This is a genomic window from Terriglobales bacterium (genome assembly GCA_035691485.1).
Classification (GTDB): Bacteria; Acidobacteriota; Terriglobia; order Terriglobales; family Acidobacteriaceae; genus JAIQGF01.
The window spans coordinates 1-57,671 of record DASSIZ010000014.1 but is presented as its reverse complement, the minus strand read 5'-3'; the positions used below and the strand labels follow the sequence as shown (position 1 = coordinate 57,671).

General features: G+C 60.1%; 52 protein-coding genes (1 of these 52 running past the window's edge). 29 read left to right on the top strand and 23 right to left on the bottom strand.

What is annotated here, in order from left to right; genetic code table 11:
• The 3 genes in view from VFI82_02440 to VFI82_02430 are tightly spaced (at most 57 nt apart) and all read right to left on the bottom strand, a layout consistent with a single transcriptional unit that may run on beyond the window.
• Positions 1-663: the 5' portion of a response regulator gene (locus tag VFI82_02440; GenBank protein HET7183515.1), read on the bottom strand. Its footprint begins 120 nt before the window's first position; 663 of the gene's 783 nt are visible here — the first part of the coding sequence; the start codon lies at positions 661-663; its stop codon lies off the left edge, out of view.
• 57 nt (positions 664-720) lie between these two features.
• Positions 721-1,749, bottom strand: coding sequence for a UDP-3-O-(3-hydroxymyristoyl)glucosamine N-acyltransferase (gene lpxD, locus VFI82_02435; protein HET7183514.1), 1,029 nt, complete (start codon positions 1,747-1,749; stop codon positions 721-723).
• 51 nt (positions 1,750-1,800) lie between these two features.
• Positions 1,801-2,280, bottom strand: a complete 480-nt coding sequence (locus VFI82_02430) for a hypothetical protein (GenBank protein ID HET7183513.1) — start codon at positions 2,278-2,280, stop codon at positions 1,801-1,803.
• 307 nt (positions 2,281-2,587) lie between these two features.
• Here VFI82_02430 and VFI82_02425 point away from each other — a divergent pair, with 307 nt between their 5' ends.
• The 5 genes from VFI82_02425 to VFI82_02405 all read left to right on the top strand — a co-directional run bounded on the left by VFI82_02425 (position 2,588) and on the right by VFI82_02405 (position 12,191).
• Complete coding sequence (locus VFI82_02425; GenBank protein ID HET7183512.1) at positions 2,588-4,114, top strand: CCA tRNA nucleotidyltransferase; 1,527 nt, start codon at positions 2,588-2,590, stop codon at positions 4,112-4,114.
• 491 nt (positions 4,115-4,605) lie between these two features.
• Positions 4,606-8,085 (top strand): DNA polymerase III subunit alpha, encoded by a 3,480-nt coding sequence (dnaE, locus tag VFI82_02420; GenBank protein HET7183511.1) that lies wholly within the window; start codon positions 4,606-4,608, stop codon positions 8,083-8,085.
• Positions 8,086-8,116: 31 nt separating this feature from the next.
• Positions 8,117-9,154 (top strand): acetyl-CoA carboxylase carboxyltransferase subunit alpha, encoded by a 1,038-nt coding sequence (locus tag VFI82_02415; GenBank protein ID HET7183510.1) that lies wholly within the window; start codon positions 8,117-8,119, stop codon positions 9,152-9,154.
• Between the two features lie 151 nt (positions 9,155-9,305).
• Positions 9,306-11,144: a 2-oxoacid:acceptor oxidoreductase subunit alpha gene (locus tag VFI82_02410; GenBank protein ID HET7183509.1), complete on the top strand. Its 1,839-nt coding sequence runs from the start codon at positions 9,306-9,308 to the stop codon at positions 11,142-11,144.
• A complete protein-coding gene (locus VFI82_02405) occupies positions 11,145-12,191 on the top strand; it encodes a 2-oxoacid:ferredoxin oxidoreductase subunit beta (GenBank protein ID HET7183508.1) in 1,047 nt (348 codons plus the stop codon).
• A 91-nt stretch (positions 12,192-12,282) separates the two neighbouring features.
• On the opposite strand, the gene VFI82_02400 is transcribed toward VFI82_02405, so the two are convergent.
• Complete coding sequence (locus tag VFI82_02400; GenBank protein ID HET7183507.1) at positions 12,283-12,522, bottom strand: hypothetical protein; 240 nt, start codon at positions 12,520-12,522, stop codon at positions 12,283-12,285.
• A 392-nt stretch (positions 12,523-12,914) separates the two neighbouring features.
• Here VFI82_02400 and VFI82_02395 point away from each other — a divergent pair, with 392 nt between their 5' ends.
• Positions 12,915-13,223, top strand: coding sequence for a 2Fe-2S iron-sulfur cluster-binding protein (locus tag VFI82_02395; protein ID HET7183506.1), 309 nt, complete (start codon positions 12,915-12,917; stop codon positions 13,221-13,223).
• 84 nt (positions 13,224-13,307) lie between these two features.
• Here the strand turns inward: VFI82_02395 and ybgF are convergent, their stop codons facing one another.
• From ybgF to VFI82_02365, 6 genes are all read right to left on the bottom strand, one after another.
• On the bottom strand, positions 13,308-14,159 hold the full coding sequence (ybgF, locus tag VFI82_02390) for a tol-pal system protein YbgF (protein HET7183505.1): 852 nt from the start codon (positions 14,157-14,159) through the stop codon (positions 13,308-13,310).
• A gap of 151 nt (positions 14,160-14,310) precedes the next feature.
• Positions 14,311-15,042 carry a peptidoglycan-associated lipoprotein Pal gene (gene pal, locus VFI82_02385; GenBank protein ID HET7183504.1) on the bottom strand — a complete coding sequence of 244 codons (732 nt, stop codon included), beginning with the start codon at positions 15,040-15,042 and terminating at the stop codon, positions 14,311-14,313.
• A gap of 162 nt (positions 15,043-15,204) precedes the next feature.
• On the bottom strand, positions 15,205-16,530 hold the full coding sequence (tolB, locus tag VFI82_02380; GenBank protein ID HET7183503.1) for a Tol-Pal system beta propeller repeat protein TolB: 1,326 nt from the start codon (positions 16,528-16,530) through the stop codon (positions 15,205-15,207).
• Between the two features lie 69 nt (positions 16,531-16,599).
• Complete coding sequence (locus tag VFI82_02375) at positions 16,600-17,388, bottom strand: TonB family protein (GenBank protein ID HET7183502.1); 789 nt, start codon at positions 17,386-17,388, stop codon at positions 16,600-16,602.
• Positions 17,372-17,800 (bottom strand): biopolymer transporter ExbD, encoded by a 429-nt coding sequence (locus VFI82_02370; GenBank protein ID HET7183501.1) that lies wholly within the window; start codon positions 17,798-17,800, stop codon positions 17,372-17,374. Before VFI82_02370 ends, VFI82_02375 begins: the two co-directional genes overlap by 17 nt.
• On the bottom strand, positions 17,800-18,501 hold the full coding sequence (locus VFI82_02365) for a MotA/TolQ/ExbB proton channel family protein (GenBank protein ID HET7183500.1): 702 nt from the start codon (positions 18,499-18,501) through the stop codon (positions 17,800-17,802). Before VFI82_02365 ends, VFI82_02370 begins: the two co-directional genes overlap by 1 nt.
• Positions 18,502-18,739: 238 nt before the next feature.
• Here VFI82_02365 and recN point away from each other — a divergent pair, with 238 nt between their 5' ends.
• On the top strand, positions 18,740-20,425 hold the full coding sequence (gene recN, locus VFI82_02360) for a DNA repair protein RecN (protein HET7183499.1): 1,686 nt from the start codon (positions 18,740-18,742) through the stop codon (positions 20,423-20,425).
• A gap of 3 nt (positions 20,426-20,428) precedes the next feature.
• On the opposite strand, the gene VFI82_02355 is transcribed toward recN, so the two are convergent.
• Positions 20,429-20,797, bottom strand: a complete 369-nt coding sequence (locus VFI82_02355) for a hypothetical protein (protein HET7183498.1) — start codon at positions 20,795-20,797, stop codon at positions 20,429-20,431.
• 360 nt (positions 20,798-21,157) lie between these two features.
• Here VFI82_02355 and ispH point away from each other — a divergent pair, with 360 nt between their 5' ends.
• The 11 genes from ispH (at position 21,158) to hpnE (ending at position 33,313) form a co-directional block, all read left to right on the top strand.
• Complete coding sequence (ispH, locus tag VFI82_02350; protein ID HET7183497.1) at positions 21,158-22,135, top strand: 4-hydroxy-3-methylbut-2-enyl diphosphate reductase; 978 nt, start codon at positions 21,158-21,160, stop codon at positions 22,133-22,135.
• Positions 22,136-22,179: 44 nt separating this feature from the next.
• Positions 22,180-24,159: a squalene--hopene cyclase gene (gene shc / locus VFI82_02345; GenBank protein HET7183496.1), complete on the top strand. Its 1,980-nt coding sequence runs from the start codon at positions 22,180-22,182 to the stop codon at positions 24,157-24,159.
• Positions 24,159-25,280, top strand: coding sequence for an adenosyl-hopene transferase HpnH (gene hpnH, locus VFI82_02340; protein ID HET7183495.1), 1,122 nt, complete (start codon positions 24,159-24,161; stop codon positions 25,278-25,280). Before shc ends, hpnH begins: the two co-directional genes overlap by 1 nt.
• Positions 25,277-25,711 carry a hypothetical protein gene (locus VFI82_02335; GenBank protein ID HET7183494.1) on the top strand — a complete coding sequence of 145 codons (435 nt, stop codon included), beginning with the start codon at positions 25,277-25,279 and terminating at the stop codon, positions 25,709-25,711. The genes hpnH and VFI82_02335 overlap by 4 nt, the downstream gene beginning before the upstream one ends.
• 11 nt (positions 25,712-25,722) lie before the next feature.
• Positions 25,723-26,721 (top strand): hopanoid-associated sugar epimerase, encoded by a 999-nt coding sequence (hpnA, locus tag VFI82_02330; GenBank protein ID HET7183493.1) that lies wholly within the window; start codon positions 25,723-25,725, stop codon positions 26,719-26,721.
• Positions 26,711-27,427: a hypothetical protein gene (locus tag VFI82_02325; GenBank protein HET7183492.1), complete on the top strand. Its 717-nt coding sequence runs from the start codon at positions 26,711-26,713 to the stop codon at positions 27,425-27,427. Before hpnA ends, VFI82_02325 begins: the two co-directional genes overlap by 11 nt.
• 56 nt (positions 27,428-27,483) lie before the next feature.
• Positions 27,484-28,554 carry a zinc-dependent dehydrogenase gene (locus tag VFI82_02320; protein HET7183491.1) on the top strand — a complete coding sequence of 357 codons (1,071 nt, stop codon included), beginning with the start codon at positions 27,484-27,486 and terminating at the stop codon, positions 28,552-28,554.
• A 51-nt stretch (positions 28,555-28,605) separates the two neighbouring features.
• The gene (locus VFI82_02315; protein HET7183490.1) at positions 28,606-29,643 is read left to right on the top strand and encodes a zinc-binding dehydrogenase; all 1,038 of its coding nucleotides are present in this window, start codon (positions 28,606-28,608) and stop codon (positions 29,641-29,643) included.
• Positions 29,644-29,820: 177 nt separating this feature from the next.
• Positions 29,821-30,846 carry a squalene synthase HpnC gene (gene hpnC, locus VFI82_02310; GenBank protein HET7183489.1) on the top strand — a complete coding sequence of 342 codons (1,026 nt, stop codon included), beginning with the start codon at positions 29,821-29,823 and terminating at the stop codon, positions 30,844-30,846.
• A gap of 125 nt (positions 30,847-30,971) precedes the next feature.
• Complete coding sequence (locus VFI82_02305; protein ID HET7183488.1) at positions 30,972-31,916, top strand: phytoene/squalene synthase family protein; 945 nt, start codon at positions 30,972-30,974, stop codon at positions 31,914-31,916.
• On the top strand, positions 31,913-33,313 hold the full coding sequence (hpnE, locus tag VFI82_02300; protein HET7183487.1) for a hydroxysqualene dehydroxylase HpnE: 1,401 nt from the start codon (positions 31,913-31,915) through the stop codon (positions 33,311-33,313). Before VFI82_02305 ends, hpnE begins: the two co-directional genes overlap by 4 nt.
• An 11-nt stretch (positions 33,314-33,324) precedes the next feature.
• On the opposite strand, the gene VFI82_02295 is transcribed toward hpnE, so the two are convergent.
• From VFI82_02295 to VFI82_02280, 4 genes are all read right to left on the bottom strand, one after another.
• Positions 33,325-33,708, bottom strand: coding sequence for a hypothetical protein (locus tag VFI82_02295; protein ID HET7183486.1), 384 nt, complete (start codon positions 33,706-33,708; stop codon positions 33,325-33,327).
• Positions 33,705-34,127 (bottom strand): EamA family transporter, encoded by a 423-nt coding sequence (locus tag VFI82_02290; GenBank protein HET7183485.1) that lies wholly within the window; start codon positions 34,125-34,127, stop codon positions 33,705-33,707. The genes VFI82_02295 and VFI82_02290 overlap by 4 nt, the downstream gene beginning before the upstream one ends.
• A gap of 12 nt (positions 34,128-34,139) precedes the next feature.
• Positions 34,140-35,660 (bottom strand): hopanoid biosynthesis associated radical SAM protein HpnJ, encoded by a 1,521-nt coding sequence (gene hpnJ, locus VFI82_02285; protein HET7183484.1) that lies wholly within the window; start codon positions 35,658-35,660, stop codon positions 34,140-34,142.
• Between the two features lie 316 nt (positions 35,661-35,976).
• Positions 35,977-37,320, bottom strand: a complete 1,344-nt coding sequence (locus VFI82_02280; GenBank protein HET7183483.1) for a TolC family protein — start codon at positions 37,318-37,320, stop codon at positions 35,977-35,979.
• Positions 37,321-37,509: 189 nt separating this feature from the next.
• Here VFI82_02280 and VFI82_02275 point away from each other — a divergent pair, with 189 nt between their 5' ends.
• A complete protein-coding gene (locus tag VFI82_02275) occupies positions 37,510-38,706 on the top strand; it encodes an ABC transporter permease (protein HET7183482.1) in 1,197 nt (398 codons plus the stop codon).
• 108 nt (positions 38,707-38,814) lie between these two features.
• Positions 38,815-40,338 (top strand): hypothetical protein, encoded by a 1,524-nt coding sequence (locus VFI82_02270; protein HET7183481.1) that lies wholly within the window; start codon positions 38,815-38,817, stop codon positions 40,336-40,338.
• Between the two features lie 18 nt (positions 40,339-40,356).
• Here the strand turns inward: VFI82_02270 and VFI82_02265 are convergent, their stop codons facing one another.
• The 3 genes from VFI82_02265 to VFI82_02255 all read right to left on the bottom strand — a co-directional run bounded on the left by VFI82_02265 (position 40,357) and on the right by VFI82_02255 (position 43,723).
• Positions 40,357-41,154 carry an alkaline phosphatase family protein gene (locus tag VFI82_02265; protein ID HET7183480.1) on the bottom strand — a complete coding sequence of 266 codons (798 nt, stop codon included), beginning with the start codon at positions 41,152-41,154 and terminating at the stop codon, positions 40,357-40,359.
• A gap of 305 nt (positions 41,155-41,459) precedes the next feature.
• Positions 41,460-42,464 carry a tetratricopeptide repeat protein gene (locus VFI82_02260; protein HET7183479.1) on the bottom strand — a complete coding sequence of 335 codons (1,005 nt, stop codon included), beginning with the start codon at positions 42,462-42,464 and terminating at the stop codon, positions 41,460-41,462.
• A complete protein-coding gene (locus VFI82_02255) occupies positions 42,464-43,723 on the bottom strand; it encodes an efflux RND transporter periplasmic adaptor subunit (GenBank protein HET7183478.1) in 1,260 nt (419 codons plus the stop codon). Before VFI82_02255 ends, VFI82_02260 begins: the two co-directional genes overlap by 1 nt.
• Before the next feature lie 135 nt (positions 43,724-43,858).
• On the opposite strand from VFI82_02255, the gene VFI82_02250 reads away from it, so the two are divergent.
• From VFI82_02250 to VFI82_02235, 4 genes are all read left to right on the top strand, one after another.
• Complete coding sequence (locus tag VFI82_02250; protein ID HET7183477.1) at positions 43,859-44,860, top strand: YihY/virulence factor BrkB family protein; 1,002 nt, start codon at positions 43,859-43,861, stop codon at positions 44,858-44,860.
• Between the two features lie 84 nt (positions 44,861-44,944).
• The gene (queF, locus tag VFI82_02245) at positions 44,945-45,340 is read left to right on the top strand and encodes a preQ(1) synthase (protein ID HET7183476.1); all 396 of its coding nucleotides are present in this window, start codon (positions 44,945-44,947) and stop codon (positions 45,338-45,340) included.
• 84 nt (positions 45,341-45,424) lie between these two features.
• Complete coding sequence (locus VFI82_02240; GenBank protein ID HET7183475.1) at positions 45,425-46,660, top strand: MFS transporter; 1,236 nt, start codon at positions 45,425-45,427, stop codon at positions 46,658-46,660.
• The gene (locus VFI82_02235; GenBank protein ID HET7183474.1) at positions 46,657-47,841 is read left to right on the top strand and encodes a glycosyltransferase; all 1,185 of its coding nucleotides are present in this window, start codon (positions 46,657-46,659) and stop codon (positions 47,839-47,841) included. Before VFI82_02240 ends, VFI82_02235 begins: the two co-directional genes overlap by 4 nt.
• Before the next feature lie 134 nt (positions 47,842-47,975).
• Here VFI82_02235 and VFI82_02230 read toward each other — a convergent pair whose 3' ends face one another.
• The 3 genes from VFI82_02230 to VFI82_02220 form a co-directional block, all read right to left on the bottom strand.
• The gene (locus VFI82_02230; protein ID HET7183473.1) at positions 47,976-48,422 is read right to left on the bottom strand and encodes a hypothetical protein; all 447 of its coding nucleotides are present in this window, start codon (positions 48,420-48,422) and stop codon (positions 47,976-47,978) included.
• 88 nt (positions 48,423-48,510) lie between these two features.
• Positions 48,511-48,858, bottom strand: coding sequence for an STAS domain-containing protein (locus VFI82_02225; protein ID HET7183472.1), 348 nt, complete (start codon positions 48,856-48,858; stop codon positions 48,511-48,513).
• A complete protein-coding gene (locus VFI82_02220; protein ID HET7183471.1) occupies positions 48,855-49,304 on the bottom strand; it encodes an ATP-binding protein in 450 nt (149 codons plus the stop codon). The genes VFI82_02225 and VFI82_02220 overlap by 4 nt, the downstream gene beginning before the upstream one ends.
• A gap of 336 nt (positions 49,305-49,640) precedes the next feature.
• Between VFI82_02220 and VFI82_02215 the strand changes: the two genes are divergently transcribed.
• The 4 genes from VFI82_02215 (at position 49,641) to VFI82_02200 (ending at position 55,005) form a co-directional block, all read left to right on the top strand.
• Positions 49,641-50,888, top strand: coding sequence for a CBS domain-containing protein (locus VFI82_02215; GenBank protein ID HET7183470.1), 1,248 nt, complete (start codon positions 49,641-49,643; stop codon positions 50,886-50,888).
• The gene (locus VFI82_02210; protein ID HET7183469.1) at positions 50,888-52,120 is read left to right on the top strand and encodes a threonine synthase; all 1,233 of its coding nucleotides are present in this window, start codon (positions 50,888-50,890) and stop codon (positions 52,118-52,120) included. The genes VFI82_02215 and VFI82_02210 overlap by 1 nt, the downstream gene beginning before the upstream one ends.
• A 97-nt stretch (positions 52,121-52,217) precedes the next feature.
• Complete coding sequence (locus VFI82_02205) at positions 52,218-53,501, top strand: alanyl-tRNA editing protein (GenBank protein HET7183468.1); 1,284 nt, start codon at positions 52,218-52,220, stop codon at positions 53,499-53,501.
• 145 nt (positions 53,502-53,646) lie between these two features.
• On the top strand, positions 53,647-55,005 hold the full coding sequence (locus tag VFI82_02200) for a histidine kinase (GenBank protein ID HET7183467.1): 1,359 nt from the start codon (positions 53,647-53,649) through the stop codon (positions 55,003-55,005).
• Here the strand turns inward: VFI82_02200 and bshA are convergent.
• Together bshA and VFI82_02190 are read right to left on the bottom strand one after the other, a co-directional pair.
• Positions 54,972-56,117 carry an N-acetyl-alpha-D-glucosaminyl L-malate synthase BshA gene (bshA, locus tag VFI82_02195; protein HET7183466.1) on the bottom strand — a complete coding sequence of 382 codons (1,146 nt, stop codon included), beginning with the start codon at positions 56,115-56,117 and terminating at the stop codon, positions 54,972-54,974. The genes VFI82_02200 and bshA overlap by 34 nt on opposite strands.
• Before the next feature lie 213 nt (positions 56,118-56,330).
• Positions 56,331-56,720, bottom strand: a complete 390-nt coding sequence (locus VFI82_02190) for a response regulator (protein ID HET7183465.1) — start codon at positions 56,718-56,720, stop codon at positions 56,331-56,333.
• Positions 56,721-57,134: 414 nt separating this feature from the next.
• Between VFI82_02190 and VFI82_02185 the strand changes: the two genes are divergently transcribed.
• Positions 57,135-57,671, top strand: a complete 537-nt coding sequence (locus VFI82_02185; protein HET7183464.1) for a nuclear transport factor 2 family protein — start codon at positions 57,135-57,137, stop codon at positions 57,669-57,671.

Below are 57,671 nucleotides of genomic sequence, written 5' to 3'. Positions count from 1 at the left end.
TGGCAGTCCGCGGAATCCGCGGTCGATGAAGGTTTCACGCGTGTCCGCCACTGTCTGGATGATCTCCCGCCAGTCTTCGCCCACGTCGGGAAACTCCTCGAACTTATTTTTGCCGATGAAGTGCTGCGGCTTTTTCTCGAAAAGCTTGGCGAAGTATTCATTGACGTACAGCCAATTGCCCTCGCGGTCCAGGACTTCCATGACCACGTCGTCACCGATCGCCTCCGAAATCCGGCGATAGTAAAAATCACGCGCGTCTACTACCACCGGCTTGCCGCGCCGCTTGGCTTCGAAGGATCGAAGCGCGCCGAGCAGGTCATCGACCGAACTGTGGCCTTTGAGGAGATGGATGTCGGCGATGCCGCCGAACTTGCGCTCCAGGGTGCCGGAAAGAATGATGATCGGAACCTGCGGGCGCTTGCTGCGGAGTGATTCGGCAACGTCGGTTCCGAACTTACCCGCGCCGAGATGATAATCGAGCACCGCGATGTCGATATCGTCCAGCTTCTGTTCGGCTTCTTCGATGGAGGATGACGTAACCACGTGATAGCCCCGCTGCCGCAGAATGGTGGAGCGCAGGACCAGGTTGTCCTCCAGATCGTCGAGCAGGAGGACGCGAATCGGTTTCACATTCTTACCGCCGACGGTGGTGAGCTCAGCCATAATCGGACCCGCCCATGATACGTGATGTGCCGGGCAGGGTAGGAGGAATGAATCGACCTACTTTTCGATGTCTTCCGGAGCGGGAGCGCCGGCCGTCCGACCCGCGGCGCGAATGGCGCGTGAGATTTCCGGCAGCTTGTTGAACACCGCGACACAACGCAGCCACTGCCGGTTGTCGATCGCGGGATAGCCGCTCACCGTCGCTCCCGGTTCAACATCGTTGGGAATGCCGCTCTGGGCTGTGGCCACAACGCCGTCGCCGAGTCTGCAATGGCCGGCCACGCCCACCTGCCCGGCGAGGATCACGTTGTTTCCCACCACGGTCGATCCGGCAAGACCAACCTGCGAACACAGGAGGGTGTTTTCGCCGACTTCGGAAGCATGGCCGACCTGCACCAAATTGTCGATCTTGGCGCCGCGCCGGATGCGCGTTTCGCCCACGCTGGCCCGATCGACGCAGGCGTTCGCCTGGACTTCGACATCGTCTTCCAGGACGGCAGGGCCCGACTGCACGATCTTTCTCCAACGCCCTTCGCCGGTCTTTGCGAATCCAAAGCCATCGCCGCCGACGACCGCGCCATTTTGCAAAACGACGTTATTTCCCAACACGCAGTATTCGCGAACCACCGCGTGCGCGTGGGCAAAGAAGCGGTCCCCGATATGCGCGCCGCGATAGATCACCACGTGCGGCAGCAGCACGCAGCTGTCGCCGATGACCACGTCTTCATCCACCACGACATAAGGCCCGACCGAGCCATGCTTTCCGATCCTGGCCGAGGGATGAACCAGCGCCGTGGAATGAACCCCGATCGGATAGCGCGGCGGATGATAGAAGAGCTCGATTGCTTCCGCGAATGCCAGGTAAGGATTTCCGGAGCGCAACGTGGGGGTGGCGAGCGACGGAAAGTCGTTGCTGACAATGACGGCCGAGGCGCGCGTGGTCCGGGCGGCGGCTGCGTACTTCGGATTGGCGACGAACGTCAGTTGTCCCGGACCCGCTTCCTCGATGCCCGCGACGCTGGTAATTTCCAGGTCGTCACCGTCGAGGCGAGCGCCCACTGTGGCTGCAATCTTGGAAAGTTTCATAGAGACATTGCGTAGTGTAACTGCTCGCTGGCACACCGGCCAAAAAAGCAGTTACTCGGTAAACATCGGAACCTGGCGGGTGTCCGTCGCCGCCGCAGCGCGTCGCTTCCCGGCTGCACCGCCGATGACCGCCAGCACCGTCAGTTGTGCCAACGCGGTTCGCGGAACGAAGATACGTTGCGTGTTGGAGCGCGTCTCGGGAGGATTGATGAGGTAGCCGTCCGCGCCCATCAGCGTCAGGTCGTTGGGCATCATGCCTTCGAGTACCTCGTTGTCGCGGAAGCGGAGACGCACCCACAGACCCTCGGTGCGCGGGCGGGTCGTAAAAGTCTTGCGCAGGGAATCGGGCTCGCCGAATTCGCGCACGAAGTAGATGCCCTTGATGTCTTTCAGATCGATGCTGACGACGTTTCCCGACGTGTTCAGCAGCTCAACTTTGCCGGCGGCAATAAAGTCGGTCGGCGACACGAACCCGTTCAGGGTGTCGCGGTTGAGTTTGCGGACAACGACCTTCTTGTGCGTGGAAGGCATGTTTACTGGCGGCTGAAATGTCCGTCCAACGCCAGCCGGAAGTTCATTCTCGCACTTTTTTCGCCGTCGGAAACGCAGGAAGCAGGGAAGGGTAGCCAAAGCGGTCAACCTTGTGTTATTGTCGGTGGTTCGCGGCGGCGTAGCTGCGCACTTAAGTTCCATATAGAGAGTTACTTACAAGCAAAAAGCCGGCCCCAGGAGTGCTTTATCAGCAGCTCGGTGGCGGCGGGCACAGGTCGTCACTTCGTAGAGTGACGCCGCCGGAGGCGCGTCGGGAGTCGCGCCGGCCGGACGATCCAAGAGCAAGATGGCCGATTACATCTACACCATGGAGACCCGGCTCACGCCGGAGCAACAGCGAGCCGTGAGCCTGGTTCAGGACGTCGCGCGCGCTCAGGAAATGAACCTTTACCTGACCGGCGGGACCATCCGCGACATCATCTCAGGGTTTCTCATTCGCGATATCGATCTCACCGTGCAGGGGAATCCTCTGCGGTTGCAGAAGGACTTGGAAAAAGCCGGCGTGATGGTCGAGGGCGTGGACGACGATACCAAGACGCTATACGTGCTTTTTCCCGGCAACGTGCGCGGCGAGATCGGCATGACCCACTCGGCTGCGTACGACAAACCCGGCAAGCCGCCGCGGATTACACCAGCCACCACTAACGAAGATTTGCGGCGCCGCGATTTCACCGTCAATGCCATGGCGTTGTCGCTTAACCCCGGCTCGCGCGGACTTTTGCTCGATCCCTTCAATGGCGTGGCCGACATCGAAGCCAAGGTCATCCGCATCCTGCACAACTACGCGTTCCTGGAGGAGCCGTCGCGCCTGATTCGCGCCACCCGATTTGCCCACCGCTTTCACTGGCCGTTGGAAGAACGGACGCAGGCCAGGTACGACGCTGCCAAAGAAGGTAATTACATCGACAACGTCACCGACCGCGCCATCGCGCAGGAAACCGAATCGCTCGCGTATGAAGAAGATCCCCTGCACATCATGCGCGCGCTGGAAAAAGAGAATTGGCTGAAAGTGTTGAACCCGCGCTGGTCGGTGGCCAAGGTGGACAGCGCGGGGCTTTCACAGCTGCTCAAGACGCGGCAGCAGATGCAGGAATTCGGATACAACGTCGACATGGCCCCGGCGGTAATGTACTTCCTCACCCGGCGGCTGAGCGATTCTGACATCCGCGACATGCAGAAGCTTAACCCGCGGCGCCAATTCGTGGAATCGTGGCGTAATCTCGAGGAGGACGCCAAGAAACTGGCCAAGCGTCTGACCGGCAAAGAGGCAGCCACGCCTTCTCGTACTTGGAATTTGCTGTCGGAGGCAAAGCCGGAGACCATCCTGTTCCTCGATGCCACCTCACGCCAGCAATCGGTGTCACAGAAGCTGAAAAATTTCTTCGGCAAGTGGCGGCAAGTCCGGCAGAAGCTGCCGTTACCGGAAATGGCGGAACTGCACATCACGCCCCAGTTGCCGGCGTATCCAAAGATCGAACAGGAAGCTTTCTTGCTGCTGCTCGATGGCAAGCTGCGTTCGCGTACCGAAATCTTGAAGTTCCTGAAACCTTACGCACCGCCGCCTCCGCCCCCGCCTCCACCTCCGAAGAAAGGAAAAGGCGCCAAGGCCGAACCGGCGCCGGCTGCTGCGTCCGCTGTACCCGCAAAGAAAGGGAAAGGGAAAGGCAAAGCGGCGATGGCGAATGTCGAGGTGCCCGCCGCGAAGGTCGAGAAGCCTTCCGAGAAGCCACCTGTTAAAGCCGCGAAACCCGCGCCCAAGCCGGCCAAGGCTAAACCCGCGCCGGCAAAGAAACCAAAAAAGCGGAAGCGATAGTAGCCCTCAGTGCGTTCCTCTAGTTCGGCGGCCGCTGCGTCGTCGTAGTGGTCGTCGTTGACGCAGCCCCATTCGGCGTCGTCGTCTGGGTTGTGGTGGTCGTCTTGTGATGGTGCTTTCTGCGGTGGTGCTTTCTCCTGTGATGCTTCACGGGTGTCGTGGTCGTGGCCGTCGAGTTCGCGCTCGGAGTGGTGGTCTGGGTGGTGGTAGTTGTGCTCTGTGAAGTGGTGGCCGTTTGGCCGAACACAAACCCGCTCACCGCCAACGAGAGTACAAGTGCAGCTAAGGTTTTCACCATGATGCCCCTCAGTTGTAGCGGAATTTTCCAGATTAGATGCGACGAAAATGCGCCGGCGCTGCATGGAGTTGCAGCGGCTCCTGAGTAGCCGGCCGGGTTCTCTGAAGCCTCGAAATCCACAGTCCCGCTGATTTCCACACGCTCCCGGTCCTTCCCATCACGGCTACATCACCATAAAATTGAATGTAGCCCCATGTCTGACTTCGTCCACCTGCACCTGCACACCGACTACTCCCTTCTCGATGGGGCCTGCGACATTGACAAGCTGGTAGCGCGCGTCAAGGAACTCGGAATGCCCGCCGTCGCCGTCACCGACCACGGCAATATATTTGGCGCTTTCAACTTCTTTCACGCCGCTAAGAACGCCGGGGTCAAGCCGATCATCGGCTGCGAACTGTACGTCTGCAAGAAGGATGACCACAACACCAGCCGCATGGCCCCGGACGGCGATACCTACAATCACCTGCTGGTGCTGGCAGAAAATGACGAAGGCTATCGCAACCTGGTCAAGATCACGAGCGAGGCGTCTCTGCACGGGTTCTACTACAAGCCCCGCATCTCGAAACGCTTCCTGGCCGAGCATTCGCGCGGCCTGGTCGGGCTATCCGGGTGCCTGAAGGGCGAAATTGCCGAGCGCCTGATGGAAGCAAAGTACGACGCCGCGCAAAAGGCTGCCGGACAGTTCGCCGACATTTTCGGCAAAAAGAATTTTTACCTCGAGATCCAGAACCAGGGCCTGGAACAGGAGCAGACCATCAATCCTGCGCTGCACAAACTGGCGCGCGAACTCGATCTGCCGCTAGTCGCCACCAACGACAGTCATTACCTCTGCGAGGACGACTGGCACGCCCAGGACGTGATGGTCTGCATCCAGACCGGCAAGTACATCCAGGACACCAACCGGATGAAATTCCAAACGCGGCATTTCTACGTCAAGAGTTATGACGAGATGCTGCGCATGTTCAACGATGCGCCGGAGGTGCTGCGGCGCACGCTGGACATTGCCGAGCGCTGCAATCTGAAGCTGGAGAAGATCCGCAATCCATTTCCCCATTTCGAGGTTCCGCCCGGCTTCACGCTCGACAGCTATTTCGAACATGTGGCGCGCGAAGGATTCGCGCGGCGGCTGAACACGATCCGCGAACTCGAGCGCCAGAGGCGGGTGAAGCATTCCATCAGCGATTACGAGCAACGCCTGGCGCGCGAGATCGACATAATCCGGCAGATGCAGTTTTCGGGTTATTTCCTGATCGTGTGGGATTTCATCCGCTGGGCCAAGGAGCGCGGAATCCCGGTGGGGCCGGGGCGCGGCTCCGCTGCCGGCTCGCTGGTCTCCTACGCAATGGGGATCACCGACCTCGACCCGCTGCAACATGAACTGCTGTTTGAGCGCTTCCTGAACCCGGAACGCGTTTCCATGCCCGACATTGACGTCGATTTCTGCATGAACCGGCGCGGCGAGGTCATTCATTACGTGACCGAGAAATACGGCCGCGACAACGTCGCCCAGATCATCACCTTCGGCACCATGATGGCGAAGGCGGCCATCAAGGACGTTGGCCGCGCCATGCAGATTCCCTACGCCGACGTGGACCGCATCGCCAAGATGGTTCCTGCCACGCTCAATATCACGCTGGACAAAGCGCTGGAAGACTCGCCGCCCCTGCAGGCCGCCTACGAGAGCGAAAGCCAGACGAAGGAGTTGATTGACACCGCCAAGCGGCTGGAGGGCCTGGTGCGCAACGCCGGAGTGCATGCGGCGGGCGTGGTCATCTCGCCGCAACCGCTGATTGATCTGGTTCCGCTGCACCGCACCAAGAACGACGAAATCGTGACCGCCTTCGACATGAAGGCGATCGAGAAGATGGGCCTGTTGAAGATGGACTTCCTCGGGCTCACCACGCTGACCATCCTTGATGACGCTCTTAAACTGGTGAAGCAGACGCGCGGCGAAGAACTCGACTGGAACAAGATCGCCCTCGATGACGCGCCAACCTACGAGAAGGTCTTTCACAGCGGACTGACCAGCGGCGTTTTCCAGTTTGAATCGCATGGCATGCGCGACGTCTTACGGCGCTACAAGCCGAGCACTGTCGAGGATCTCACGGCCTTGAACGCGTTGTACCGTCCCGGACCGATCCAGGGCGGAATGATCGACGACTTCATCGAGCGCAAGTGGGGCCGGAGAAAGATCGAATACGAACTGCCGGAGCTGGAGCCTATCCTGCGCGAAACCCTCGGGGTGATCGTGTACCAGGAACAGGTGATGCAGATTGCGAACCGCCTTGCCGGCTACTCGCTGGGCGAAGCCGACCTGCTGCGCCGTGCCATGGGCAAGAAGAAGGCGGAAGAGATGGCGGCGCAGCGCGAACGGTTCATGCGGGGCGCGGCCGCGCACGGGATTCCGGCGCGCAAGGCGGAGAAGATTTTCGACCTGATGGAGCAGTTTGCCGGGTACGGCTTCAACAAGTCGCATTCCGCCGCGTATGCGCTGCTGGCGTATCAGACCGCTTACCTGAAGACTCACTATCCGGTGGAGTTCATGGCAGCGCTGTTGACGTCGCTGACCGGGAGTACCGACGACGTCGTGAAGTACATAAACGAGTGCCGCGAAATGGGCATTCCCGTCGAGCCGCCGGACATCAACGTCAGCGACGCGAACTTTACGCCCCATGGCAATGCCATCCGCTTCGGCCTGGCGGCGATTAAGAACGTCGGCGGAAATGCGATTGACTCCATCGTCGCAGCCCGCAAGAAGCTGGGCCAGCTCCGCTCATTTTTCGAATTCTGCGAAAACGTGGACTTGCGGCTGCTGAATAAGCGGGTCGTTGAATCGCTGATCAAGAGCGGCGCCATGGATTCGCTGGGTCGGCGCAAGCAGCTGTTCGACAATGTGGACAAGGCGATGGAGCGCGGCCAAAAGGCGCAACGCGACATCGAGGCTGGGCAGCACGGCCTTTTCGGGGTCTTCGATGAACCGCAGGAACAGGCGCCGAAGTCGGAATATCTCGATGGCGCCGAGTGGGACGAGCACCAGCGCCTCGCCGCAGAAAAAGAGATTCTCGGTTTCTTCATCACCGGTCATCCCCTCCAGAAATACGAATCGAAGCTGGAGGATTTCGGCGCGCTCTCGACCCAGGAAATCTGCGCTCTCAAGCAGAGCACCGGCAAGGACGAAATCTACTCTGCCGGAATCATCACCAACCTCCGGGTAGCGAAATCGCGCAAGGGCGATCTGTACGCGCAAGGCGTCCTGGAAGATATGCTCGGGACCGTCGACCTGATCGTATTTCCCGAGGCGTACCGCCGTTTGCAGGACAAGGTCAAACTCGAAGTCCCGGTACTGATCAAGGGCGGGGTGCGCGTCGAGGAAGGCTCCAATCCCAAGCTGCTGGTCGGGGAAATCGAGCCGCTGGAGCAGGCGAAGCCGCGCTTGCCGCGCGCCATACGCATCCGTCTTCCATTGGAGAGCGCCACTCTGGACACCGTGGACGGTCTGCACGCCCACTGCGTTTCCCATCCCGGGGAAGCCAAGGTTTTATTTGATGTGGAACGCGCCGGCGACTTCATGGTCATCATGGAGCCGGAGGGCTATAATGTGCAGCCGGACCGGGCGTTCATTGCGCGTGTCGAAGAGCTGTGCGGGCGCGGCAGCGTGCGCGTAGTGGAATAGACACAAACTTTTTTATCGTAAAGGATTCATCTTGGCCCAACCTGGCGTATCGCTGATCTACGAGCTGGTGAACCGGGAATTGGAATCGGTCCGGGACGCCGCGGGAAACGGAAAGCTGATGGACTCGGCCGATCAGGCAAAGCAGGACCTCGAAAATATCGAGCAGCAAATCCGGCACCTGGAAGACATTGCCGGCGAAAACCAGGAGGCGCGCAAACAGCTGCAGGCCCTGCACGGCCAGGTGGACGCCCTTCGCCGGCAAATGACCCGCTCTGGACCCTGGCAGAAGACCGAACTCGCGCGCCACCCGCAGCGGCCTTATACCCTCGACTACATCGAGCGCGTTTTCACCGACTGGAGCGAGATTCACGGCGACCGCGGATTCTCCGATGACCCCGCCATCGTTGCCGGAATGGCGCGCTTCAACGGCCAGGAAGTTGTCGTTATCGGGACCCAGAAAGGCCGGGACGCCAAGCAGCGCGTCTACCGGAATTTCGGCATGCCCAATCCCGAAGGCTACCGCAAGGCGCTGCGCGTGATGCGAATCGCCGAGAAATTTCACCGGCCGGTTTTCACCCTGGTCGACACGCCGGGCGCTTACCCCGGCCTGGGCGCCGAGGAACGCGGCCAGGCGGAGGCGATTGCCCGCAATTTGCGCGAGATGTCGCGCCTGAAGGTTCCGATCATCACCGTGATTACAGGTGAAGGTGGCAGCGGGGGCGCGCTCGCCATTGCCGTGGCCGACCGCGTGCTGATGATGGAGAACTCCATCTATTCCGTGATTTCTCCCGAGGGCTGTGCGTCCATCATGTGGCGGGATGCCAGCAAGCGGGAACTGGCCGCCGAAGCGATGCGCATCACCGCCGGCGACCTCAGCGAATTTCACTGTGTTGACGACCTTGTTCCTGAACCGGCGGGCGGAGCGCAGAACGACTGGGACGCTGCCGGACGCATGCTGGGCGAATCTCTGCAAAAGCACCTGGGAGAGCTCCAGGCAAAGCCCTTGCAGCAACTGCTGGCCGATCGTTACAAGAAGTTTCGCAACATCGCCCAATTTTTCACCGAATAGTCAACTACATCGTTTTGCGATATTATTCGACTCGGGCATGGTTGGCGCAGCATCTTCAATAGGGTAACCCTCGCAACGGCGCCCGGAGTGCCGTATAATTTTGTAATCACTCTTCCCGGCAATCATCTTAGATATCGAGACAAGGATGGCTATGGCTACGACTGAAATTGGCGCGCAGGAGCTTTCCCAGCGCCTGGAACGGAAGCGGATCGTCAACGATTTCTCCCTCCAGGTTGCCACCGTGAACGGCTCCGGTTCGCAATCGGCCAATACCGTTTTATTACGCACTATTTTTCAGATGGGAGTCCCGGTTTCCGGAAAGAATCTTTTTCCTTCCAACATTGCCGGGCTGCCCACCTGGTACACAATCCGCGCCAGCAAAGACGGCTACATCGCGCGCAAAAAGGAGATCGATTTCCTGGTCGCCATGAATGCGGAAACGGCGGAAGAAGATGTAAAGTCGCTTGCCCCCGGCGCGGCCGTACTCTATGACGAACCGCTGGGACTCGGTTCCTTGCGCCAGGATTTGACCTTCTATTCCGTGCCCTTCGACAAGCTGGTTGCGCCCGTCTGTCCGGAAGCCAAGCTGCGCAAGCTGGTCAAGAACATGGTGTACGTCGGCGTGGTCGCGCGTCTGCTGAACCTTGATGCAGCGGAGATGGAGAAGGCCATCCGCAAGCAATTCGGACGCAAGGTAAAAGCCGCCGACCTGAACGTCAACGCGGCCAAGGCCGGCTATGACTACGCGGTCGCGTCCCTGACCAAGGCTGATCCTTTTTCTATCGAGCGCATGGACAAGACCGCCGGCAAGATCATCATCGACGGTAACTCCGCCGGCGCTCTCGGTTCCATGTTCGCCGGGGTCACAGTGGTGACCTGGTACCCGATCACGCCCTCATCCTCGCTCGTTGAAACCCTTATTGATTACATGAAGACATACCGGATTGGCAAAGACGGCAAAGCGACTTTTGCGATCGTCCAAGCCGAAGACGAGCTCGCTGCCATCGGTATGGTCCTGGGCGCGGCCTGGGCTGGAGCGCGCTCCATGACCTCCACCTCCGGTCCTGGCATTTCGCTGATGGCTGAGTTCGCCGGGCTAGGCTACTACGTTGAAGTGCCGGCCGTGATCTGGGACATCCAGCGGGTCGGCCCATCCACCGGCCTGCCGACCCGCACCGCGCAGGGCGACGTCCTTTCCACAGCGTTTCTCTCCCACGGCGATACCAGGCATATCCTGCTGTTTCCCGGTTCCGTGGCCGAGTGCTTCACCATGGCGGGCGAGGCGTTTGACCTGGCCGAGCAGTTTCAAACCCCGGTTTTCGTTTTGTCCGATCTCGACCTTGGCATGAACAACTGGATGTCGGAGCCCTTCCAGTATCCTGAAAAGCCGATCAACCGCGGCAAGGTCCTGACCCAGGAAGACCTCCAGCGTCTCGGCAGCTTTGCCCGTTATAAGGACGTGGACGGCGATGGCATCGGCTATCGCACCTTGCCCGGCACGGAACATCCGGCAGCAGCTTACTTCGCCCGCGGCAGCGGTCACAACGAGCAGTCGCAGTACAGCGAGCGTCCCAGCGATTACACCAACAACATGGAGCGGTTAAACCGCAAGTTCGAAACCGCGCGTTCGCACGTGCCCAAGCCGGAAATGGTGCAGAACGGCAAATCGAAAGTCGGCATCATCGGCTACGGGACGTCGCACTGGGCGCTGGTCGAGAGCCGCGACCAGATGACGAAGGAATACGGCGTCGAGACTGACTATCTGCGAGTCCGCGCCTATCCTTTCAATCGCGACGTGCACGAGTTTGTTGCCTCGCACGACCGCGTTTACGTCATCGATCAGAACCGTGACGGCCAGATGCTGTCGCTTTTGAAACTCGATCTGGATGCCGGCCAGTTGACCAAGCTGCGCAGCGTGCGCCACTACAACGGGTTGCCGATTGACGCCCGTTCCGTAACCGACGAGATCATCTCGCAGGAGGGCCGATAAATGGCGACCACACCGACTTCCACGCCGCCGCCCAAGACCAACCGCATCGGGCTCACGGTGATTGATTACCGCGGCGGCAAGACAACGCTCTGCGCCGGCTGTGGACACAACGCCATCTCGGAGCGCGTCATTGATGCCATGTACGAGATGGGCGTGCAGCCGGAACGCCTGATCAAGCCTTCCGGCATCGGCTGCTCCTCCAAGAGTCCGGCGTATTTCATGAGCCGTTCGCACAGCTTCAATGCGGTTCACGGGCGCATGCCGTCGGTGGCCACGGGCGCGCTGCTGGCCAATCACAAGCTCATGGCGCTCGGCGTCAGCGGCGACGGCGACACCGCTTCCATCGGCATCGGGCAGTTCGTGCACATGATGCGGCGCAATCTGCCGATGATTTACATTATCGAGGACAACGGCGTCTACGGCCTGACCAAGGGCCAATTTTCCGCCACCGCCGATATCGGCTCGAAGCTCAAGACCGGCGTCATCAACGACCTTCCGCCCATCGATACCTGCTCGCTGGCGATCATGCTGGGCGCTACCTACGTGGGCCGCTCATTTTCCGGCGATAAGAAGCAGTTGCTCGCCATGTTGAAGGCGGCCATCGCGCACAACGGCACTGCCATGCTGGACGTCATTTCGCCCTGCGTGACCTTCAATGACCACGAAGGCTCGACCAAGTCGTACAAGTTCACCAAGGACCACGACGAGCCCTTGCAGGAAGTCAGCTTCGTGCCCGCCTTCGAGGATATCGACGTGGAGTACGGAGAGGGAACTACCGTGGACGTGAGCATGCACGATGGTTCGCGCCTGCGCCTGCGGAAAATCGAGCAGGAATACGATCCCACCAACAAGTCGGAAGCGCTGAAGCGGCTCGCCGAGGCCCATGACAAAGGCGAGATTCTGACCGGCGTGTTCTACGTCAACCCCAAGGCGCCCACTTTTCTGGAATTGCTGAACCTCACCGAAGCGCCGCTGGCGACCTTGCCGGAAGCGGTGGTGCGTCCCTCTCGCCAGGTGCTGGAGGAGTGCATGGAAGAGCTGCGATAGGCGGAGTCAGCTGTCGGTAGTTAGGAGTTAGCAGCTGGAAAAGCCCCGCCGTCCGGGGCTTTTTCCTATTCTTTCCACTCCTAACTCCTGACTACTTCTTCCGGGTAGGCTTCTCGCAGCCGGCGTCCCGGTCCAGCAGTGCGCTGCCGCTTGCCTCGCCGCTGTGCTCCGCGTTCCCGCCCGGTTCAGGGTAGTCGCTGTCGCTCGCCTTGATGTTGGGGTTCTGGTTGCGGTGGGGAAGTTGTCCTTGCAGAGAAGTGTTCGTTTCCTGCGATGGCGCGTCCTGCTCGACAGCGCCCTTGTTCAGATCAGCATCGTGGCGTTGTGTCATAAGTCCTCGACGTGGCAGATGCCTGGCAGCGCTTGCGAGTTGCGAGTCGGAGAAACGTCTCTGGTGCCGGCGCGCGTCGCCGATCCACCGATCATTGCCCGTCCCGGAGCCGCCGAAACTTTCAATTCCAGATCGGGTTCTCAGGAGGGAAGGCTTTGCAAGAAGTCTCAGCGGACATTCCAGGGCCGGAAGCCAGACCGGTCCCTGGAGGTTCGCTCCTAGGCATACGTGATGTGCGCATGAGTCCGGCTTGGGGCCGGACGCAGACGGGCTTTCGGACCTCCCCGGCCGGAAGCCCTTCTTCTTTGGAGTTGGTAGTCAGGAGTTAGTAGTTAGGGGCGCGGTGCTCAGAATCACTTTCCGGAACGCGCAGAACTCGTACAATTCACCGCATGAGCAGCCCCGGCCCGCTGTATCGTCCTTACGAGAAATTAATCAAGATCTCGATCATGGACCGGGAATTCGAAGTCCCCGAGGGCAACATGATGCTGCGCGCCATGCAGTACCTGGCGCCGGAAGGCATCTCCTACGGGCGGTTTTGCTGGAACGAGGACTGCCAGTATTGCCGCGTCGTCTACGATATGGGCGAGGGCACGCAAGCGCGTACCGCCATTTCCTGCAAGCTGATGGTGAAGGAAGGAATGCGCGTCATCGAGATGGCGCAGGAGATCCGCTATTGCCTGCGGAGCTTGAAGTTGTGAGTTGTTGGTTTTGAGTTGCGGTCTTAATATCGACTGCCAGCAACTGAGAACTCGCAACTCGGAACCCACAACCCACAACCCGGCTTACTCCCCGGGCCGGCGGGCGGGCCGCTGCGCGCTCGGCTTGCTTCCCAGCGATGCCAGCCGCTTTCGTGCCTGATCGGCTTCCAACGATCGCGGATAGCGCTGGATCAGGCTGTTTAACTCACGCATCCCATCGTTGCGGCGTCCCAGCTCCAGCAGCGCAAAACCCTTCTTGAGTTGCGCCGCGGGCGCCTTGTTTCCGCCCGGATACTGCTCCAGCACCTTGTCGTATTCCTTGACCGCTTGCTCGTAGTTACCCTGGCGATAGGCAAGGTCCGCGATGTAGAACTGCGCGTTTCCAGCCAGGTCGGTGTTCGGGTAAAACTTCAAGTAGTCCGCAAATTCCTGCGAAGCCAGGTCGTACTTGGCGCCGTTGTAGTCACGCAGGGCATTGTTATAGAGCACGTCAGGCGGGGGCGCTTGTTGCTGCTGTTGCGCCTGGCCTGCGGGGGGCGTCGCGCCGGCCGGGAGCGTCGTCTGGGCGTTCTGCATGGCGTCGAGTTGGTTAGCGATCTTGCCCATCCGCGCCTTGAGTTCGTCGACCGAGTCGTTCAATGCCTGGATCTGGCCGGAGAGCTGGTCCACACGCGTTCCGCCATCGGACTGCTGTTGCTTGATGGTGCGTTGCAGGTCGGCCATGCCGGCATTGATCTGGTTCATCTTGTCGGTCGTGCCTTCGACAAGCTGGCGCATTACGCCCATGCGCTCATCGAAGGACTGCTGCATTCTTAACATCTGGTCCTGCAGTGCCTGCACCTGCGTCTGCAGCTGGATGATTTCCTTGCTGACCGGAAACGCGGGCGTGGCGGCGGCTAGCAATGCGAGAGGCAACAAGAATTTCAATGTTTTCATAGAACTGTCTCAGCGTGCTGCTCTGTTCGATGCGGAAAATATCCTTGTGGGTTCCTGGTCCCTGGCAGTTGGCCAATCGTGATTTTCGAACCCTGCGCGGACACAGGTGTTCTGCCTGTGTCCGCGCCTCCGAAGAGCCCGTGACCCGCAGCTATTTCGCGTAAACGAAGTGGCCGCGGCGGTTCTGTTGCCAGCACTGCTCGTTCGACTCCGTGCAGAACGGCTTTTCCTTGCCGTAGCTGATGGTGCGGATGCGGTCCGCTCCCACTCCGGCCTGGACCAGGGCGTTCTTCACCGCATTGGCGCGGTTATCGCCGAGCGCAAGGTTGTACTCCGTGGAACCGCGCTCGTCGCAGTGTCCCTCGATGGTGAAATGCATCGTGGGATGCTGGCTCAGGAATTGAGCGTCGGCTTGCAGCGCCGCTTGCTGGTCCGGTCGCACGTCGTACTTGTCGTAGTCAAAGAATACGTCCTTGACGCTGCGGCTGAACAACTCCTCATCCGTGGCGGAGGGCGGCGGAGTGGGCGGTGCCGGCGGCGGGGTTACGGTTACGCGCGCCGTTGCCTCCTGCGTCCCGCCGGCTCCCTTGGCCACAAGCCGGTAGGTTGTCGATTGCGCTGGGCTTACCTTCTGGCTGCCGCTGGCTTCCACCTTCGTGCCATCGAGCGTAACGTCGGTCGCGTCTTGCGTCTGCCACGTCAGCGTGCTGGATTGTCCCGGCTGGATGGTGTCGGGGTTGGCGCTCAGCGTAGCCGTGGGCGCTGCCGGCGGAGGCGGTGGCGGTGGCGGCGGCGGAGCCACTTTCTTCTTGCAGCCGCCCAGCGTCAACACACTTCCGAGAAGAATCATGAGAAATAACCACTTCAGCCTGTCTTGCTTCACCTGTCTCCTCCCATTTCAACCAAGTGAAAAACTTAGAAGCGGCGCCGATTCTCGCGCGCTGTTTTCCTGCCGCTTGAACTCAACAATGTACACCCGGGATTGCAAGAATGTTGCGTCCCGAACCACACTACATACGGCCCCATGATTGTTCCCAATTTGAATTCACTTCCAACTCCAATTCGGTTGGGTATTGCTGCCGGAAGCGGTCAATGGATGCTGCTGCGTCCCGTCGGCCAGCATGCTCCAGATCTGGTCCCCTCCGGCACGGTTCGACTGAAACACCAGGTGGCGTCCGTCCGGCGACCACGACGGAAAGTCATTGCGTCCCGCCTCATGCGTTAATTGCACAATCTGCTTGCTGGCGATGTCCATGATGTAAATGTCCTGCGCGCCCGGCAAGCCCGGCCCGTAATGCCGGATCCATGCGAAAGCGAGAAACTGACCATTCGGCGACCAGGAGGGCGACACCGCATAGCCCTGATCGGTCATGCGCTGCGGGTTAGTGCCGTCGGCCTCCATGGTGTAAATCTGCGGCAGGCCGGTGCGTCCGCTGACCCATGCAATCTGCGCTCCCGACTTGGGATTCCATACCGGCGAAACATCGGGACCCTTAAAGGACGTCACGCGCCGCAGATGGCCGCCATCGTTGTCGCAGATAAAAATCTCCGGGTCCCCGGTACGCGATGAAGAGAATGCGATCTGCTTTCCGTCGGGCGACCACGCCGGTGACAGGTTGGTCCCGCCGAAATGCGGAAAGGTAACCATGCGGCCCAGTTCCAGCGAGTACATGGAGATGTTCCAACCGCCCCCGGCCATGGCGCTGAAGGCAACGCGAGACCCATCCGGCGAGATGCGCGGCGACAGCGCAATCGAGCCCAGGTGAGTCAACTGCCGCTGGTTCGCCCCGTCATAATCCATCTCCCAGATTTCCTTCTTCCCGCTGCGCGTGCTCACATAAACAATTTTGGTTTCCGCGATGCCCTGGATGCCGCCGCCGAGACGGAAAATGATCTCGTTCGCGAAGCGGTGGGCGATGATGCGTGCGTTTTCCTCGGTCGCTTTCTCCCGGTACTGTTTCCCCAGCACTTGCGGTGACTGCGAGTTCTTGACGTCGTAAAGCCAGCCCAGCACCACCACGTCGCCGGTGGAGGCGTTCAGGTTGCCGAAGGCGAGCATCCCGGCGTTGGTCGGCGGATTTGCCCATGCATCCAGCTTCACTTCCTCCGGCGAGCCCGGCACCTGGAGCGGGTAGAAGCTCTTCGAGACCAGCTCAAAAATGCCGGCCTGTGCCAGATCATTCCACAGCGTGAAGTTGAAGGCAGTCAGCAATTGGCCGCTGGTGGGATCGGCGGAAGTCTGCTTGAAATCCGCGACTGCAACCCGGACCTTTTCCACGCCCAGCCCGGTGCCGGTGCGGATCCAATCTGTCTGAGCGAAAACAGGCGAGGCGAAGAGTACGGCGACAAGGAATAGAAGGACACGTTTCATTATGTTGGCCAAGATATCGTATTCCGACCTATCGGAAGGTCAATCGGTTTTTTACCGCATTTATGGAGGTCAGCGCCGGTAATCGAACCAGAACTCGACCGAAACCCGGTTCCCGGCGTACTCGTTGGGCAAAGGGCCGAAAGAATCGATGCGTTGCAGCGCGCGCACCGCCGACTGGTCCAGCGAAGGCACGCCGCTGGACTGCTCAACCTGCACGTTGGACGGCTGCCCGTTGCGCGTTATGTCGAACGTGATGTAAACCCGGCGCGCGTCGCGGATATTCGGATCAATCTCGTACTTCAGCCAGTTTTCCGACACCTTTTGCCGAACCACGTTTACGTACCACGCATACTTTGAGCCGAAGTCTCCGCCGCCGCCATTGAAACCGAAGCCGCCCTTGGCATTGCCCGCGCTAAATACCCCATACGGTCCGCTGACCGGGCCCCCTTGTCCGAAGGGAACCACATTGCTGACTTCTTCTTCCGCACGCGGTTTCGGCTGGGTTGAGGCCTGCGGTTTGCGCTCCGGGCGCCGCTTCGTGTCTTTCTCCGGGATCGGGATCGCCTCCGGCGCCGGTTCCTCTTTCACCTTGGGAAGCGATTGGGAGAGTCCCTTCGACTCATTGGCGACGATGTTCTGTGACTTCGGCGCGGTGTTCGGCAAGGGAATCGTGCTGACCAGGGTAGCGCTCATGGCGCCGCCGGAACCGGCTCCGCCCCAGGATTCCCCGCTGTACCGTCCGACAATCACGGCGTAGAGGAGAATGCCGCCGAACAGGAACCCGTGCAGTCCCGCCGACCAGGCCAGGGGCCGCTGCCACTCCTCGCGCTCGGTATAGATTTCAGCGCTTGCCGGCATTGGGGTTCAGGGGTTGGGTGACGATGCTGACGTTGGTGATTCCCGCCTGCTTCACCGCATCCATCACCGTGGCAAATGCGCCGAAGGGGACGTTTTCGTCGGCGCGGAGGAAAATCGATTGCCGCTGCGGATCGCGCACCTTGCGGCGCAATGTGTCCGCAATCTGGTTCACGTTGATCGGATCGTTGCCCAGGAAGACACGCTGCTGGCGGTCAATGCTGATGACCACTCGCTCCTCCGTGATTTCCTTGACCGTCTTGGTCTTGGGAACGTCCACTTCGATTCCCGACTGCAGGATAGGGGCCGTCAGCATAAAGATGATCAACAGCACCAGCACCACGTCCACCAGCGGCGTGATGTTGATGTCGGCCAGCGACGACCGCGTGCGCCCATTGGAATCGGTGAACGCCATTACCGCAACTCCGGTTCCACCGTGGCGCGGCGCGGAGGCTCGACGCCGACTCGCTCCACCACATTCATCATTTCCAGGGAGAAGTCGTCCATGCGCTTGCCGAACTCCCGAATGTCATTGCCGAAAAGGTTGTAGGCGATCAAGGCCGGAATCGCCGCGAACAGGCCGGCAGCAGTGGTGATCAGCGCTTCGGAAATTCCGGGTGCGACAGCGCGCAGCGTGGCTGCTCCGGCAGTACCCAGACCATGGAAAGCGTCAATAATGCCCCACACCGTTCCGAATAATCCGATGAACGGCGTGGCCGCTGCGGTGATGGCCAGCCACGGCAGCCGGCGTTCTAGCCGCGTCAACTCCTCCGAGGAAGCAATCTGCATTGCTCTTTGGACGGACGCCGGATTTCCGCGCGAGCGCTTGTATTCCTCGTATCCGCCTTCGAACACGGAAATCAGCGGGCTGGGCTTGAACTGCTCCGCCACCGCCGCGATGTCCTGGAAGCGCTGCGCCCGGCGGAACGCGCGCAGGAAGCGCCCGCTCTGCACCCGCGCCCGCCGCAGCAGGTTCCATCGCGAGAGGATGATGGACCAGGAAAGAATGCTGAACAACAGCAGGATGATGAGAACGGCCTTGGCAACCACGCCAGTCTGCCAGATCAGGTTGACGATCTCACCGCCGATGGCACTCGAAAGGAAGGGAATATGCATCGTCCTTAAGGAGATTTGCCGCGAAACTTGGACTCAATTATAGACCAGCGTTGCGGCAACAAGTTGTTAGCGTTGTTGGTCCAATGTCGACCGCTCACGCCAGTATTTCACGCCCGGTCCGATTTTCCGCTCCGGGTTTCACCTGAGTTTCTTTCCACTGTCTCCCCCTCGCAACTCGGAACTCACAACTTCGCTTGTCTCATGCTATTCTGCGCACAACTTCCGTTCAGGAACCTGTGTGCTGCTCGAACTGCGCGTCGAGAATTACGCCGTCATTGACCACGTGATCGTGCAATTCGCCCCGGGGTTAAACCTGCTCACCGGGGAAACCGGCGCCGGCAAATCCATTCTCATTGACGCTCTCGCCTTGCTGCTGGGTGAAAAAGCGTCCACCGACATCATCCGGCACGGCGCCGATAAGGCGGTGATCTCCGCCGTCTTCGCCGTGGACGACGTTCGCCAGGGCGAGATCCTGGAACAGTACGGCATCGACTCCGAAGAGTCCGAAATCATCCTGCGGCGCGAAATTTCCACGGACGGCCGCGGACGCGTATTTATCAACAACCAGCCCGCCACGGTTGCGGTGTTGAAGCGGCTGGCCCCGCTGCTTGCGGCCGTGCACGCCCAGAACGCCTCCATTTTCGGATTCGACGCTGCCGCACGCATGCGGCTGCTCGATGACTTCGCCACATGCGACTCGCGCCCCGCCGCCGCAGCCTTCGCCACCTGGAATGAGATTCGCAGCCGCATCGCAGAATTAGAACGCGGCGAGCAGGACAAATTGCGCCTGATTGACCTGTGGAGCTTTCAAAAAAAGGAGATCGAAGCGGTCCGCCCGCAACCAGGGGAAGACGATCGTCTCGAAGCCGAGAAACGCGTGCTCGCCAACGCGGAGAAAATCTACTCCTCGGCGATGACGGCGTTCGACCTGCTGTACGAAGGCGAAGCATCGGCCGCCAGTTCGTTGCGGGCAGCGTCTCGGCAACTGCAAGAGCTGGCGCGATATGAGACAAAATTCCGGGATTCCATCGCCGTGCTGGAATCGGCGCGCATTGCGGCTGAAGACCTCGCGGCCACGCTGCGCGACTATGCGGGAGCGATCAACGCTTCGCCGGAGCGCCTGGCCGAGATCGAAGACCGCCTTGCGGCGCTGGATCGTCTGAAGCGAAAGTACGGCGATTCTCTCGAGGCCGTGATCGCTTTTGGCGAAGAGGTCGCGCGCAAGCTGAACGAGATCGAGAACAAGGATGAGGTGCTGCGCAACCTGCGGTCCCAACTGTCCGTTGCGGCAGGGAAGTACCTCACCGTGGCGCGCGCGCTTTCGCGACACCGGACCGACGCCGCGCGGCGCCTGGAAAAGATTGTGGAACATGAAGTAAACGAGCTGGCCATGAAGGCGCGCTTCCGCGTTCAAGTCGAGGGCTCGGACGAAGAAAACTATTGGACCACGTCCGGCTTTGACCAGGTCAGCTACCTGATATCAACCAACCCCGGCGAACCTCTCAAGCCGGTGGAGCAGATCGCCTCCGGTGGAGAGATGTCGCGCGTGATGCTGGCGCTGAAAGCGACAATCGAAGGCGGTGCGCGGCGCCGCAAGAACGAAATTCAGCGGACGCTGATTTTTGATGAAATCGACACTGGAATCGGCGGGCGCGCGGCCGAGGCGGTTGGCAAGAAGCTTAAGGAGTTGTCGGCGACTTCCCAGGTGCTTTGCATCACCCATCTGCCGCAAATCGCCTGTTTTGCCGACCATCATTACCGGATCGAAAAGAGGGAGTCCGCCGGGCGCACGCGCACTAGCCTGCGCCCGCTCGAAGACGGCGAGCGCCGCGAAGAACTGGCCCGCATGCTGAGCGGGGCCAAGGTTACCGAGACCTCGCTCAAGCATGCCGAGCAGATGTTGAAGGCGGGAGCAACCCGATAGCTGCTAAGCCGATCGTCGCGTTTTTGTCGTAGCGCGCTTCTTGGTCGTCTTTGATATTGCCCCGGAACTGGCGGTACGCAGGTACTGCCTCTCCTCGGTTCCACCAGGAGTCATCTTGGCCTTCGTCTTGATCACGGTTTCAGCGGGCATCGATTCGGTTTCGAAAAGCGCCGCCATGTAGTTGTCCTTGTGCTCGACCGAACAGAAGTGAACCGCCAGCGGATGACATGCGCGAGACTGGTCCCACGCTGGCAGAATCGTGATTTCACGCCGGGCGGCAGTGATCCCGATGCTCTCCGCCGCTAAGCCAAGAATCCAGGTCTCGTCGTCTTCCTTAATCGCTTTGCACCACTCGCATCCAAATAGGATCATGATTTTTCCCCTGGTGTTTGGAAGCAGATAACCGACGGTGGGTGCCCCCGGCGGGTCACGATTTCAACGACAACTCATCCTCTCCTCGGGCGGGCTCTGGAGAGCACATGATCCAGCAGAATGCCGGGAAGGGAATAACCAGGTGAAAAATTACAGCCAAGCCAAGCGGAAGGTCGTCCAATCAGCGCTGCTGCCTGCATTTCGGCCGTCGCGCTTCAGTGCTCCCGTGATGCAGATGGATGCTAATCCTAACATTCTCCGTTATTTACGTTGACGGTACGCATCGGCGTAAACTAGGGTTGCATCCTTTATACTGAAGGCACGAGGGGTGTACCGGCTGTGAGTTGCCGGTTTGACTAGATGAGCGAAAACAGCCAGAAATCGATCCTTTTGTTGAAGCCGAGGGGCTTCTGCGCCGGCGTAGTGCGGGCTATCGACATTGTCAGGATTGCCCTGGAAACCTTCGGCCCTCCCATTTATGTGCGCAAGGAAATTGTACATAACCGCTACGTGGTGGAGGAGTTGTCGGCAAAGGGCGCAATCTTCGTGGACAATGTTGACGATGTTCCCGCCGGCGAACGCGTCATCTACAGCGCTCACGGCGTTGCCCCCGAAGTACGCGAAGCCAGTTTAGAGAGGAACTTGCGCGTCATCGACGCCACTTGCCCGCTAGTCACCAAGGTACACGTCGAGGCGGTCAAGTTCGCCAAGGAAGGCTATTCGCTCATCCTGATCGGCCACCGTGATCATGACGAGGTCATTGGCACCCTTGGTGAGGCGCCGGCGGTCACCCAGGTCGTCGGTTCCGCCCAGGAGGTCGCGAAGCTTGAGGTAGCGGACCCGGACCGCGTCGCTTACCTCACGCAGACCACCCTCAGCCTCGACGAAACGCGGGACATCGTGGAAGCCCTCAAGAGAAAATATCCGAATGCCAAGGGCCCGGCGGCGCAGGATATCTGCTATGCCACCGAAAACCGGCAGACCGCCGTGAAGCACATTGCCAGCGAAGTCGATCTGCTGCTGGTGGTGGGTTCGGATAACAGTTCGAATTCCAAGCGCCTGGTCGAGGTTGCCGGAAGCCTGCGCACGCCGGCGTACCTGATCGAGAACTATCGCGCTATACGGCCGGAGTGGCTGCAGTCAGTGCGGAACGTCGCCGTGACCGCGGGTGCTTCCGCGCCCGAGTGCCTTGTCGAAGAGGTGGTCGAGTTCCTCCGCAGCAAAGGATTTACCAACGTTAGGGAAGTCGAAGTGATGCCGGAGAACGTCCGCTTCGGGCTGCCGCCGGAAATCGTGGAAGCGATTGGCAGCGCTCCCGCCGCCGCTGCGGTGGAGTAATTCGGGAAGGAGAGGTTCGGGCGGTTTTTCCCCCAGAAACCCCGATGAAGTTTGGCAAAATCGACGACATGTTGAGCCGCGTCGCTGCCGCCGTCGAGGCGGCGCGAAAGTATCTGTTCTCGATCCAGCATGAGGACGGCTATTGGTGCGGCGAACTCGAGGCCGACTCCACTCTCGAGTCCGATTACATCGCCATGCACACCCTGCTCGGCACCGGCGATCAGAAAAAGTTTGCCAAGGCTGCGCGCTGGATTCTCGATCACCAGAACGAGGACGGCGGCTGGCCCATTTTTCCCGGCGGGCCGTCTGACATCAGCGCCTCGGTCAAGGCATACTTCGCGCTCAAGCTGGCCGGCTACAGCGCCGAAGATTCTCCGCTGCAGCGCGCCCGCCGGAAGATCCATGAGCTCGGCGGGCCCACTTGCGCTAATACCTACACCAAGATTTATCTCTGCTTCTTTGGACAGTACGACTGGTTCGCCGTCCCGGCAATCCCCCCGGAAATCGTCCTCTTTCCTAAGTGGTTCTGGTTCAACATCTACGAAATTTCTTCCTGGTCGCGCGCCATCTTTATTCCGCTCGCCATCGTCTACGCCAAGAAGCCTTACAAAAAAATTCCGCCGGAGATGGGCATTGAGGAGCTGTTTCCCGGGGGGCGCGACAACTCCAATCTGTACCTGCATTGGGACTCGAAAATCATCAGCTGGCGCAACGTCTTTCTCTTTCTCGACCGCATGACGCACTGGCTCGAACGTTTTCACATCCGGCCGTTGCGTTCCGTCGCTCTGCGCGCGGCCGAGGAGTGGATGCTGGAGCGGTTTGAGATGAGCGACGGCCTCGGCGCCATCTATCCGGCCATGATGAACTCCATCATCGCCCTGCGCTGCCTCGGTTATTCGGTCGACGATCCCCAGTTCATTCGCGCCATGGATGAATTTGAATCGCTTGGCATCGAGGAAGAGACCACGTTCCGCATGCAGCCTTGCAAGTCGCCGGTGTGGGACACGGCGTACGCCCTCCACGCGCTGGGCGAGAGCGGCGTCAGCCCGCAAGACCCACGCATGGTCGCTTCCGCCGATTGGGTCCTGAAGAAACAGGTCACGCATAAGGGTGACTGGTCGGTAAAAAACCGCGAGGGGCAGCCGGCCGGTTGGTATTTTGAATTTAACAACGAGTTTTATCCCGACGTGGACGACACCGCCCAGGTTTGTCTCGCGCTCGATCACGTGGATCATCCCAATGAGCGCTACCAGCACGAGTCGGTGAAGCGCGCCATCGATTGGGTCTTTTCCATGCAGTGCCGCAATGGCGGTTGGGCGTCTTTTGACAAGGACAACGACAAGCTGGTGTTCCAGTACATTCCCTTCGCCGACCACAACGCCATGCTCGATCCCGCGACCGCTGACATCACCGGCCGCGTGCTCGAGATGCTGGCTGCCCACGGTTACACCCGGCAGGACAAACGCGTGCAGCGCGCCATCGATTTCTTGTTAGGCGAGCAGGAGCCCGATGGTTGCTGGTTCGGCCGCTGGGGGTGCAATTACATTTACGGGACCCATCTTGTGCTTCGCGGTCTGGAAGCCATCGGCATCGATCACAACGAGCCTTACGTACAGCAGGCTGCCGAGTGGCTACGAATGGTGCAGAATCCCGACGGCGGCTGGGGGGAAAGCGTCTGGTCGTATCACGATCCCGTCACTCGCGGAATCGGCCCCAGTACGGCGTCGCAGACTGCATGGGCCATTCTTGGCTTGCTGGCTGTCGGTGATACGCGTAGCGACTCGGTGCACAAGGGAATCGCTTACCTGCTGAAGACGCAGGAACGCGATGGTTCCTGGTGCGAGCCCTGGGATACAGGAACCGGGTTCCCCAAGGTTTTTTACTTGAAGTACCACATGTACGCCGAATATTTTCCGCTGCTCGCATTGGCGACCTATCAAAAAGTCATGCTTGCCGCAGATGCAGCCGCCACCGTCCCGCGGGCCCGGAATTCCGCGCCGCGCCCAGAATTCGGAGAAGGTTAATGCCTGTACCGGTATCCCAGATGTGGACGGTTGCCAGCTACGTCCTTAAGCAGAAGCTGAAGGGACGCAAGCGCTACCCGCTCGTCCTCATGCTGGAACCGCTGTTCCGCTGCAACCTGGCGTGCGCCGGGTGTGGCAAGATCCAGTATCCCGGCCACGTGCTCAAGATGCAGTTGAGCCCCGAAGAATGCTTCCGCGCGGTGGAAGAATGCGGCGCGCCGACCATCGCCATACCCGGCGGTGAGCCGCTGCTGCACCCGCAGATTTGCGAGATCGTCGCCGGCCTGGTGGACCGGAAGAAGTACATTTATCTCTGCACCAATGCGCTGCTGCTCAAGCAGAAAATCGACCTCTTCAAGCCCAGCAAATTCCTGACCTTCTCTGTCCATGTGGACGGCCAGCGGGAACACCATGATTTTTCGGTATGCCTGGAGGGCGGCTACGAAAAAGCCATCGAGGGAATCAAGGAGGCGCTGGCACGCGGCTTCCGCGTCACCACCAACACCACCTTGTTCGACGGAGCAGATCCCAAGAGCGTGCGCGCTTTTTTCGACGAGATGATGAAGCTCGGTGTCGAAGGCATGATGCTCTCGCCCGGCTACTCCTATGACAAGGCCCCGGACCAGAGTCATTTCCTCGGCCGAGCTCGCACTCGCCGGCTCTTCCGCGGCATTCTTTCCAATCGCAAAGAGAGCTGGCGCTTCAACATGTCGCCGCTTTTTCTCGAATTTCTGATGGGCAAACGCGATTACCCGTGCACGCCCTGGGGCATGCCTACCTTCAACGTCTTTGGCTGGCAGAAACCCTGTTACCTGCTGCAGGACGGCTACGCCGACACCTTCGCCGAGCTTATGCAAAGCACGGAGTGGGAGCGCTACGGCACCGAATCCGGCAATCCCAAGTGCGCCAATTGCATGGTGCACAGCGGCTACGAAGCCTCTGCCGTGAACGATACCTTCAGCTCCTGGCGCGGGTTCTGGGACACCGTGCGCGCCACCCTCTCCAGCAGCTACGAAGATTCCCAGGCGCTCGAGCTTCTCGAGGAGGAAGTTCGCCCGGTGCATGCCTTCAATCCCCTGGTGCAGATCGACAGCAACGCTCCCCAGGAGACACGGGTGTGACCGGCCGCGAAGCTGGCCATCGAGCTGGGACGCCGGATCCGGACGCGCTCGAGGTTGTCGAACGCGGTGCCCGCGAACGCCTCGAAGGCTGGGTGCCGGAGTTGGCCAGCGAAGAAGAGTTACGCCAAGCCCTGGAGCGCGCTTTTGATTACCGTGGCGACGTGCTGATCACGCGCAAGGATGGCACCCAGATCGAAGGCTACATTTTCGATCGTCGCACCGGCCGGACCTTGGCCGAATCCGCGGTGCGGCTGCTGCCAAAAGACGGTAGCGGCAAGACCTCCGTTTCCTACGCCGACATTGCAGCCCTGGCCTTTACCGGCCGCGACATGGCGGCAGGAAACAGTTGGGAGGCCTGGGTCCAGCAGTACTGGCAGCGTAAGGCAGCCGGAGAGAAGAGTATCTCGTTGCAACCCGAGAAACTCGAGTAGCGGCTTGATTCATGAAAGCTTTTGTTACAGGAGCGACCGGCTTTGTCGGAAGCCACGTGGCGCGTGAACTCGCTCTCCACGGAGCCGATTTGCGCCTGTTAGTCCGGGAGTCCAGCCCGACCAGCAACATCGACGATTTGCCCGCCGAACGCGTTATCGGAGACCTCAGGGAGCCGGATTCGTTGCGCACGGCCGTTTCCGGTTGTGAGGTGGTTTTTCATGTCGCCGCCGATTACCGGCTCTGGACACGCGATGCCGCCGACGTGCAGTCGATGTACCGCTGCAATGTCGAGGGGACGCGGGGATTGATTGATGCGGCGCGTCAGGCCGGCGTGCGGCGCATTGTGTACTGCTCCACCGTGGCGACCATGGGCTTCACCGGCAATGGTCATCCGGCCGACGAACGTTCCCCGGTCGGTCTGGATGACATGATCGGGCACTACAAGCGCTCCAAATTCATCGCGGAACAAGTAGCGATCGAGGCAGGCAAGTCCGGCGGCGATGTGGTGGTAGTGAATCCGACCACGCCCGTCGGCGAGCGCGATCTGAAGCCGACGCCGACCGGCCGCATTATTCTCGATTTTCTGAAACGGAAGTTCCCGGCTTACGTGGATACAGGGTTGAATCTGGTGGATGTGCACGAAGTCGCCCGCGGACATCTTCTCGCGCTGGAAAAAGGCGCGCCGGGAGAGCGTTACATTCTTGGCGGCGAGAACCTGACCTTAAAGCAGATCCTGGACAAGCTGGCGGCCATTACCGGTCTGGCGTCGCCCCGGGTGCGCCTGCCCTACGTGGTCGCGCTCGCTGCCGGCGTGGGCGATACCGTGGTGAGCGGACGTTTTCTCCATCGTGAGCCCCGCGTCACCCTGGATGCGGTCCGCATGGGTCGAAAAAAAATGTGGGTATCTTCCGAGAAAGCGCAGTGCCAATTGGGTTTCAACTTGGTACCCGTAGAAGACGCCTTGCGCCGAGCCGCCCAATGGTTTCAGGCGAATGGTTATGTCCATTGACGTTGCCATTGTCGCCGCCATGGAACGCGAGGTCCGGCCGCTCGTGCGCGGCTGGGCGCGACGCGACCTGATTACGGCCCAAGCCGTATTTCCGGTCTTTGTTCAGGGCAACGCGATTGTCATTTGTTCCGGGATCGGCAGTTCGCTGGCGCGACAGGCTGCGGTGGCCGTTCTGGATTCGGAGCGGCCCGCCCTCCTCGTCTCCGCGGGTTTGGCGGGAGCATTGAATACGAAGCTGAAGGTGGGACAGATTTTTCATCCGGCTACAGTCGTCGATCTCGCAACGGGCGTGCGCTTCAACGCTCCCGGCACGGACGGCGTTTTAGTCAGCGCTTCCTCGGTCCTGGACGCCGACGCCAAGCGGCGCATCACGGGTTCTTTTGGCGCTGACGCGGTGGACATGGAAGCTGCCGCCATCGCTCTTGTCGCCGGACAGCGTGATTGCCCGTTTCTCGCTGTCAAAGCCATCTCCGAGGAAGCAGGCTTCCCCATGCCTTCCTTCGAAGGCTGCATTGATCCTCGCGGACGCATCCGCATGGCGCGCTTTGTTGCCGCGTGTGCGGTGCGGCCGGCAACTTGGCCAACCTTGTTCCATCTCGCTCGTAATACCGCGCGAGCTTCTCGGGAACTTTGCCGTGCTCTGGCTCATCTCATAGAGGAGAAAGCCACTAGACCACAGCCAGAGCTATTGGGTAGGACGAATTGATGTCAACTGCCACTCAGACCGGGTCTCGCAGCGGTGCGGTTTCCATCCCGTCCACCATGCGCGCCGCCGTCTATCACGGCAGGGACGACGTTCGCCTCGAACAGGTGCCCGTGCCCAGGATCGGATCGGGAGAATTGCTGATCAAGGTTCATACCTGCGGTATTTGCGGCACGGACTTGAAAAAAATCGGCACCGGTTCCCACTCTGCGCCCCGCATCTTCGGCCATGAAACCGCCGGTGTGGTGGTCGAAACCGGCGCCGGGGTGACCAAGTTTTCGCCCGGCGACCGGGTCAGCGTGTTCCACCATATCCCGTGCGGGGAATGCTTTTACTGCCGCCATAAGGTCTTTGCCCAGTGCCCGGTTTACAAGCAGGTGGGCTGTACGGCTGGGTACGAGCCCAGTGGGGGCGGCTTTTCCGAATATGTGCGGGTCATGGACTGGATTGTTGCCCGAGGCGGAGTAGTCAAACTACCGCCGGAGGTCTCCTTCGAGCAGGCCTCCTTCATCGAACCGATCAATACCTGCATGAAAGGCATTCAGACTTTGCGCCTCCAACCGGGTGAGACCGTGCTGGTGATGGGACAGGGTCCCATCGGTATCATGTTGGGAGTATTGGCCCAACGAGAAGGTGCAAATGTATTCACTTCCGATTTGTTCCCCCAGAGGCTTACAATAGCTAATGGTTTTGGCCTAGGCAGATCCATTGACGCGTCGCAGGCAGATGCGGTCAAAGCCGTGTGCCAATGGACGGAAGGACGTGGGGCTGACGCCGTGGTTCTGGCGGTAGCCGGGACTTCTTTGATACGCGCGGCTATCGAGGCCGCGCGCCCGGGTGGCAGGGTTCTGTTATTTGCCCAGACGGTTCGTGGAGAGGCCGTCATTGATCCCGCCACAATCTGTGTCGATGAGAAGAGTCTTTTGGGCTCCTATAGCGCTTCCATTGACCTGCAACAGGAGGCTGTGAGTTTTGTTTGCCGCCGCGAAATGGACTTGGAGCGGCTCATCACTCACCGGTTCCCCCTCTCCAGGGCTTTGGAGGCATTGAACTTAGCAGCTCATCCCCGGCCAGAATCGATGAAAGTCGTCATCCAGCCGGCTTTGGAACCAGGATCACCGGGTTCATAAATCGTTCCGTGAGCTGTACGAGGGAAGGAAAGAAAGATAGTGAACGGACACATGACTGCAGCGGTCCTCTACGGTAAAGAGGACGTGAAGATTGAACGCGTTCCCATACCCCGTGTCGGTCACGGTGAGGTCCTGATCAAGGTCCAGGTAGCGTTGACCTGTGGCACCGATCTCAAGGTATACCAGCGCGGATATCATGCTCGCATGATTGTCCCGCCGGCCTTGTTCGGCCATGAATTGGCCGGCGTCATCGAGGAGGTTGGACCTGGGGTCAAGGGTTTCCGCACCGGCATGCGCGTGGTGGCGCTGAATTCCGCGCCTTGCCAGATGTGTTTCTATTGCTCCAAGCACCAGGAAAATCTTTGCGAAGACCTGCTCTTCAACAACGGCGCCTACGCCGAGTACATCAAGATTCCGCGCCGCATCGTGGAAAGCAACATGCTCGCCGTTCCCAGCAATGTTACGTACGAAGAAGCGGCCATGGTCGAGCCGCTGGCCTGCGTCCTGCGCGGACTTCACGAAACCAGCTTGGAAATCGGCGATACTGTGGTCGTGATTGGCGGCGGTCCTATCGGTCTCATGTTCGTTCAGGTTGCCAAGCTGAAGGGTTGCAATGTGATCGCAGTCGCCAAGCGCGATTCCCAGGTCAATGCCGCTAAGCGTCTCGGCGCAGATGACGTGGTGCAGATCACGCAGGTCCAGGATGCGGTCGATGCTGTGCGCGCCCTCACTCCAGATCGCCGCGGTGCCGACGTTGTCATTGAAGCCGTTGGCCGCCCGGAAGCCTGGGAATGGTCCATCGACATGGTTCGCAAGGGAGGGACGGTTAATTTCTTTGGCGGGTGTGCCAGCGGCACCAAGGTCTCGCTCGATACCAATCGCCTGCACTATTCCGAGATCGCGCTCAAGGCGACCTTCCATCACACGCCGGAAACCGTGCGCAAAGCATTCGCCCTCATCGCCGAACGCAAGATTCGTGGCGCGGACTACATCACCGGCGAGGCGCCCTTGTCGCGCCTGCAGCAGGTCCTACGCCACATGCTCAATCGGAACGGCGACATCAAGACCGCCATTATTCCGGGCCACTGACCTTTAATCACAAAGGACACGAAGGAACACAAGGGCCTTCGTGTCGCCATTTGGTTCTGGATTCGGGTTGTGGCTTGATGGGCCGTTTTCATGACCTGATCAGAAATTGCCCCAATCTTTCCTTTGTGTACTTCGTGTCCTTGGTGGTGAGCCGGTTGCACTGTGGTTAAAATTGAGATGGTGACGGCCTCCCCCAATTCCGTGCCCTTTTCAGGCCTCCCGCCGGAATACGCTATTCCCGCGCAGGCGCCGTCTCTTGGGGAAGCTCTCGCGTATTGCGAGCGCCTGGCGCGCCGCCATTACGAGAATTTTTCGGTCGCCACCTGGTTCCTGCCCGAGCGCGTGCGCCCGCATTTTTATAGCGTCTATGCGTATTGCCGGATTTCCGATGACCTCGGCGACGAAGTCGGGGATCCGCGCGAAGCATTGCGCCTGCTGGATGAATGGGAAGAGGAGCTGAATGCCACTTATCTCAGCCTGGTCCAGCCTTTTCCGCTCGACATCCTCAACAAGAAGGCGGAGCAGTTGCAGCCGGCGGTGCCGTCGAAAAATCCGGCTCGTCCGCGGCATCCTGTGTTCATCGCCCTGCGCGAAACCATTCGCGCCTGTAACATCCCGCGCCAGCCTTTTGCTGACTTGCTGAAGGCTTTTCGCCAGGACCAGCGTACCGGCCGCTACCCGACGTTCGACGATGTGCTGGCGTACTGCCAATATTCCGCCAATCCCGTCGGGCGCCTAGTGCTCTACACCTGCGGTTACAGTGACGACGAACGCCAGCAGCTCTCTGACTTCACCTGCACCGCGCTGCAGCTGGCCAATTTCTGGCAGGACATCTGGCCCGACTACGGCAAGGGCCGCATCTACATCCCGCTCGACGACATGCAGCGTTATGGCGTCAAGGAGCAGGATATCGCCGCGCGCCGCCCCACTCCTGAGTTTCGCCGGATGATGAAATTTGAAGTCGACCGCGCTCGTGAATGGTTTGAGCGCGGATTGCCGTTGGCGCGCAAAGTGGACAAAGAGCTGGCGGTGGATATCGAACTGTTTACGCGCGGCGGCCAGGAAATTTTGAATGCGATCGAGCGCCAGCACTTCGACGTCCTGACGCGGCGGCCGGCCATCTCTAAGTCGCGCAAACTGGCCTTGGTCGCCAAAGCCGCATTGGGGAAAATTTTCAGTGGAAAGGAGATCGCCGGGAACTGACAGGGCCATGAGGTCGTCGATGGTCGACGGCTGTTTGGATTAAGTTTTCTCCCCGTTCCCCTGCCTCCCCTGCGGTTATTCTTGTGCCAAAACGAGTTGAAATGAGCGATTCACCAACCGACTAAATGACTGTCCTTACCCAAAGCGGCCCGGCTCCGAGTGCGCCACGCGTCGCGTCACTTCAGTTGCGCACCGCCTACGGAGTCTGTCGCCACATCACGCGCAAGTCGGCGCGTAATTTCTATTACGGTTTTCTCGTCTTGCCGCGCCGCAAGCGCGACGGCCTGAGCGCCATCTATGCCTTCATGCGCTACGCCGACGACATCAGCGACGACCCGCAACTCACGCCTGACGAAAAGCGACTGAAACTCAATGAGTGGCTCGAATCTCTGCACCGCGTAGTTGGCGGCGAGCGCACCGACGATCCCGTTCTGATGGCAACCGCCGACAGCCAGCGCCGCTTCAAGATTCCCATCGACCTGCTGGAAACACTGGTTTACGGCACCGCCATGGACGTGCCTCGCCCCGAACTCCCGCAGCCCGTGCCCGGGAATCCCCAATTGATGTACCGCAGCTTCGACGACCTCTATAACTACTGCTACCACGTTGCGTCCGTTGTCGGCCTGGTTTGCATTCGAGTTTTTGGCTATCGCGACCCGGCGGCCGAAATTCTTGCCGAACGCTGCGGCATCGCCTTCCAACTCACCAATATCATTCGCGATGTGAAGGAAGATGCCGCCATGGGCCGCATCTATCTGCCGCAAGAAGACCTCGACCGCTGCGCCATCGGACCCTCGATGTTTCGCTCTCCCAACCCTGCGGCCTTCCGCCCCTTGCTGGAGATGGCAGCCGACCGTGCCCGCGAGTTCTACGGTTCCGGACGCCAGTTGATTACCTATATTGACGAAGACAGCCGGCCGGCGCTTTGGACCTTGATCGAGATCTACAGCCGTCTTCTGGAAAAAATTGCCGGCCGCAACTACGACGTCTTCACCGAGCGCGTGCGCCTTACCACCTACGAAAAGCTCCGCATTTTATCCAAGGGCCTGTGGCGGCGGATCAAGGAATGACCGCCCAGGAATCTCCGTCGGTGGCGATTGTGGGAGGTGGTCTGGCTGGCCTGGCCGCCGGCTGTGCCCTGGCCGGTGCTGGATACAACGTCTCGCTGCTCGAGCGGCGTCCTTATCTCGGCGGACGCGCTTCTTCCTATCAGCATCCCGGAACCGGCGAAGTCGTCGATAATTGCCAGCATGTCCTGCTTGGCTGCTGCACCAATCTCATCGACCTCTATCGCCGCGTCGGCGCCGAAGAAAAGATCCGCTGGTACCGCCAACTAACCTTCATCGAACCGGGCGGCCACCGTTCCGTGATCGAGCCCGGTCTTCTGCCCGCGCCATTTCACAGCGCGACATCGTTCCTCGGTGCGTCGTACCTATCCTTCTCCGACAAATTGGCAATCGCTCGCGCCATGCTGGCTCTTGCTGGCCGCTTACCCGATGACAACAGCGCACCCTTCCTGACCTGGCTTCGCGCGCATGGCCAAACTCAGCGTGCGATTGATCGCTTCTGGCGAGTGGTGCTGGTAAGCGCTCTGAATGAAGATCTTGACCGCATGTCGTCCCGCTACGCTGCCCAGGTGTTTCGTGAAAGCTTCCTGAAGTCGACCGAAGCCGGCGCGCTTGGCCTGCCTGCCCTGCCTTTGTCCGATCTTTACGCCATTGCCGGCGATTACATCCAGCGCCAGGGCGGAAGCCTTCAACTCCGCGCTGCCGCCGATGCCTTTCGCCCCGAGTCCGCCGCGGTCCGCATCTGTTTCGCAGGCCACGACCGCACGTTCGATTATGCCGTGCTGGCCGTGCCTTTCAACGTGCTCGCGTCCATGTTGCCGCCGGACGATGCCGCCGCTGCCCCGCTGCGCTGCATGCTCGATCGCTTCCAGACTTCGCCGATCACCGGCATCCATCTTTGGTTCGATCGCCAGATCACCGACCTGCCACATGCTGTGCTTCTCGATCGCACCATCCAATGGATGTTCCACAAGAGCAGTTTCCAGGAAACCGAAAAGTCCGGCGGAAGCTACGTGGAGCTGGTGATCAGCGCGTCCAAGACTCTGGTGGACAAACCCCGGCCAGAAATTCTTGATCTCGCTTTGCGGGAACTGTCGGAATTCTTTCCCGAAGCCAGAAATTCCAAGCTGCTGAAATCAACAGTCATCAAGGAGGTGAACGCCACTTACGCGCCCCTGCCGGGCGCCGACGCCCACCGCCCGCCGCAGGCATCCCCCTGGCCGCGGGTTTTTCTTGCCGGCGATTGGACCGCCACCGGCTGGCCCGCCACCATGGAGGGTGCCGTACGAAGCGGCTATCTTGCCGCCGAAGCGCTTACCCGCGCCGCGGGGACTCCCCAAAAGTTCCTTGTCGAAGATTTGCCGGCGCGGGGCTTAATGCGATTCTTCAAGCAACACTGAACCACTAGCCGCTACCTCGCCACCAACGCCACGCCCGCAGCTACCAGAATGGCAGCCAGCCATCGGCGGCCGTCCACGTGTTCGCGCAAAAAAATTTTGGCGACGATTGCATTCGCGATAAACGTCAGGGAAGCGGACGCCGGCGCCACCAGGCTGACGTCCGCCCAGGAAAGAGCGAACAGGAGGGAAAAGAATGCGCACGCCATGAATGCGATTCCGATCCACAGCGTCGGATTACCAAGTACAACTTTAATTGTATTTGCTAAACCTGTTGTTTTAAAGGTATTTCCTACATCGCCGCTTTGCTTCATTGCCAGCGATGTCAGCACGTCGCCGGCGGTCGAAAATATCACCACCGCCAGGATGCTGCCCCAGGTATAGTGCAGGCCGGTCACGCGGTTCCTGCCGCTGGCGGTGACGGTTGTGCCCCGCGTGCAGTCGCCGTCTTGGCTGGCCCTGCTGTCACAAATCCAACTCCTAACGCGATCAAGGCAATTCCCGCCCAGCGCCAGGGCGAAATGTTTTCATGCAGGAAGAACTTGGCCATCAGCGCCATCAGGATGTAGCCGACCGCAGTAGCAGGAAGAACGTAGGTGAGATCCGCAAACGAAAGGGAACTGAGATAGCTGACGAAGAACAGCAGCAGGAGAATGATTCCCGCCCCCACCCAGGGTGTGAAGATGGCGTGGATGGCCCCGGTCCAGTGGCTCAGCGAGAGAGTTCCCACGGCTTTCATGCCGCGTGACAGCGCGACATCGCCGCAAGCGCCAAATAACACCACCCCGGCCAGGGTGGCTTTCTCACGGAAGTTCACAAAAGGTCGATCTCAGGCGTTGGCGGGTTCCACCACCGACGGCTCCCTCTCAGAAACCGGTTCGCCTCCTGATGGCGGCGCTGGGGGTGCAACTGGCTTCTGCCTCTGCTGTTTCACCCAGCGGTTGCGATTGGCACGAACTTTCAGGAAGCCTTTGGCTTCATGGTAGAGCCGTTTGCGTTCCTCGGAATTGAAAAACGCCTTTTTCACGATCCGGAACACCGCCTTCGGACGGAAATAGTATTCGTCGTAGAAACGATGCACTGCCCCAATGATTTCTTCCGCCGGCAGCCCCGGATATTCGATATGCGCCAGCTGGTGCCCGCCGGCATCCACCATCTCCCGGTTCGCCAAAAAGCCGTTGCTCAGGGCGAAGTCGTACAACTCCGTCCCCGGGTAAGCGTGCGCAACGGAAACCTGGATGGTTTCAACGTCCAACTCTTTCGCGAAATCGATGGTGCGGCGGATGGTCTCGCGAGTTTCCCCCGGTAGGCCGAGAATGAAATCTCCGTGGATTACCAGCCCCAGCTTGTGACAGTCCTTGGTGAACTGCCGCGCCCGCTCCAGCGTGGCGCCCTTCTTGATGTTCTTCAGAATCTGCTGGTCCCCGGATTCAAATCCCACGATCAACAGGCGACACCCGGCCTCTTTCATCGCTTTCAGCGTGTCGTAGTCCGTGGTCACCCGCGAGGTGCACGACCAGGTCAGTTTCAGCGGCTTCAGCTTCTCGCACAGCTCAATCGTCCGCGCCTTCTGGATGTTGAACGTATCGTCGTCGAAGAAGAATTCCTTGACGTAGGGCCAATATTCCTTGGCCTGCGCCATCTCACGCGCCACCGCGTCGGTGGAACGCTTGCGCCACGGATGTCCACTCAGCGTCTGTGGCCAAAGGCAGAAGGTACATTGCGCGGGACACCCGCGCGTCGTGTACAGCGAAACAAACGGATGCAGCAGGAATGGGACGTTGTAACGCCGCACGTCTAAATCGCGCTTGTAGACCTCGGTAACGTTCGGCAGGGCATCGAGGTCGCTGATCTGCGGCCCTTCGGGGTTATGCACCACCTTGCCGTTCTTGCGGTAGGAAATTCCCGGAATTTCCTCCAGCGGCTTGCCCTTGGCAAAATCGGTGACGGCGTAGTCAAATTCCTTGCGCGCCACGAAATCAACGTATTTCGCCTCGTTCAGGCTCTTCTCCGGCAGCACTGATACATGCGGCCCCACGAAGGCAATCCTGATTTTCGGATTCGCTGTCTTGATCGCCTCGGCCAGCTTTATGTCGCCGGGAAATCCGGGAGTGCTGGTGAACAGGACCAGGAATTCATAATCCTTGGCGATCCGGATCGTCTCTTCTGCCGAAATGTGGTGCGGAGGCGCATCCAGTAGTCGAGCCCCTTCCAGCATCCCTGTCGGGTACGCCAGCCACACCGGATACCAGTAAGACTCAATCTCCCGGGTAGCCGGCCACCGGGATCCGGCGCCACCGTCGAAATTTTCGAACGAAGGAGGATTCAGGAATAGCGTTTTTAATGGCATGTGTTGGGTCGCGTTATCTTAACACCCTCCCACAGAATGAGATGGACCGGCTGTGTTAACCATGCAAGAACTCTCCCTCGGTCCACGGGAAGAAAAGTCCTCAGATCCCCATGTTCCCTGCAGACTAGCAGGGGCCGCCACCGACCCCAAGGTTATTCAGGCTGAACGGTAGCTTAGATGCCCCGAAAGGTAGTTAAATTCAACTTATTAGCTCTCTCTCCAGTGATCAAATAGTGCCCTCGCACTGTTTTGGGAAGCCCATCTGAAAAACCAAGCGGAGCTCGCTTCATTCGGGATTCCGTCAACTCCGGACCAGTTACTGTCTGCCCAGCGCCCAATCTTCCAGCTTGCCTGCAGCCCGGAGCAGTTGCAGGCGGGCCTTTTGGAGCTCGAACCCGGTATCGAGGTACGTCGAATACTTGTCGTTCATCTCGATGCGGGCGCTTTGCAGCTCACGCGGACCCGGCGGCGGTACAGCAGTCTGTCCAGGCGCTGCGGGGGTGCCCGGAGCCTGCGACTGGATCCGTGCCTCAATCGCGTCCGCCTGTCCCTGTGCCAGCTGGTAATCAAGCTGCGCCACCTGTTCGGCGGCGGTCAATTGCTTGATGGCGCGTGCCAATTTCAGCGTGTCGGTTGACACCTGCTGCTTGGTGACATCGGTCTGTCGCTGCGCCTTCACCGCTTCGGCGTCCGCCTCTTCGGCCCGCGCTCGCTGCGGGTAATTCAGGAATGGAAATCGGATCGCCACTCCCAGAGTCGCGTTGTTCTTCTGGAAGCGGTTGAAGTACAGGTCGTAATTGTTGTACTTGGAAAACAACCCATATTGCCCCACCAGGTCGATGACCGGCCACATCAGTTTGTGCTCGCCGTTGGCGCGTAGCTTCTTTGCCGATGCCACCTGCTCTGACGCCTTCACTGCCGGGCTGTTCGACAAGGCCGCGCCCGCAATGTCCTCTTGCTGGCTGAGATCGGGGATCTCAGGGATGGTTTCGGTCACGGTTTCAATCGACGCGCTGGGCAACCCCGTTAACTGCCCCAAACGTTCCCGCAGGACGTCGGCCTGTCCTTCGGCCTCGGCATGGCGCATGCGGACCTGGGCTGCCGCCAGCTTGGAACGCGTCAACTCCAATTGGCTGTCTACTCCGGCTTGCACGCGGTCGCTCACCACGCTGACCAGCCGGTTGGCCTCGTTCTGTTGTTCGTTCAGCACGCGCACTCGTGAAGATGCCGTATCCAGCTGGATGTATGTGATCGCCGCTTCCAGCAGCGTGGCTGCACGCTGGTCCTGTGTCGTCATCGTCGATGCCTTCCACTCCTGCAGCGCCGATCTCATGAAGTCCCGGCCCGCCGGGCTGTATAGCGCTGACTGGTAATTCACGCTGACGATGGCCGGCGCTGATCCTTCGATGCTCAGCGGAAATCCGTACGTCTTGGCGACTCCCGAGCCCAGGACCAGTTGCGGCAGAAACACGTTGCGCATTTCAAGATAAGCCGCTCGCGCTCGCGCTTGGTCCGCCGCCGCCACCGATGCTGATCCCCGCCTTTCTACCAGTTCCATCGCCCGTCGAAAGGGAAGCGGCTCACCCCAACCACCGGTCGAAGAGACCATCATGAACATGAAAAGGAACGCCTTCAAGAATCCGTGTACACAGGCTTTCATCGCTTCACCTACCCTGATTCGAACAGCAGGCGAGTATAACAACCGTGATTGCTGGTTGGCGCTGCGCGTCGGTCTGAGTAGTCTTCAAAATTCCGGGTTGCGCGTTGATCGCGGCAACTCCGAAATTCTTCGGCCCAATGACCCTTCGATTCGTCAATCCTGCGACCAACGATTACACTTATTTCAGACATGATCAGCGGCGAAACCTGGAGAACGGCCCTCGACGCCTTGCGGGCCAACAAGTTCAAGGCCTTTCTTACCATGCTCGGCGTAGTCATCGGCAGCGCCTGCCTGGTGCTGGTGGTTACCGTTGGCCTCACCGGCAAGCAATACATCCTTGCCCAAATCGAAGGCATCGGCGCCAATCTGATGTACGGCTATCACATCGGTGCCGGCCCAGCGCAAGCTCGTCCGCTCGGTGATGAGGTCTCGCTCGCCGACCTGCAAGCTATCCGCGCTTTGCCTTTTGTCAGGCACGCCGCCGGTACCTTCGATACCCAGGTCGCCATCACCGTCGCCGGAAGAGAATATGCGGTCAGCGTAATTGGGGTGACCAACGATTTCGATAAAGTCCGCAGTCTCGATGTGGTGCGCGGCCGATTTCTTGACAACATCGACATTCAGAACCGCGCTAAGGCTGCCGTCATCACCGAACACCTGGCCAGCCTGTTGGGGTTCGAAAATCCCGTCGGCCAGCAGATCAAGGTCGCCAGTCTCGCCCTCACCGTGGTGGGCATATTCAAGGAACGGGTCGCCACTTTTGGCCAGACCGAAATCACCTCCGATTCCGTCATCGTTCCATTCCCGCTGATCAGGGATCTCACCGGTACAGAGTTCATCAAGACCTTCTACGCCCAGGCGGACAGCCCAGACGACGTGCCGCTGGCAACGCGTGCCGTCGCCGAACTGCTGCAGAGCCGCCACCGTCCGGAAGCGGTTTATTCCGTGCAGAACCTGGCTGCCATGTTGAGCGCCGCACGCAGCATTTCCAATGCCCTCACCATCGTGTTGCTTATCGTCGCCTCCGTCACCCTCATCATCAGCGGCATCGGCATCATGAATATCATGCTGGTGACCGTCACCGAACGAACGCGTGAAATCGGGGTCCGCATGGCCATCGGCGCGCGGCGCAGCGAGATCGAGTGGCAGTTCCTGATCGAGGCCTTCATCATCAGCGGCATGGGCGCTCTGGTGGGAATCACGATTGCCGTGGCGCTCCCCATCGGTGCACAACTCATCCTGTTGAACGGACTTTACCTGCCGATTTCGTGGCTGTCGGTCGTCGTATCGCTGGTGGTATCGTGCAGCATCGGCATACTGTTCGGATACCTGCCGGCACGGCGCGCGTCGGCTCTGCAGCCCACCGAGGCGCTGCACTACGAGTAGCCTGGCTTGGCAATCGCGCAGCGACCCGGCGGCCCGATCCGACCCACGGCGGCGTTGGGGGCTCGCGCATTTTCTGTATTCAGCCCAACAGGAAGTTGGATACGTCCTATGCCCAATACTACGTGCGCAGCGCCGACGCTAGCGGCGACTGAGCCCGCCTCCGTCCGGCCCCATGTCGCCTTCACGCCCGTCACCTTCCTTCTTCTGCTGCTCTTGACCGTGGCCGCGGTGCTGGTGCATGGCTATCATCCCGAAGTCGAAGACGCAGAGATTTATCTTCCCGGCATCAAGCAGGCGCTGAATCCCCACCTCTATCCCCACAACCAGGCATTCTTCGCCTCGCATGCCCACCTGACGTTGTTTCCCAACCTCATTGCCGCTTCGGTGCGGTTGTCGCATGTCTCCCTGGACTATGCCGTACTTGCCTGGCATCTGTTATCCGTCTTTCTGCTCTTGCTCGCTTGCTGGCAGATCGCTCGCCTGTGCTTTGCCAGCCCTCGTGCGCGCTGGGGTGCGGCGGCCATGGTGGCCGCTCTGCTGACCATCCCGGTGGCCGGTACCCGGCTCTACATGATGGACCAGTACCCCAACCCGCGTTCCCTATCCGCTCCCATGCTCCTGCTGGCCATTGTGAGCGCGGTGGAGCACAAATGGATCCGGGCCGGCTTGTGGGTGGCGCTCACCGCCCTGATCCACCCATTGATGGTGGTCTTCGGTTTCGCCTACGTGCTGCTGGTCATTGCTCTGGAGCGCAGGGAGAAACTTTCCATCGCCGCTTGCCTGTTCCTGCCCTTGCGCTTATTTCCCCCTGTAACCGACGCTTACCGCGAGATCCTCAACACACGCGGGTATTTTTTTCTTCTGCGCTGGGAGTGGTACGAATGGCTGGGAATTCTAGGCCCCATCGTGTTGCTGTGGTGGTATCGGGGGCTTGCCGGCGGCCATGAACTGCCTCGCCTGAAGCTGATGAGCTCAGCCCTGATCCTGTTCGAGCTGCTGTTTTTTGCCGCCGCCTTGGCGCTGACCATTCCTCCACGCTTTGCCAATCTGGCAGAGTTGCAGCCTATGCGGTCCCTGCATCTGGTCTACATTCTGCTCTTCGCGTTAGGCGGCGGACTGCTGGCCGAGTTCGTGCTGCGAGACAAAATCTGGCGCTGGCTACTGCTTTTTGTGCCCCTGTGCCTGGGCATGTGGTACGCGCAGCGGCAGCTCTTTCCCGCCACTTCGCACCTGGAGCTGCCTTGGACCAGGACGCGGAACGACTGGGTGCAGGCTTTCTTGTGGATTCGTCACAACACCCCCGTCGACGCCTACTTCGCTCTCAATCCCAGGCACATGGGCTTGCCCGGGGAGGACCAGCACGGCTTTCGCGCCTTGGCCGAGCGCAGCATGCTGGCCGATGCTATCAAGGACAGCGGTGCCGTCAGTATGTTTCCCCGGCTGGCGGAGGAGTGGCAGCGGCAAGTGCGCGCCCAGGAAGGCTGGTACAGTTTTCAGGTGGCAGATTTCCAGAAACTAGGCCAACGATTCGGAGTCGATTGGGTGATAGTTGAGCACCCGGTGGCAGGTATGGATTGCCCTTATCGCAATTCCACCGTGCTGGTGTGCAGAATTCCTGCGAAACTTTACTAGCCGTGTAGCTGACGTCTCCTAGAAGAACTCGGCCATGTCGCCCGCGATGGCCGCCGAACCGGGCAGGTTCGGTACCCCGAGCCCCTTCAGGACGAGCCGCAACAGCGCCGCGTGATCGTGGCTGACGTTCGATTGAAAACCTTTCTTTACCCCGGTTCCCGCCATCACCATGGCGACGTGCCCGCCACCGCCTGCCAGGTCCGAGAGCGCGCCTTCATCGAACACGACAATTAGTAGCCCGCTCGCTTGAAAGTTCGGGTCATTCAGAAGAGGCCCGATGTTCTGTTGCAGCCACGTATCGGCGGCCGCCAGTTTGTCATTATCGGAGCAGGTCGTCCCGCCATTCAGACAATCGTGCGCGTTGTGTTGCAGGTTCGGGATGATGAACGAAAAACTCGGCAGCTGCCCCGCGCTCAGATCGGCGCTGAATTGCGGGAAGGGCACCAGGTTCGCTGCCTGCGCTGTGCCAATCACGTCCGTGAAATAGGCAAACGGATTGTGGTGCTTCACGTAGGGATACTTGTCCCCTCCCGTGTAACCGACCGACGGCAAGCTCTCGGCGTACGACTTCCAACTCTTTCCGGCAGTCACCAGTTCGCGGACCATGTTGTCGTCCGCTACCGGGCCAGGAAATTTATCGTCCATTGTGATCAACTGCCCGGTCGTCAGCATGAAGTAGTTCGGAAGCGAAGGATGGGCGTTGGCATCGTACTGCGTCGCGACCGAGTTCGCGGTAGCCAACTGATTCAGGAAGGGCATCGCGGAATTGCCGATCACCTGGGAATAGCTGTGGTTCTCCTCCAACACGACGACCACGTTCGCAAACCGCGGGAACGATGGTGCTCCTGCTGCTGATGGTCCCGTGGTCAGGGCCCCGACCGCGGAGTTTGTAACCCCCGCAGCCCCGCCGCAAGCGCAGAGCTGAAGTGCCACCGCCGACGTGAGTAGCAGAGCAGAGAACCGCAAGACGGAGTCGCGCACACTCTCTAAGAGGGGACGAATGGAAGCTGAGTTGTACCCCGTTTTGGCGTCGTCCCGGACGTGGCTGTGGTGGGTCGGCTTCAGCCAAAAGAAAAAGGCACACCCAAGGATGTGCCGGCTTCCACTCTGAATTCTGAAATTTACTTGCTGTTCAACCTGTCGAGCGCCTCGCGTGCCCGGTCGTAGTCGCTGGCCAAGGCCAGGGCTGCCTTATATTCCGCCGCCGCGCCCGCCTTGTCGCCTTGCTTCTCCAGGATCGACCCCAGCAGGTAATGCGCCTGGAATGCCGGAGCTTCCTCGACCGTCGCGCCGCCCGCCAGGTACTTACGGACACAGTTGGCGGCGCCCACAAGGTTTCTCCCCGCGCCGAACAGGATCTGCGCCGCGTCAAACAGCACCGTCGGGCGTTTCTTGTTCGCCGCGATCGCTTGCGTGATCGCCATCTCCATTTCATCCAGTCGCTTCTGCCGGCTGTAGAACGAGGCCAGATTCAGCCAGTAGCTGCCCTGGTTATGGCTGGCCTCGATGGCGGCGCGGTATTCCCGCTCCGCCTCATCGAATTTATTTTCTTTCGCCAGGATGCTCGCCTGCAGCCAGTGCGCAAGCGCCTCGTCCTGCTGCGCGATGGCATCCGCCTCGCGCCGCGCCTTGCTCTTTCCGCCGCCCATGAACCCAGGCGCTTCCAGGTAGAACTCTGCTAGATCGGAACGCGCCGCCACGTTGGAGGCATCCAACTCAACCGCGTGTTCAAATTCCTGGCGGATTTGCTTGGTCAGCTTTGCCGCCGTGACGAAGTTCGAATGGTCGGCTTTCTCGGCATACGCCCGGCCCAGCCACATGTGATACTCGCTGACTTTCGGCGCCAGGCTGACTGCCTTCTCGCCCGCCTGAATTGCCGAATCCCACTTCTGCTTGGCGTAATAACTGCGCGAAAGCAGGTTATACGCCTCGGCATCGCTCGGCGCATTCTTCAGCCGCAGGTCCAACGCCTTGATCGCTTCGTCCACCCGCCCCGCCGACAACAGGTCCTTCGCTCCCAGTGTGACCGGCGCCGTGTTGGTTGCCCCTTCCGTCGTCGCGCCGGCCCGGGCGACGCCCAGGCTTAAGGCCAACAGAGCGGTGATCATCAATCCAGTTTTTCTCATTATTCCTGTACCACCCGTACCGAGATGCCCGGCTTCAGCGTCTGCTGGTTCTCCGCGTTCAGCGCGACTACTGCGCCGTCCTGCAGTCCTTGGGTGACTTCCATCCTGGTGAGATTTGCCAATGAAGTTTGCACGTCCCTCCGGACCAACTCCCCGTCCACGACCTGGTAAACGAAGCGCTTGCCGTCATCCTGGTGAATGGCCTCGCGCGGCACGGTCAGCGCATTGTCGTGCTTTGCCGTAACGATGGTTACATTAACGTTCACGTTCGGCAAAAGTTTCTCTTCGGGATTCTCCACCATGCAAGTGAACTGGCCCACGTTGCGCGTGCCGAGAGTAACTACCGTCGTCGGTACCTGCGTTATCTTCCCGTCCCAGCTCGTGTTGGGAAGCGCATCCCAGGTGACCCTCACCTGCTGTCCGGGCTGCAGTCGGCCCACGTCAGGCTCGTCGACGAAGGCCCGTAACTGTACTTTCTGCAGGTCGGCTACCTCGACCAGCAATTCGCCGGTCGCGACAAACTGCCCGGCATGAACCGGCAGGTAATACACCAGGCCATCGTGCGGCGCGGTAACGTTGGTTTGCCGCAGAAGTTCTTCTGCCGCCGTGTAGGCCGCCTTGGCGTCGTCCTTCTGCGCCTGGACCTTGGCCACCTCGGGCCCCGAATATCGCGAACTTAGTTTCTGCTCCAGCAACGAAACCTGCGCTTGCGCCACCTTCAGCCGATTTTCCGCGTCCGCTACCTCTCCCGGCGAAGCCGCGCCGCGCTCCTGCAGTGCGCGCATCGCTTGCAGATTTCGTTGCGCCGCATCCCGCTGGGCCCTGGCGGTGGTCAATTGCGATTGCGTTGTCAAAACTTCCTCGCGCGTTCCGCCGCTGCGCACCGAGTTCAAATCCGCCTCGGCGGCTCGAATCTGCGCCTGTGCCCGCGCCGCCTGCGAGCGGAACCCGGCGTTATCCAGCTCCACCAGCAGTTGCCCGGCCTTCACATGTTGGCCTTCCCGGACCAGTACTCGCTTCACCGCTGTGGCCGCCGGCGAGTGCGCCTCAAAATTGTTGATCGGCTCGATTTTGCCGTTGGTTTGCACCGTCGCGGTAATCGTCTCCCGGCTGGCTTTGGCGGTGTGTACCGGCACTTCACGCCGACGCGACATGAACGCCGCCAGGATGATCACCGCTACCACAATCGCGGCCAGGATCACCCACAGCCGGTGCACCCGGCCGTACCAGCCGCCTTTCGGATTCTGCTGCCTGGCCATTGCCAATCAACCAGTATAACTTAACCGTAATCCACTCAAAGACATACGTATCTAGTAAGACACCGCGCCGGACCTGAAGTTTCGCTCAATCTTTTCGCCAGCTTGCAAAGCTCTTTAGATGTCTGGAGCTTACGAATGATTCGACTTCCCGCCGCAATCCGGCATCGAAAGAATTCGTGGGGCGCGTTTATGGGCCGAATCAGGGAAGTCCTCAAATACTTCGACATCTTCAAGAAAGCCTACGCCGACATTCTCGACAACCACATTATGGCGATGGCTGCCGGTTTGTCGTACTACTTTGTCATGTCGCTGTTCCCGCTGCTGATTCTGGCGGCAGCGGTGGTCGGCTATCTTCCCATACCCAACCTGTTCGACCGCATCCTCGCCGCCATGGCACAGTTCGTTCCTCCGGACAGCATGGGTCTGGTTCGCGCCGTTCTCAACCAGATCATCACTCCCCATCAAGGCAGTTTCCTGACCTTCGGAATTCTCGGCACACTTTGGGCGGCCTCAGGGGGATTCTCTTTCCTTATCGAGGCCCTTAATGTCGCCTATAACGTTCCGGAAACCCGCCCCTTCTGGAAGACGCGCCTGCTCGCCATCGAGCTGATGTTCGTTACCGGCATCCTCATGGTCCTCGGCGTAGCCCTCATGTTCGTCGGACCTGAATTCGGCGGATGGCTCGCTGCCAAGGTCGGTCTCAGCCAACAGTTCGCCTATTCGTGGCCTATCCTGCGCTGGATTTTTTCCGTCTCCTTCATGGTGCTGGCCGTGGAAGTAACATTCTTCCAGGCGCCCAACGTCAAACAACGTTTCTGGGCCACCCTTCCCGGAGCGGCCATTGGCGTAGGATTTTGGATCGCCACTTCCAGCGCCCTGGGTTTCTACTTCCGCAGCTTTGCCAACTACAACAAGACGTACGGAACGCTGGCCGGTGCCGTTGCCCTGATGGCTTGGCTCTACTACAGCTGGTTCATGATCCTGGTCGGTGCGGAGTTCAATAGCGAATTGCTCAAAGCCGCCGGACACGGACGCCTCCCCCTGAAGCAGCCTCCGCCGCACGCCATCCGCGTCCGCCCCGCCTGGGAAGAAGACCTTCGCACCGAAGCCGAAAAGGCCAAGGACCAGGCCGCGTAGTACATTTATGGTTCTCGGACTTTAAGCTGACGGGGAAATTCCGCGGTTAGGCCAACCCTCAACCGCCATTTACAATAAATCGCGATGCCGAGGACTCCACGCTACACCCCTGAACACGCGCGCTCCGGTCTCGACGCCAGATTTCCCGACATCGAAACCTGGCCCAATCAGTTTCCGAAATACGAAATCCTCATCGAGATCCCGGAATTTACCTCCGTCTGTCCCAAGACCGGTTTGCCCGACTTCGGCGTCCTCACTCTTCGCTATATGCCCGACCAGCGCTGCCTCGAACTCAAGTCGCTGAAGGAGTACCTGCTCACCTACCGCAATCTCGGCATCTTCCAGGAGAACATTGTCAACCGCGTCCTGGAAGACGTGGTTCGCGCCGCTCGCCCCATTTGGGCCGAGGTTACCGGCGAATTCAACGCACGCGGCGGCATCGGCAGCACGGTCATCGCCCGCTGGCCACGACGAAAGTAGTCATTAAGCGGCATCCGCTTCCCGGCACAGCCACTCGGCCCCTAACCCCCAGCCCCTTCCAACTGCTATATTCCCCAATCACGCATGCGCCGTGCCGCCCACCCTGTCGCCGCCCTCACCATCCTCACCGGCCTGAACTTCTTTAATTATGTTGACCGCTCCGTTCTCTTCGCCGTGCAGCCGCTGGTGCAAAACGAATTTCACCGCACCGACGCCGAGTTCGGCCTGCTTACCACCGCCTTCTTCTTTTGCTATATGTTCACCGCGCCCCTGATCGGCGTGCTCGCTGACCGCGTGCAGCGCCGCGGCATCATGGTGGCCGGCGCCATCGTGTGGAGCGCCGCCACGCTGCTGACCGCCGCCACCTTCGATTTCCGCACCCTCTTCATCCGCCACACGGTGGTCGGCATCGGCGAAGCCACGTTTGTGACCATTGCGCCATCCTTCCTCGCCGATCTTTTTCCGGAAGCGAAGCGCGGGCGCGTTCTCGGCGTTTTCTACCTCTGCATCGGTCTCGGCACTGCCGTTGGTTACATCGTGGGTGGCAGCGTCAGCAAAATCCATGGCTGGCGCGCCCCTTTCTACGTCGCTGCCGTTCCGGGTTTCCTCCTCGCCGCCGCTCTCGCATTTATCCCCGAACCTGCCCGCGGCATGCAAGACACGCTTCCTGAGACACGCGAGCGCGCCACGGTTCGCGGCCTGGTCCGCAATGGCGCCTTCTGGACCGCCACCCTCGGCATGGCGATGTGGACCTTCGGTGTCGGCGCTCTCCAGGTCTGGATGCCGACCTTCCTCTCTCGCATGCGTCACGAGCCGCTGGAAAAAGCCAACCTGATTTTTGGCGGCATCACCGCGTTCAACGCCGTCTTCGCCACCTTGCTCGGAGGCTGGATCGGCGACCGCTTTCTGCGCAAAAACCGCGGCGGCTACTACATTGTTTCGTCCATTACCATGCTGATCGCTCTTCCGGTCATGCTGGTCGCCATCACCAGCCATGGCTCATGGATGTATCCATCCATGTTCCTCACTGAATTTCTGCTTTTCCTGAACATGGCGCCGCTCAACGCCGCTGTCGTGAACTCTGTCGGCGCCCACATCCGTGCAACTGCCATCGCCGTCAACCTGTTCACGATTCACCTTCTCGGCGACGCCTTCTCTCCTACCTTGGTCGGATACATCTCCGACCGCAGTTCGCTGCAGACTGGTTTTCTCGCCGCCATCGTTGCCGTCGGCATTGCTTCCGGCATTTTGTATTACGGCAAGCGGTTCGCTCCTCCGATCAAAATTGACGAACCGCAACCCGCGGGAGCCGTCCTGTGATCGCGTGGTGGTTTTTCGGCTTGGTGCTCGCCTGGATCTGGATCGACCGCCTTCGTGACAGCCGCAACATCCGGCGCGTTCCGGATATCACTATGCCCGAATGGGCAGGGCACGCCTTTGAAACCGCCAACCGGCAAGCGAAAGCCGGCAACCCCAAGGTCTCAATCATCGTTCCCGCCCGCAACGAAGCCGCGCACGTCGAAGCCGCTCTGCGCTCGGTGCTCGCGCTCGATTACCCCAATTACGAAGTCTTCGCCATCAATGACCGCTCCACCGACTCCACCGGCGAAATCATTACCCGCCTCGCTGCCGCCCACAGTGGCGCGCCGCTGCATGTGTTGCACGTCATCGACTTGCCCCCCGGTTGGCTGGGCAAGCCGCACGCCATGTGGCTGGCGGCACAGCAGGCGACCGGCGACTACCTTCTCTTCACTGACGCCGACGTTAGCTTCCGCCCCGACTGCCTCCGCCGCGCGATTAGCTGCGCCGAGCAGCAGCAGGCCGACCACCTCGTGCTTTTTCCCAGTTACATCCTTCACAGCGCCGGTGAAAAAATCATGCTTGGCGGCTTTCAGCTTCTGTTCATTTTCGGGCATCGCCCATGGAAAGTTGACGATCCCGACTCCGCCGACTTCATCGGCCTCGGCCCGTTCAATCTCATCCGCCGCGCCGCCTACCAGACTGTCGGCACCTTCAGCGCGCTCCGCCTCGAAGTCATCGAGGACATGAAACTCGGCAAGCTCGTCAAGGCTCGCCGGCTGGCGCAGCGGAACGTCTTCGGGCCGGGACTGCTGCCCTGGTCCTGGGGACGCGGCGCTCTTGGCCTCTCGCGGAACCTGACCAAGAACCTGTTCGCGCTCATGCAATTCCGTATCGCCAAGGCTCTGGGAGCTTGTGTGCTCTGGCTCTTTTTGAATCTCATGCCGTTGATCGGAATTGTCCTGGCGCCGCGCTGGCCCAAGCTTCCTTACGCCGCTGCCCTCATTGCGCTTGCCGGCATCTACGTCGGCATGGGACGCCGGACCGCGGTGCCGGCCTGGACCTTTCTTTTCCATCCGATCAGCGCGCTGCTCATCGTGTTCACCATGTTGCGTTCTATCGCGCACACGATTCGTCACCGCGGAATCATCTGGCGAGGCACGCGCTATGAATTGGAGGAATTGCGGAAGGGAATGGTGTAGGAATTGAAAATTTGCAATTTTAAAATTTGAGGTTCGAAAACGGTTCGAGTATGCCGTTGATTGTCGATGTCTGGTACCTGTTCCAAACTTAGAATTTTCAATTTCAAATTCTCAAATTTCCAATTTCGAATTCCTTACTGCGGCGATGCTTTGCTCTTGGGGGCAGATGGCGCCTTGGGACTGAATTTCCCCTTCCGCTCCGCGTCATATTCTTTCGGAACCGGCGGAAGTTTTGCGGACTCGCCCTTCAACTGGCGCACATCGCGCAGTACGATCTCCGCATGACCACGCCAGCTGGTGATCTTCCCGAAAATTTCGATCGTCTTTCCCTCCAGCGCGCGCACGTCGCCGACATCTTTCACGTGGGAAGGGAACACCACCACCGTAAACGGACATTCACGGTAGTTCTGGCAGAAATTGAGGAAGAACGTTCCGCTCTTGCTCTGCCCAACGCTCACCACTTGTCCCGTCACGCACTCCTGCGCCCCGATCTTGTTCTCCGCCTCGGTGTGGGGAATACACTTCGCCGCCGCGCCCGATCCCATCAGGAGCGAGGCGAGCACGATGGCAAAGGTTTTCACAGAAGTCCTCGGACCGTGGCATCATCTGTCACACGGAGCCTGTGGCTTGGCTGAAGCGCGGCCCGGTTGGACCGCGCTCCCGGGAGGATTACTTGGCGAAGGAACCGACCGCTGCGGCTTCGTCGTCCTTGATGTCAAATACGGTATACAACTTCGTGATCTGAAGCAGGTCGTGCACTTTCTTGGTCAGGTTCAGCAGCTTCAGGTCTCCTCCTCCATTGCGCACCGTGGTAAAAGCGCTGACCAGTTCGCCGATGCCCGAACTGTCGATATAGGTCACGTCGCCCAGGTTCAGCAGGATCTTCTTGTTGCCGCGATTGAGCAGGTCGCGGACCAGGTCGCGCAGCACCACGCTGCCTTCCCCGAGCGTGATGCGGCCGCTCAGGTCAACAATAGTGATTCCATTCACCTGGCGCGTGCTGGATTTCATCGTCACTTGGATTCCTCCTTGCCCCCGGCCTTGGGGCCGTGGACGTTCTTGATCATCGTGATCTCTGTGCCTGGTTCCAGGGTGCGAATCCGCACCTCGTCCATGAATGCCCGAATCAGAAAAATTCCGCGTCCCGATTGCTTCAGCAGATTTTCCGGCGCGAGCGGGTCCGGAATCGCTTCCGGTTTCAGCCCCTTGCCTTCGTCCGAGACCGTGACCACCAGCGTTTCGCCCGTGTTCTCGAACCCGAACGTCACCTTTTTCGCCGGATCGTACGCATTTCCGTGCAGCACCGCATTGACCGCCGCCTCGCGCACCGCCATCGATATGCGGTTCACGTCCTCTTCGTTAAAGCCGGCTTTGGTCGCGATTTTGGTCGCGACCTCCTCGGCCTGGTTGACGCTTTCCAGCGTCGAATCCATTCTGTAGGAGACCCGCATGGCGGTCGACATAAGTTGTTACGGTCCAGCCCAGCCGCTTGGCGGCATACGCCGGAAACGGCCTTGCTCCGCGAATTCGGTAGTTTGCCTATCGAACCCAGGAATGTCAACGCGAACAGTAGGCTCAAGGCTCACTACCCAAGGCGCAACGCACGAGGAGCTATCGAAATCCCGGTATGTCGAGCCTGCTGACTGCCGGGTACCCCTGACTCCCGACTCATGACTACTGTCTGCTGGATTCCCCCTCTCCCTTTACGTATGCTCAGGCAGGCATCTTATGAAGCGTAGGCCCTGCTCCTTGATCCTTGGGCCTTGCGCCTTGTACTTTGGCCTTGGGCGCCTTGTCCTATGTCCACCTTTGCCCTGTCCGAACTGCTGAGAGCTCCGGTCTTTGACTCTTCCGGCGCTCATGCCGGACGTGTCCGTGAGGTGGCGCTTTCTCCGCAGGACGATCCCGTTCGTCTCGCCGCCTTGGTGGTCCGCACGCGTAAAGGGGAAGACCGCCTCCTGAGCATGAACCAGGTGGCCTCCATTGACGGCATGGTCAAGGCGCGCAACAAGGCCTCGGAATGGCCCGCTTTTTCCGCCTCCGAAGGCCTGCTGCTGTTGGAGCGCGATCTGCTCGACCAGCAGATTATTGACGTCCACGGCCGCAAGGTGGTGCGCGTCAACGATGTTGATCTCCATGAAGACGTAAGCGATCACCATCTTGCGCTCAAGCTCGCCGCCGTCGATGTCGGTGCTCGCGGCGCCGTCCGTCGTCTTCTCAAGGGACTGGTTCCGGGCGGCGCTCTCCGTCCGTTGCTTCGGACGCTGCCCGAGAGAATGATTCCCTGGGAGTTTGTCGACATCATCGAGACCGACCCTGCCCGCCGCGTAAAACTGAAAATCTCGCACGAACGGCTGGCCAAGCTTCATCCCGCCGACATTGCCGATATTGTCGAGGAGCTCGCTCCCGCTGAGCGCGAGGCCGTTTTCGAGACCCTCGACGAAGAAGTCGCCGCCGAGGCCTTGGAAGAGATCACCCCCAAGCTGCAGCGGTCGATTGTGGAGTCGCTCGACTCCGATCGCGCCGCCGACATCGTCGAGGAGATGGACCCCGATGCCGCCGCCGACCTGCTCGGCGATCTGCCGGCGGAACGCTCGCAGGAAATTCTCCAGGAGATGGAACCGGAACAGCGCGAGGAAGTCAGCGAGCTGCTCGAGTTCAACGAAAACACCGCCGCCGGACGCATGACCACCGAGTACCTGGCGCTGCCCAGCACGGCGACCGTCAACGACGCCGTCGAACGCTTGCGCAGCTTTGAGGGCGGCGTGGAAGGCGTCGTCTCCATCTTTCTGCTCGACGAGGCCGGCAAGCTCGTCGGCGCCGTGCCGCTTTCCAATGTCGTCATTGCAAAATCCGACACGCCGCTGGTCTCGCTGTCGATCGCTCCCCTCATCTCCTGCAACTCCGCCTGCACCGAAAAAGATGTCACCGAGCTGTTCGACAAGTACAACCTGCTCACGCTTCCCGTCCTGGACCCGGACGGCAAACTGACGGGCGTTGTCACCGCCGATGATGTCATCTCCCTGCTTCGAAGCAAGGTGAAGTAATGGCCACCATCTCTTATCTCGAGTGCTCCAGGTGCGGCGAGCGCCTCAGTGCCGATCAGCCTCGGACCCTCTGCCCGCGTGACGCCGGCTCGCTCTACGTCCGTTACGACCTCGACGCCATCAAGAACAGCTTTACCCGCGAATCGCTCGCCGGTCGCGGCGCTTCCATGTGGCGCTATGCCGAAGTTCTCCCGGACGCGCCTCCGGTCACGCTCGGCGAAGGTTTTTCGCCCATGCTGCCCAGCCGCACCACGCCGAACGTCTTCATCAAGGACGAGGGCATCAATCCTACTGGGTCGTTCAAGGCGCGCGGAATGTCCGCCGCGGTTACCATGGCGCGCGCCTACGGGCTGAAGAAGCTGGCCGCCCCTTCCGCCGGCAATGCCGCCAGCGCGCTGGCCGCCTATTGCGCGGCGGCGGGACTGGAAGCGCACATCTTCATGCCGAAAGATGTCCCGCAGGCCAACCGCATCGAATGCGAATCCTACGGCGCCAAGGTCAACCTGATCGACGGCCTCATCAGCGACTGTGCCCGCATGCTCGGCGAGCGCAAGGAAAAAGAAGGCTGGTTCGACGTCTCCACGCTCAAGGAGCCGTTCCGTGTCGAGGGCAAGAAGACCATGGGCTACGAAATCGCCGAACAGCTTGGCTGGACTCTGCCCGATGCCGTGATTTATCCCACCGGCGGCGGCGTCGGCCTCATCGGCATGTGGAAGGCTTTCGACGAGATGCAGCAACTGGGATGGCTGATTTCCGGTGCGAAGCGGCCGAGGATGATTGCCGTCCAATCCACCGGCTGCGCTCCCATCGTCAAAGCCTGGGACGAGCACCAGCCGGTCTCCGAAGCCTGGAAAAACGCCGCCACCATCGCTGCCGGCTTGCGTGTCCCCAAAGCTTATGCCGACTACATCGTGCTCGACATCCTGAAGCAAAGCTCGGGTATCGCCGTCGGCGTCAGCGACGATGAGATCATGGCAGCATTCCAGACATGGGCGCACGACGAAGGTGTCTTCGCCGCTCCTGAGGGCGCGGCGTCCCTGGCGGCTTACAATCGCCTGCGCGCTGCAGGCTTCCTGAAGAAGAGCGACACCGTTGTCCTGTTCAATACCGGTTCCGGTCTGAAATACATTGACGTAATCGCCGCTTACCTGGGCAAAAAGAACGCCCTCGCCGGGGCGGCCCCGGCGAAACCCGCGGGCAGGGCCATCGGCGGCATCATCCAACCCTACTGATGACTGGTGCATTGATAAGTGGTGGAGAGCATTCGCCCTCGAACGCGTGCGTGCGGCCCACGCGCCTCCGCGTGTGCATATACTTCCATGAACGAATATGAGCGAGCGCCTTTATTACACCGACCCGAACCTCACCGAGTTCGACGCCACCTATCTTGAATCGCGTCATGTGGCCGGGCAACTTGCGTTGGTGCTGGATCGCACTGCTTTCTACCCGACCAGCGGCGGGCAGCTTCATGACACCGGATGGCTGCTGGAGACCGGCTCAGGAACGAAGCTGCGCGTCAGCGAGGTGGCCGAGGGCGAAGACGGCTCCGTCCTGCATTACGTCGAAACGCCGGCAGATGACTTTTTTCCCCTCGCCATCAAACGGGACGTGCCGGTTCGGGGCGTGATCGATGCGCCTCGCCGCCGCGATCACATGCAGCAGCATACCGGCCAGCACCTGCTCTCGGCCGTGTTCATCGAACTGTTGAATGCGCCCACGGTCTCCTTCCACATGGGGGATGAGAACTGCACCATTGACCTCTACGTGAAGTCGCTCGGCGTGGAACAGATCCGCGAAGCCGAGCGGCGCTGCAACGAAATCATCACCGACGACGTTCCCGTTGCAATCAAGTTCGCCACGCTCGAAGAAGCGTGCGCGCTCGGCGTGCGTAAAATTCCTGCCGACTTGAAGGACACGCTGCGCCTGATCGAGATTCGCGGCCATGACCTCACCGCCTGTGGCGGCACGCACGTCAGTCGTACCGGTGAGATCGGCTCCATCCTGCTGCGCAAGACTGAGAAGGTGAAGCAGGGCGTGCGCGTGGAATTCGTCTGTGGCGGACGTGCCATTCGCACCGCCCGCAAGGATTTCGAAACCCTGACCTCGGCGGCGGCGCTGTTCTCCAGCCACATCTACGACATCCCGGAGCAAATCCGCAAAAACGCCGATGAAGCGAAGGCGGCAGGGAAGCGCCAGCAGAAGACACTGGCTGAGCTGGCGGAGTTTATGGCCGCGGCGATGCTCGCGGATGCAACCGATCGTGTGGCGCTAGTCTCCGGCGCGGCTAGCGACGCAAAAGCCGGCAGCATTCGCCTGGTAAAGCGAGCGTTCACCGACCGCGATGTCGCATTCGTCAAGTTACTGGCGCAAAAACTGAGCACGCAACCCAACGTGGTTGCCCTGCTGGGCGCTGCCTCGCCGCAGCCATCGTTGGTCTTTGCGCAGTCTGCCGGCGGCGGTTTCGATATGGGCAATCTGATGAAGGAAGCCATGGCGGCAGCCGGCGGACGAGGCGGCGGCTCGCGCGACATGGCCCAGGGGGGCGCTCCTGCTGGAGCCGACGTTCAAGCGCTGCTCGATTCCGTTGCGAGCAAGATCACGAATGCTTCTTAACCACCGGCACCGGATACACCGAGGCGCACCGATATGGAAAAGAACTCGGTGTAGTCCGGTGTTCTCGGTGTCTCGGTGGTGAACCGATTTGTGGTGAATCGCTATGTTGGTCGTGAACACATGCTAGAGTAGGCTGGAAACACGCATGGATCGCCTTGTAGCCATCAACCTGCTGATCCAGCTTGGCGTCGCTGCCGCCGTGGCCAGCGCGCTGGTGCGCTCGCGCACCTTCAAAGACCTGCTTTTCGCCGAGCAACGCTCCCTGCCGCAAACCCTCTACCTCGTCCTCTGGATTGGCATGCCCTTCGCGCTTGGCGTGGTGGTACGGGTCACCACCCCGAATTTCCTGGCCGCCGACCTCTCGTTTGAAAGTTCCATGCTGACCGGGATCATTGGCGGGCCACTCGCCGGATTGCTGGGCGGGGTCCTGGTCTCGCTGCCCTCCGCCGTGCACACGGAATGGATCAACCTGCCGTTCTGCGTGTTCGCAGGCATCGTTGCCGGCAAGATGCACGACCTGACCAAGGACCGCGAGGACATCTGGTCCTTTTCCCCCGGCATTGACCTCAGCATTTATCGCTGGATTCGCCGCAACCTGCCGCGCCCCAAGGTGGACTGGCAGATCGCGTTCTTTTTTCTGATCCTCGCCCTGCGCTTCCTCAAGCTGGAACTTCACCGCTGGCAGCCGAACCGGATTTTCAGCGTCGACAGCGGCAGTATGTGGATCCAGGTCGCCATTTTCGCGGCCTCGGTGATGTGCGTCGCCATCCCGATGAAGATCTGGAACAACACGCGCATCGAGATGAAGTTGGAAGAGCAGCAGCGCGCGCTATTGCAGGCGCGCATGGAGGCCCTGCAGAGCCAGATCAACCCGCACTTCCTGTTCAATACCCTCAACTCGGTCTCGTCGCTGGTGCGCTTCGATCCCGACACTGCGCGTGACGTCATCGTGAAGCTCGCCAACATCCTGCGGCGACTGCTGCGCAAAGGCGACGCCTTCGTCCAGCTGCGCGAGGAGTTCGAATTCATCGACGATTACCTCGACATCGAGGTGGTGCGTTTCGGGCGCGACAAGCTGACCGTCGTCAAAGACCTCGATCCCGCCTCCCTCGATGTGGTCGTACCCAGCATGATCTTGCAGCCGCTGGTCGAAAACTCCATCAAGCACGGATTGGCGCCCAAGATCGAGGGCGGCACCATTTACCTGCGCAGCCGCCTGCGTGATGACGGGCACGTGGTGGTGGAGGTCGAGGACGACGGCGTGGGCATGGGCGCTGCCAACATCCTGGAGCCGCCCAGCGGGATCGGCGGCAGCGGCATCGGCATGGCCAACATCGCCGAGCGCTTGCGCGTGCTCTACGGGGATTCCGCCAAAATGGTGATTGATAGCGGCTCGATCGGCGGCACCCTCATTCGCCTGAACCTGCCGGTGCTGCAAGCCTACGACATCGGGGTCTCGGTCTCCACGGCTTACTCCGACGCCCGCTCCAGCACGCCGCGGTAGAACTTCTCGTACTGCGGAATGATTCGCGTCGAGCAGAAGTGGCCCTGCGCCGTGTGCCTTCCCGCTGTCCCCATGTCCTTTAATCGTTCGCCGCTGGTGAGCAGGTCAATGGCGCAGCGCGCCATCCCTTCCACGTCGCCCACCTCGGCCATGAATCCGTTCTTGCCGTGCTCGATCACCTCCGGCACCCCGCCCACGTTGGTTGCGATCGGCACCACCTGGCAGGCCATCGCCTCCAGCGCCACCAGCCCGAAAGACTCCAACTGGCTGGGCAGGAGCAGCACGTCCGCGGTCGCGAGCTTCTCGTTCACCTTGTCCTGCTTGCCGAGGAATATGACGCGGTCATGAATGCGCTTCTCCATCGCCATCCACTCGGCACTCGAGCGGTCCGGGCCGTCCCCGATGAGCAGCAGCTTGGCGGGAACTTTCTTCTGCACCCGGTCGAAGATTTCGATTACGTCCTGCACCCGCTTGACCGGACGAAAATTGGAGAGATGGACCAACAGGCGCTCGTCCTCGCGCGCAAACTCACGCCGGCGTTCCGCCGCCTCCGGATCGCGCCGGTACACGTCGCAATTCACGAAATTGTAAATCACCTGGATGTTACTGCTGAGCTCGAATTCCTTGAGCGTACGCTCGCGCAGGTACTTCGAGATGGCGGTGACGCCGTCGCTCTGCTCGATGGAGAAGCGCGTGATCGGAAGATAGGAGCGGTCCTGCCCGACCAGCGTGATGTCGGTCCCGTGCAGCGTGGTGACGAACGGCAGCCGCCGCTTGTTCTTCGACGTTGCCGACATCTGCTTCGCCAGGTAAGCGCTCACCGAGTGCGGGATGGCGTAGTGTACGTGCAGTAAATCGAGCGCGTAGATCTCCGCCACCTCCGCCATCCGCGTGGCCAGCGCCAGGTCGTAAGGCGGATAGTCGAAGAGCGGGTAATGCGAGACCTCGACCTCGTGATACCAGACGTTCGGCTGCGGGCCGGAGAGGCGGAACGGCTGGGCGTAGGTGATGAAATGAACTTCGTGCCCGCGTTGCGCCAGCTCGATGCCTAGCTCGGTGGCGACGACGCCGCTGCCGCCGTACGTCGGATAGCAGGTTATGCCGATCTTCATGGGCGCAATGCTCTCGGCCATTAAGCGTGGTCAGATGCTGCACTCGAGGTGCACGGGGTTTGATTGTCCTGCAGCAGCCGGGGACTCGCAAATTGCGGGGAAGTCCGCAAAGCGGAATGAGTCTTACTTCGGGAATATCGTCGGCGGTAGAAAAGGCCGAGACGGGTGGCGGACAGCTTGATGGTCAGCGAATGGCAGTGCGCGGAAGCAGACCTACACCGCGCGGCTTGCTTCTTCGGCCTCTTCTTCTTTGCCGCCGGCTTCGTCAAGGTAGAGCTTGATCTTTTCCAGCAGGGAAGGGAAGAGTTCTTCTTTGGCCAGGCACGCCTTGACGTCGCTTCCGCCTTCGACCGGCCCGTATCCCGTCACGATGATCACGGGGATGTGCGGGCTGATGGAGTGGACCTTGCGCGCCAGTTCCAAACCGCTCATGCCTTCCATGCGCATGTCGGTGACGATGATGTCGAACTTTTCTCGCTGGAATTTTTCCAGCGCATCGGCGGCGCTGTAGGCGCAAACCGCCCTGTAGCCTTGCATCTCCAGGATTTCGCAGCTCAGGCGAGCCAACATCTCGTGGTCGTCAACGAAAAGAACGGCTTTCATGATGGCCCCTTCGCGCGAAGCGCGCACGACTGCGTACGCTGAAATGGCCGGGCGGCAACCTGCCCCAAGGCTGCCTGATTTAGTTTCTTCTACTTGGAAAAGAGATGCCCAAAGCGGCAAATTTATCGCCGGCGTGAACCGTATGACACCCGACTTTCGTGCCATCTCGGAGCACAGGAGCGCTGTTTCGGCGCCAAAACCGCATCGTTGACCGCCCTTTTCCTGGTCACCGCTATCCTTGCCTCATGGCCTGAAGGCGGTTCGGGTTAGGGACTTCGCTCGAACACGGAGTAGTTCGCAAATCCGGCGATTGGACGAAATCAGCTCTCCGCTTGTTTGACACCGCGCAAATCTGAGAGCAGAATCATCGCCTATTCCATCGGCTCCCAACCTCAACTACGAGGAGTCACTTCCATGAAAAGCATAAAACTCATTGTTCCGGTTTTGATCGCCGTCTCCCTGCTGGTCGTGTCGCTGGCTTGGGCGCAAGGCGGAAATCCACCCGCAAGCACCAAAGAAAGCGGGAAAACTTCTGGTCACGGCATGACTGCGGTAGAACAGACCGGACGCGAGAATGTCGAGCAGCAAATCGTCGCGTTGTCAGATCAGCTCACACAGGCGTTCGCGAAAGCCGATACCGGCTTTATGGAGAAGTACTGCGCCGATGATTTCACGGCAATCCACAGCGACGGCAACTTATCAACGAAAGCTCAGGAGATCGGCAACGTCAAGTCCGGTGCCTTAAAGTGGGACTCCGTTGACACCCACGAGAGCAAGATCCATGCGTATGGAGACACCGCGGTGCGCATCGCGCTGGCCTCTTCGAAGGGCACCGTCGGCGGAAAGCCATATAGTGGCGATTACCGCACCACTCAGGTTTGGGTGAAGCGCAAGGGCAACTGGAAGATAGTCGCGTTTCAGTCAACGCGAGTGCCATCAGCGAGCCAGTAA

What these genes read in the sequence shown, in the direction of transcription:
- lpxD (HET7183514.1), bottom strand. Translation starts at nt 1,749, where the DNA reads ATGAAACTTTCCAAGATTGCAGCCACAGTGGGCGCTCGCCTCGACGGT.
- VFI82_02430 (HET7183513.1), bottom strand. Translation starts at nt 2,280, where the DNA reads ATGCCTTCCACGCACAAGAAGGTCGTTGTCCGCAAACTCAACCGCGAC.
- VFI82_02425 (HET7183512.1), top strand. Translation starts at nt 2,588, where the DNA reads ATGGCCGATTACATCTACACCATGGAGACCCGGCTCACGCCGGAGCAA.
- dnaE (HET7183511.1), top strand. Translation starts at nt 4,606, where the DNA reads ATGTCTGACTTCGTCCACCTGCACCTGCACACCGACTACTCCCTTCTC.
- VFI82_02410 (HET7183509.1), top strand. Translation starts at nt 9,306, where the DNA reads ATGGCTACGACTGAAATTGGCGCGCAGGAGCTTTCCCAGCGCCTGGAA.
- VFI82_02405 (HET7183508.1), top strand. Translation starts at nt 11,145, where the DNA reads ATGGCGACCACACCGACTTCCACGCCGCCGCCCAAGACCAACCGCATC.
- VFI82_02400 (HET7183507.1), bottom strand. Translation starts at nt 12,522, where the DNA reads ATGACACAACGCCACGATGCTGATCTGAACAAGGGCGCTGTCGAGCAG.
- VFI82_02395 (HET7183506.1), top strand. Translation starts at nt 12,915, where the DNA reads ATGAGCAGCCCCGGCCCGCTGTATCGTCCTTACGAGAAATTAATCAAG.
- ybgF (HET7183505.1), bottom strand. Translation starts at nt 14,159, where the DNA reads ATGAAAACATTGAAATTCTTGTTGCCTCTCGCATTGCTAGCCGCCGCC.
- tolB (HET7183503.1), bottom strand. Translation starts at nt 16,530, where the DNA reads ATGAAACGTGTCCTTCTATTCCTTGTCGCCGTACTCTTCGCCTCGCCT.
- VFI82_02375 (HET7183502.1), bottom strand. Translation starts at nt 17,388, where the DNA reads ATGCCGGCAAGCGCTGAAATCTATACCGAGCGCGAGGAGTGGCAGCGG.
- VFI82_02370 (HET7183501.1), bottom strand. Translation starts at nt 17,800, where the DNA reads ATGGCGTTCACCGATTCCAATGGGCGCACGCGGTCGTCGCTGGCCGAC.
- VFI82_02365 (HET7183500.1), bottom strand. Translation starts at nt 18,501, where the DNA reads ATGCATATTCCCTTCCTTTCGAGTGCCATCGGCGGTGAGATCGTCAAC.
- VFI82_02355 (HET7183498.1), bottom strand. Translation starts at nt 20,797, where the DNA reads ATGATCCTATTTGGATGCGAGTGGTGCAAAGCGATTAAGGAAGACGAC.
- ispH (HET7183497.1), top strand. Translation starts at nt 21,158, where the DNA reads ATGAGCGAAAACAGCCAGAAATCGATCCTTTTGTTGAAGCCGAGGGGC.
- shc (HET7183496.1), top strand. Translation starts at nt 22,180, where the DNA reads ATGAAGTTTGGCAAAATCGACGACATGTTGAGCCGCGTCGCTGCCGCC.
- hpnH (HET7183495.1), top strand. Translation starts at nt 24,159, where the DNA reads ATGCCTGTACCGGTATCCCAGATGTGGACGGTTGCCAGCTACGTCCTT.
- hpnA (HET7183493.1), top strand. Translation starts at nt 25,723, where the DNA reads ATGAAAGCTTTTGTTACAGGAGCGACCGGCTTTGTCGGAAGCCACGTG.
- VFI82_02325 (HET7183492.1), top strand. Translation starts at nt 26,711, where the DNA reads ATGTCCATTGACGTTGCCATTGTCGCCGCCATGGAACGCGAGGTCCGG.
- VFI82_02320 (HET7183491.1), top strand. Translation starts at nt 27,484, where the DNA reads ATGCGCGCCGCCGTCTATCACGGCAGGGACGACGTTCGCCTCGAACAG.
- VFI82_02315 (HET7183490.1), top strand. Translation starts at nt 28,606, where the DNA reads ATGACTGCAGCGGTCCTCTACGGTAAAGAGGACGTGAAGATTGAACGC.
- hpnC (HET7183489.1), top strand. Translation starts at nt 29,821, where the DNA reads ATGGTGACGGCCTCCCCCAATTCCGTGCCCTTTTCAGGCCTCCCGCCG.
- VFI82_02305 (HET7183488.1), top strand. Translation starts at nt 30,972, where the DNA reads ATGACTGTCCTTACCCAAAGCGGCCCGGCTCCGAGTGCGCCACGCGTC.
- hpnE (HET7183487.1), top strand. Translation starts at nt 31,913, where the DNA reads ATGACCGCCCAGGAATCTCCGTCGGTGGCGATTGTGGGAGGTGGTCTG.
- hpnJ (HET7183484.1), bottom strand. Translation starts at nt 35,660, where the DNA reads ATGCCATTAAAAACGCTATTCCTGAATCCTCCTTCGTTCGAAAATTTC.
- VFI82_02280 (HET7183483.1), bottom strand. Translation starts at nt 37,320, where the DNA reads ATGAAAGCCTGTGTACACGGATTCTTGAAGGCGTTCCTTTTCATGTTC.
- VFI82_02275 (HET7183482.1), top strand. Translation starts at nt 37,510, where the DNA reads ATGATCAGCGGCGAAACCTGGAGAACGGCCCTCGACGCCTTGCGGGCC.
- VFI82_02270 (HET7183481.1), top strand. Translation starts at nt 38,815, where the DNA reads ATGCCCAATACTACGTGCGCAGCGCCGACGCTAGCGGCGACTGAGCCC.
- VFI82_02260 (HET7183479.1), bottom strand. Translation starts at nt 42,464, where the DNA reads ATGAGAAAAACTGGATTGATGATCACCGCTCTGTTGGCCTTAAGCCTG.
- VFI82_02255 (HET7183478.1), bottom strand. Translation starts at nt 43,723, where the DNA reads ATGGCCAGGCAGCAGAATCCGAAAGGCGGCTGGTACGGCCGGGTGCAC.
- VFI82_02250 (HET7183477.1), top strand. Translation starts at nt 43,859, where the DNA reads ATGATTCGACTTCCCGCCGCAATCCGGCATCGAAAGAATTCGTGGGGC.
- queF (HET7183476.1), top strand. Translation starts at nt 44,945, where the DNA reads ATGCCGAGGACTCCACGCTACACCCCTGAACACGCGCGCTCCGGTCTC.
- VFI82_02240 (HET7183475.1), top strand. Translation starts at nt 45,425, where the DNA reads ATGCGCCGTGCCGCCCACCCTGTCGCCGCCCTCACCATCCTCACCGGC.
- VFI82_02220 (HET7183471.1), bottom strand. Translation starts at nt 49,304, where the DNA reads ATGTCGACCGCCATGCGGGTCTCCTACAGAATGGATTCGACGCTGGAA.
- VFI82_02215 (HET7183470.1), top strand. Translation starts at nt 49,641, where the DNA reads ATGTCCACCTTTGCCCTGTCCGAACTGCTGAGAGCTCCGGTCTTTGAC.
- VFI82_02210 (HET7183469.1), top strand. Translation starts at nt 50,888, where the DNA reads ATGGCCACCATCTCTTATCTCGAGTGCTCCAGGTGCGGCGAGCGCCTC.
- VFI82_02205 (HET7183468.1), top strand. Translation starts at nt 52,218, where the DNA reads ATGAGCGAGCGCCTTTATTACACCGACCCGAACCTCACCGAGTTCGAC.
- VFI82_02200 (HET7183467.1), top strand. Translation starts at nt 53,647, where the DNA reads ATGGATCGCCTTGTAGCCATCAACCTGCTGATCCAGCTTGGCGTCGCT.
- bshA (HET7183466.1), bottom strand. Translation starts at nt 56,117, where the DNA reads ATGAAGATCGGCATAACCTGCTATCCGACGTACGGCGGCAGCGGCGTC.
- VFI82_02190 (HET7183465.1), bottom strand. Translation starts at nt 56,720, where the DNA reads ATGAAAGCCGTTCTTTTCGTTGACGACCACGAGATGTTGGCTCGCCTG.
- VFI82_02185 (HET7183464.1), top strand. Translation starts at nt 57,135, where the DNA reads ATGAAAAGCATAAAACTCATTGTTCCGGTTTTGATCGCCGTCTCCCTG.